Here is a 57,671-nt window from a genome sequence, read left to right as displayed (position 1 = left end):
CGGCACCGCCCTGCCCGACTTGATCGTCGGCGGGGTATTCGCGTTTCTTTCATTATCCGGCGGCTGGAAGATCGCCCGTCAGGCGCGCGGCGAGCTGCGTGAAGCGCGCGACGCCGAACGGCTTGGCGCTACCGCCGCCGAGTCGCGCTAGAGGCTCTCAGAACTCGATAGCGACATGGCTCTTGGGCGTGCTGCAGCAGCTCAGAATGTAGCCTTCCGCCTCGTCGTCCTCGGTGATACCGCCGTTGTGTTCCATGTTGACGTCGCCCGAGAGCTTCTTGACCTTGCAGGTCCCGCAGATGCCCATCCCGCAGGCCTTGGGAATATGCAGGCCGAGCTTGGCGGCGGCGGAATGCACGGTCTCCTCGGGCAGAATGCGAATGCTCTTGCCGCTGGAGCTGAATTCGACCTGCAGCATGTCGGCAGTGTCGACGGCTTCCATTTCCGCTTCGGCCTGCTCGGCCAGCTCCTGCACGTCGGCTCGCACCTCGGCGGGTGTGGCGCCAAACGACTCCTCGTGATAATGGCTCATGTCGAAGCCATTGCTCTTCAGCACTTTTTTAACGGCACTCATGTACGGCGTGGGGCCGCAACAGAATATCTCGCGCTCAAGATAATCCGGCACCATCAACTCGAGCATCGCCTGCGCGAGATAGCCGCGGAATCCCGCCCAGGCCACACCGTTTTCATCGCCGCGCTCACAGACGATATGCAGCCGGAAATCGGGGATCCGCGAGAAGATATGTTCCAACTCGCGGTGAAAGATGATGTCGCGTGGCTCGCGTGCACTGTGCACGAACTGCAGGTCGACATTGGCGTTGGTATCGAAGAACCAGCGCGTCATCGACATCAATGGCGTGACGCCGACCCCACCGGAGAGCATGAGCACTTTGTCGGCGGGGTAGTCGATGACGTTGAAATCTCCCACCGGACCGTGAACGGCAAGCTCGCTACCGACCTGCAGGTTGTCATGTAGCCAGTTGGAAACGCGTCCATCGGGAAGCCGCTTGACCGTGATCGAGAAGCTATAGGGCACCGAGGGCGAGCTGGAAATCGTGTAGGAGCGCATGATCGGCTCGCCGTCGATCTCCAGCTCCAGAGTCACGAATTGCCCGGGCTTGAAGAAGAACAGCACTGGCTGATCGGCCATGAAGCAGAAGGTGCGGACATCCCAGGTCTCCTGGATGATCTTCACGCAACGCACGTTATGGCGCCCATTGGTCCAGGTCTGGGTAGTGACGGGATTGAAGAAGTTCAAGCTCATGAGATGGCTACCTGGTCGCGCGGCGGTATCTGACTGTCAGGCGCATTGTGGGCGCCCCCCGCACCGGCCACTTGCCTGCCAACGACACGCGCATGCCTGCTCCAGCCGCGATCACGAGAGCAATCGCTAGATGACGTCGTCACGGCATCGGCCAATGTCGCGGGCAGACAATCCCCACTGATGGCAATACGCCACACTTCGTGTCACTCACGCCTCTCACGCACACTCACTCAATGTCATGGCGCCCCCGTTACCCGACACGGCGCACGAAGAGGATGCCTTCATGGATCTGATCGCTACATCCGAACTCGACGATCCCTTGGCCGCCGCGCGTGACGCGACCGCCGACATGCTTCGCCAGCGTCGGCGCACGTATTCGCTGCCGCAACCCTTCTATAATGACCCGCGCGTGTTCGCGCTGGATATGCAGGAAATCTTCACCCATGAGTGGCTGTTCGTCGGCATGACCTGCGAGCTACCCGCCAAGGGCAATTATCTAACCGCGCAGATCGGCGATAACCCCATCATCGTGGTGCGCGGCGACCAGGGCACGCTGCATGCCTTCCACAACGTCTGCCGGCACCGTGGATCGCGACTGTGCACGCAGGAGAAAGGCAAGGTCGCCAAGCTGGTCTGTCCCTATCATCAGTGGACTTACGAACTCGACGGTCGCCTGCTGTTCGCCGGGCAAGACATGGGCGAGAATTTCGATCTTTCCGCCCATGGCCTCAAGCCGGTGGCGGTGAAGAGCGCCGGCGGTTTCATCTTTATCAGTCTCGCCGAGCAGCCGCCGGCCATCGACGACTTCCTGGCGACACTGGATGAGTACCTGGCGCCCTACGAGATGGATAACGTCAAGGTCGCGGCGGAATCCAGCATCGTCGAGCAGGCCAACTGGAAGCTGGTCATCGAGAACAACCGCGAGTGCTATCACTGCAACGGGGCTCACCCGGAGCTGCTCAACTCGCTGATCGAGTTCGACGACACCGACGACCCGCGCGCTACGCCCGCCTACCGCGACCTCGTCGCCCGCCAGCAGGCCCACTGGGAACGCCTACAGGTGCCCTGGGCGCTCAAGCACTTCGGCAAGCGCAACCGTCTGACCCGCACGCCGATGATCGACGGCGTCATGTCGATGACCATGGACGGCAAGCCCGGCTGCGGGAAACTGATGGGAAGCCTCACGAGCCCCGATCTGGGCTCGCTGCGCATTTTGCACCTGCCCAATTCCTGGAACCATTTCATGGGCGATCATGCCGTGGTCTTCCGCGTGCTGCCGCTGGGTCCGCAACAGACCCTGGTGACCACCAAGTGGCTGGTCCGCGGGGATGCCCAGGAAGGCGTCGATTACGACCCGCAATGGCTACGCAAGGTATGGGACGCCACCAACGATCAGGACCGGCAACTGGCCGAGGAGAACCAGCGCGGCATCAACTCCATCGCCTACCAGCCCGGCCCCTACTCTGAGACCTACGAATTCGGCGTAATCGACTTCGTTGACTGGTACAGCGAAACCCTGCTCTCGTACCTGGAATCGGAGACGCCTTCGTTGCAGATCGTGCGGGGCTGACTCCTGACGTCATGTATGGATATGGCATGATGCGTCATCCCGCGCCGATACCGGCGCGGGATCAGCGGTAGAGCTTGCCCTCGCCCATCATGACGGCTTGGCCACCGATACGAATGGTCATGGCATCGTCACGTTCGACCCAGGCATGGATACGACTGGGGCGACCCATTTCGACGCCCTGATCGATCTGCCAGTACCACCGGCTACTTCCCGTTTCCCGAGTTGCCAGGAAACCGGCCAAGGCGGACGCGGCACTGCCAATCGCTGGGTCCTCACGTAGATCGCCGTTTGCGGTGGAGAACATGCGCGAGCGTCGTGCTTCGTCGCCGGTGCGAACATGCAGATAAATCTGCTCAATACCACTCGGCGACACATACCGGCTCCACAATGCTGCCGATGGTCGCGCCTGCCCCAGCGCATCGAGGCTAGCCAGCTCGATCAGGTGATACGCGAGTCCACAAGAAGCGATCTGCGGATCATCAACCACTTGAGAGGCTGACAACCCGAGCAGCTCGGCGGCCGTGGCACTGTCGAGCGAACTTGGCTGCACCTCGACTGGCCGAGCAGTCGTGAAACGCGCCATGTCCCCGTCGAACCGCACTTCCAGATCTCCCACACCGGCTTGCAACACCAGCGGCGACTGGCGCTCAGCCAAACCGAGTGACGCCAACAAATGGGCCGTCCCGATGGTCGGATGGCCGGCGAAAGGCAATTCAGTGCCAGGGGTAAAGATGCGGATCGGGAAGCAGTTATCGGCTGTCTGCGTGCCGACGAAAACCGTCTCCGAGAGATTCAATTCGGTCGCAATGGCCTGCATCCGCTTGTCGGATATGCCTGACGCTTGCGTAAAGACTGCTAACGGGTTACCCGCAAACGGCGTATCCGTGAAAACATCGAGTAGATAATAACGATCACCGACCTTATCCATCGGTTCACCTCCCTTGAGCGATGAGCGGCATTCAGGATGACGTCTGGAAGGATCTTAACTGGCCGGGGATCGCTAAGCGAACCGGGAGACCGCCGGGGCGCCTGACATGACACACCTACGCCGCGCCGATATCGGCGCGGCGTAGGGCGTTGGAGGCTGTGCTTATTCGTTCGCGCGCAGGCGAGGCAGCAAATGGGTGTCGATCGCCTGGCGTACCGACGGCAGCATTTCGTCGCTGTGTTGCATCATGTCGTGAATGGCTTCGGGCAAGCCTTCCACGCCAACTTCGTTGTACTTGCATGCCGCCATGCGGGCACAGGTTTCGGGGCAAGCGCCGTCGGGAATGCGCACGCCCAGCGTTTGCAGGCGTTGACGAAAGTCATCGCCGTCGATCAGATCCGCGAGCATCATGTCTTCCCCTCCTCGAATGACGGCGCGCCGGTATGTATCGCCGGCCGCGACCGCAATGGTCGTCGTTGTGGATAGTCATTATCGTGAACGCCTATCGCCATCGGCGTTATCCAAGTTTAGGAGAGCGGTGGCAAAATGCCCGCTCCCGCATCGTCAGCGTGTGAACACCACGGTGCGCCTGGCATGCAAGAACACCCTGCGTTCCAGATGAAGCGATACCGCCCGCGCCAGGGTCAAGCATTCGATATCTCTGCCCTTGGCCACCAGGTCCTCGGGGTAATCGGCATGACTGACCGGTTCCACCCCCTGGGTGATAATAGGGCCTTCGTCGAGATCGTCGTTGATGTAGTGCGCGGTGGCGCCGACCAGCTTGACGCCTTTTTCATAGGCCTGATGATACGGCTTGGCACCCTTGAACCCCGGCAATAGCGAGTGATGGATGTTGATCGCGCGCCCGCTGAGACGCGCGCACATCTCGCTGGAAAGCACCTGCATGTAGCGCGCCAGGATCACCAGCTCGGCGCCGGTGGTTTCGATCACCTCGAGGACGCGAGCTTCCTGCGCCGCCTTGGTCTCGGGCGTGACCGGAAAATGGTGGTATGGCAACCCATGCCCGGCTACCAAGGATTCGAGATCGGGATGATTGGAAATCACCGCGCGAATATCCAGCGGCAACTGCCCGGTGCGATAGCGATACAGCAAGTCGTGAAGGCAATGATCCGCCTTGGAGGCCATGATCACGACCGGCGTGCGACGCTCGGGCGGGGTCAGTTCGAAATCCATCTCGAACTCGAGGGCCCGGGTCGCGAAGTCGGCCTGGAAGGCTTCGGGGTCGAAATCGGAGGCCAGGGGCCGAAATTCGGTACGGATGAAGAACCGCTCGCCCAGGCGATCATCGAACGACTGCTGTTCGGTGATGTAGCAATCACGCTCCTTGAGGAAGCGGGTCACGACATCTACGGTCCCCAGGCGGCTGGGGCACTGCGCGGCCAGGATCCAGGTATCGTTACTGCGGCTCATGACGGCTTTCTCGAGCGACACCGATACCATATTCTTCCCCTGCATCCAGCAGCCAGCGATACACGTAGTCGGCGAAACTGCGCCGCACGATGAGCTCCCAGCGCGACGCGTCCGGGCGACGCAGGATCACGTTGGTCTTGGCGAAGAGCGTGGTCACGCCCTTGCCTACCGTGAACGCATGCGGGTCGACATCATAGACCGTCGACTTCATCAGGACTTCATGCGCCGCCTCCCCGGAGAGTTCGATCAGCGTCTGTCCCGCGCTGACGTCGACGATGGCGACATGCGCCCCGCCGAGATGCGCGCGCAGCCGCGTCTCGAGGCCGAAGGTTTCGTCGCCGGGGACGATCAGCAGCCATTCATCGGGCGATAACCATTGCACGGAGCGCTGACCATCGGCGTCCACGGTAAGCGAATTGGGGCGCCCGGGCAGGCCAACGCCGAGTACCTCGCGCAATGCCTCGTCGAGCACGATGGCACCGCCGCGCAGGATGAGATGCCCCAAGAATGCCCGCTCGCCAATCACCGCACGGCTTTTCTCGCCAGATGCCTCGCCAGACGCCTCTCCAGACGCGGGCATGCCGCTGCGCTGGAAGGAGTACGCCAACGGCGACTCGGCGGTAACGGTAGCGTGATCGGCACGGGCGTCGTAGACATGGACCGAGTTAGACATGCTGGCGCTCTCCCTTGGGATCGACGAATTGGGTGCCGACGATTTCGGCTTCATGCACACGGCCATCGACCATGGGCAAGTAAACGCTCTCGCCCATGCGTTGATGCCCGCCCTTGACCACCGCCAGCGCGAAGCCGCTTTCCAGCGTCGGGCTGTAATAGCTGGAGGTGACATGGCCCACCATGGGCATGGGAATGGCGTGATTCGGCTCGAAGACGATCTGGGCACCCTCTTCCAGCACCACGCTCGCGTCCTTGGGTTTGAGGCCGACGAGTTGCTTGCGCCCTTCGCGGCGCGTATCGGAGCGCGTCAGCGCCCGCTTGCCGACCCACGGGAACGGCTTGTCATAGCCGATGGCCCAGTGCATGCCGAGATCCTCGGGCGTCACCGAACCATCGGTGTCCTGGCCGACGATGATGAAACCCTTTTCGGCGCGCAGGACGTGCATGGTTTCCGTGCCATAAGGAGTCAGATCGAAAGCCTCGCCGCGGGCGAACAATGCCTCCCAGACGTGCATGGCGTAATGCGCCTGGACGTTGATCTCGAAGGCCAGTTCGCCAGTGAAGGAGATACGGAATACCCGCGCAGGTACGCCAGCCACATGCCCCTCGCGCCAGTCCATGAACTTGAACGCCTCACGGTCGAGGTCGATATCGGTCAAGTCAGTGAGCAGCTTGCGCGCCTCGGGACCGGTCACGGTCATCGTCGCCCAGTGATCAGTGACCGAGTTGAAATACACCTCGAGTTCCGGCCATTCGGTCTGGTGCCAGAGTTCGAGCCATTCCAGCACCGGCGCGGCGTTACCGGTGGTGGTGGTCATCAGGAAGTGATTCTCGGCCAGGCAACTGGTGGTGCCGTCATCCATCACCATGCCATCGTCGCCGCACATCAATCCGTAGCGCACGCGACCAGGTGCTAACTTCTGCCACTTGTTGGTGTAGATGCGACCCAGGAACTCGCGAGCATCCGGCCCCTGGATATCGATCTTGCCCAGCGTCGAGGCGTCGAGAATGCCCACGCCCTCGCGAACCGCGCGGCACTCACGGGCCACGGCTTCGTGCATCGTTTCCAGGCGCTCGCCGCCCTCTGCGCGGCGCTTTTGTGGATAGTACCAAGGGCGCTTCCACTGGCCGACGTCCTCGAACTCGGCGCCTCGGGCGACATGCCAGGATTGCATCGGCGTGTAGCGCTCGGGGTCGAAGAGTTCGCGGCAGTGACGACCCACCACGGCACCGAAGGTCACCGGCGTGTAGTTGGGCCTGAATACCGTAGTGCCGGTTTCGGGAATGCTCTGCCCCAGGCAGCGCGCGGCGACCGCCATGCCATTGATATTGCCCAGTTTGCCCTGGTCGGTACCGAAGCCCATGGCAGTGTAGCGCTTGACGTGCTCGATGGATTCGAACCCTTCGAGCGTTGCCACTTCGATGGCAGCCGCAGTGACGTCATTCTGCAGATCGACGAACTGCTTGGGCGCACGCAGCGTGGCTTTCTCATGCGGTATCTGGAACAGCGCGCAGGCCGAGCCTTCATGGCGCGACGCGACACGCGGAAGGTCCGCGTCATTCACGGCAGCGGAGAATCCCAGCGCCGTCGCTGCGTTAGTACCGGCCTCGACACCATCCGCCAGCACCTCACCCAGCGGATAGACGCCACGCGCACCGCCACTCGCGGTGACGCCCGCCACGGTCGAGGGCACGAAACCGATGATGTCGTCGCTCCATACCGGACGCGCGCCGGTATGCGAGGCCAGGTGAATCACCGGGCTGTATCCGCCGGAGCTGGCGATGGTGTCACACTCGAGCGTCTCGACTTTGCCGGTGACCGTGAAGGCGTCTACGTCGATGGCCGCCACACGTGCCGCCGAGACGCGCTGCGTTCCCTTGGCCTCGAGCACGGCGCTACCGGTGATGACACGAATGCCCGCCGCCTTGGCCTGCGCGACGAGGTCGCCCTGCGGTGCACTGCGGGCATCGACGATGGCGGCCACTTCACGCCCGGCCTCCTGCCAGTCCAACGCAGCGCGATAAGCGTGGTCATTGCTGGTAGAGAGCACCAGCTTCTGGCCGGGCACCACGCCATAGCGGCGAATGTAGGTCGACACCGCCCCTGCCAGCAGGTTGCCGGGAACATCGTTGTTGGCATACACCAGCGGACGTTCATGTGCACCAGTCGCCAGCACCACCTGGCCGGCACGTACCCGGTGCAGCCGCGAGCGCGACTGGCGATGACCGGCCTGAGATGGCGCACTATCGCCCAGGTGCTCCGTACGGCGCTCGTGAAGCGTCACGAAATGATGATCGTGATAACCATGCGCGGTGGTACGCGGCAGCAAGGTGACGTTGTCGAGTTCCGCCAGCGCCGCCAGCGTCGTCTTCAGCCATTGCGCGGCGGGTTGATCGTCCAGCGTCTCGCGCGTATCGAGCAGCGAGCCACCCATCGTCTCCTGTTCGTCGGCGAGGAGCACCCGTGCACCGGCCCGTGCCGCCGTCAACGCCGCGCTCAAGCCTGCAGGGCCAGCGCCGACGACGAGCAGGTCGCAATGCCGATGCATGTGATCGTAGATATCCGGATCGGGCTGTGTCGGGCTGCGCCCCAGACCGGCCGTCTTGCGGATGTATTTTTCGTAGGTCATCCACATCGAGGCCGGGGCCATGAAGGTCTTGTAATAGAACCCCGGCGGCATGAACGGACTGCCCAGTTTACCGACCCAACGCATGATGTCGCGCTGCGCGTCGGGCCAACCGTTGGTGCTACACGCGACGAGACCGTCGTACAGCGCCTGCTGGGTAGCGCGCACATTGGGCACCTGAGTCGCCTCCGTGGCGCCCAATTGAACCACCGCGTTGGGTTCTTCCGCGCCGGCGGCGACGATGCCGCGCGGGCGCGAATACTTGAAGCTGCGATTGACCAGGTCCACGCCATTGGCCAGCAAGGCCGAGGCCAGGGTATCGCCGGGATGGCCAGTGTATGAGCGGCCATTGAAGGTGAAGGTCAACGTCTGCGTGCGGTCGACCTGGCCGCCTTGCGCCAGGCGGTTGGACTGTGATGCTGTCTGGCTCATGCCTGTGCTCCCTTGACCGACGCCAGGGCGGCGTCACTGGCACCTACGGTCTGCTGGCCGCCCTCGGCAGCCTGCACGCTCGCGGTTTTTTCCTCACGCGCCAGATGCTCGGCGCCCACTGTCGGCTGCTCGCCCATCTTGTAGGTTTCGAGGATCTCGTAACTCACGGTATTGCGCGTGATGTTGAAGAACTTGCGACAGCCCACCGCGTGCAGCCACATCTCGTGATGGATGCCGCGCGGGTTGTCGCGGAAGAACAGGTAATCGCCCCATTCCTCATCGCTGCAAGCCTCCGGCTCCTCGGGACGCGCGATGTGCGCCTCGCCCTTGGGATGGAACTCCTCTTCCTCGCGCAATTCTTCGCAATAGGGGCAGTAGATATGAAACATGGTGGTTCTCCCTTAGTGCGCGACGCCAGCGGCGCCGTGCTCATCGATCAACGCTCCGCTGTGGAAGCGGTCGATGGAAAACGGCGCAGCGATGGGATGCATTTCGCCCTTGGCCAAGCTCGCGGCGAATACATGGCCCGATCCTGGCGTTGCCTTGAAACCGCCCGTCCCCCAACCGCAGTTGAAGTAGAGCCCCTTGACCTTGGTCTTGGAAAGGATCGGACAGGCATCCGGGCAGGTATCGACGATGCCGCCCCACTGGCGGTTCATGCGCACCCGGGAGAAGATCGGGAACATCTCGACGATGGCCTGCAAGGTGTGCTCGACGGTGGGATAGCTGCCCCGCTGGCCGTAGCCGTTGTAGCCGTCGATGCCCGCGCCGATGACCAGATCGCCCTTGTCCGACTGGCTGATATAACCGTGCACGTGATTGGACATCACCACGGTATCCAGCACCGGCTTGAGCGGCTCGGAAACCAGCGCCTGTAGCGGATGCGATTCCAGTGGTAGATTGAAACCGGCCATCCGCGCCAGCACGCTGGAATTGCCCGCCGTCACGCAGCCCACGGTCTTGGCCTCGATATCGCCGCGATTGGTATGCACGCCCTGGATCTGCCCATCGCGAATCTTGAAGCCGGTGACCTCGGTGTTCTGCAGCAGATCGACGCCCAGTGCATCAGCGGCGCGAGCATAGCCCCAGGCCACGGCATCGTGGCGAGCCACACCGGCGCGTGGTTGCCAGGAAGCGCCCATGACCGGATACCGAGCACGCTTCGAACAGTCCATGATCGGCACCAACGACTGGACGCCCTCGGCGTCGAGCACTTCACCGTCGATACCGTTGAGACGGTTGGCGTTGACCCGGCGCTGAATATCACGCATGTCCTGCAACGTATGGCCCAGGTTGAGCACCCCGCGCTGGGAGAACATGACGTTGTAATTGAGCTCCTGGGACAGCCCCTCCCAATGCTTCATGGCATGCTCGTAGAGTGCCGCCGACTCATCCCATAGATAGTTGGAGCGCACGATGGTCGTGTTGCGCGCGGTATTGCCGCCACCCAACCAGCCCTTTTCCACCACCGCGACATTGGTGATGCCGTGCTCCTTGGCCAGGTAGTAAGCGGTCGCCAAGCCATGCCCCCCGCCACCGACGATAATCACGTCGTAGCGCGGCTTGGGCGTGGGATTGCGCCATTGGCGTTGCCAATCTTCGTGATGACGCAGCGCGTGCTTGACGAGCCCGAAGCCTGAATAACGTTGCATACCCTCTCCCCTCCGCGGCCCCCGTGCTCTGGACTGGCACGACGACGTGTCTTTACATGCCGCGATGGTAGCCCTGTCGCCCCTGGGGCGGAGTGCTTGCAAACGTCACGGCCGGATGCGTTTGCGACACACCGATGTAGACGGTCACTTTGCGCTCAACCGGCTAGCGGCGTACTTGAACTCGGGGATCTTGCCGAACGGGTCCAGCGCCGAGTTGGTGAGGATATTGGCCGCCGCTTCCAGATAGCAGAAAGGCACGAACACCATGCCTTGCTGCATCAACGGGTCGGTACGTGTCTTCAAGGTGATACTGCCGCGGCGGGTGGTGATGGTGATCGGCTCGCCCGGTGACAACCGCAGGCGGCCCAACTCCGACGGGGCAAGGCTTGCCACCGCTTCGGGCTCGAGGTCATCGAGTACCCGGGTACGCCGGGTCATGGAGCCGGTGTGCCAGTGTTCCAGTTGGCGCCCGGTAATCAACACCGTGGGATAGTCGTCATCGATGGGTTCATCCGGCGGCAATGGCCGGGTCGGCGTGAACGTCGCCCGTCCGCTCGCGGTGGGGAAGGCGTCAGAGAACACCACGTCGGCACCGGGGGCATCCTCGGCGGGACAGGGATAGGTCACCGAACTTTCTCGCTCGAGACGCTCCCAGGAGATATGGTCGAACGAGGCCATGCCCTGCTTCATTTCGGCGAACACCTCACGCGGATGCGTGTAATGCCACCCCAGCCCCAGGCGATTGGCAAGCGCCTGGATGATCCACCAATCGGGCTTGGCTTCACCGGGCAGTGGCACAGCGGCCCGGCCGAGCTGCACCTGGCGGTTGGTATTGGTCACGCTGCCGTCTTTCTCCGGCCAGCTCGAGGCCGGCAGGATCACATCGGCGTACTGTGCGGTCTCGGTGACGAACAGATCCTGCACCACAAGATGCTCGAGCTTGCCAAGCGCCTTGCGTGCATGATCGAGATCCGGGTCGGACATCGCGGGATTCTCGCCGAGAATGTACATCCCCTTGATGCTGCCATCCGCGATGGCATTCATGATTTCGACCACGGTGAGCCCCGGCGTTTCGTCCAGCGGCGTGTTCCATAGCTCCTCGAAGGCACTGCGCACCTGGGCGTCGCCCACCGGCTGGTAATCGGGCAGCACCATGGGAATCAGGCCGGCATCGGAGGCGCCCTGCACGTTGTTCTGACCGCGCAGCGGATGCAGACCAGTGCCGGGGCGGCCGGTCTGACCGCAGGCCAAGGCCAGCGAGATCAAGCAGCGGGCATTGTCGGTGCCATGCACGTGCTGGGAGATGCCCATGCCCCAGAAGATCATCGCCCGCTCGGCCTGCGCATAAAGCCGCGCCAGCTCGCGAATAAGTTCGGGCTCGACGCCACAGGCGGGTGACATCGCCTCCGGCGTCATGTCGCGCACATGGGCCTTGAGTGCTTCGAAGCCCTCGGTGTGGGCATCGATATAGGCCTGATCAAAAAGCTCTTCGCTGATGATGACGTTGAGCAAGGCATTGTAGAACGAGACGTCGCCGCCCGGGGTAAAGCGCACGCTGCGGTGGGCGTAGGCATCCAGCGACTGGCCGCGCGGGTCGAGGATGATAAGCTTGGTGCCATTCCTGGCCGCCTGCTTGAAGTAGGTGGCCGCCACCGGGTGGTTGATCGCCGGGTTGCAGCCGGTGAGGATCACGACCTCGGCCTCGAGGGCCTGCATGAAGGAAGCCGTCACCGCCCCCGAGCCGATACATTCCATGAGCGCGGCCACCGAGCTTGCATGGCAGAGTCGGGTGCAGTGGTCGACGTGATTGGAGCCGAAGCCGGTGCGCACCAGTTTCTGGAACAGCCAAGCTTCCTCATTGGAGCATTTGGCGCTGCCGAAACCGGCCAGGGCATCGGGGCCATGATTTGCCTTGAGATTGGCAAGCCCCCCGGCGGCCAGGTCCAGCGCCTCTTCCCAACTCGCCTCGCGGAAGTGGGTCAGCGGCTGAGCCGGATCGAAATCAGGGTCGAGCCCCTTGGCTACCCCAGGACGACGGATCAGCGGCGTGGTGAGCCGCGACGGATGGCGCGGATAGTCGAAGCCGAAGCGCCCTTTGACGCACAGGCGATTCTGATTGGAAGGCCCCTCGCGCCCCTCGACGAAGAGAATCGCATCGTCCTTGACATGGTAGGTGAGCTGGCAGCCTACCCCGCAGTAGGGACAGACGGAGTCGACGGTACGGTCGGCCACCGCTGAATCGCCACGGCCTACCTCGTCGACCAGGGTCGCCGGCATCAGCGCTCCAGTCGGACAGGCCTGAACGCACTCGCCACAGGCCACGCAAGTGCTCTCGCCCATGGGGTCGTCGAAATCGAAAACGATCTTGGAAGCACCGCCACGATGGGCCAACCCGATGACGTCATTGCCCTGTACTTCGCGACAGGCGCGCACGCAGAGGTTGCACTCGATGCAGGCGTCTAGATTGACGTTCATCGCCGAATGACTGGCGTCATGGGTCGACGAGGCCCTGAGGGAATGCTCGGGAAGACGCACATGATTCACCGTGGGCGCATCTCGGTCGGCCCGCGCCGGTAACCGCTGGCGCACTGCGGAGGCATCGATGGCCAGTTGATCGGTCATGGCCCAGAAATGACTCGAGCGGTCGGGGCTATCGTCGCGCGCCGGCTGGTCGGCGAGCAGCAGCTCCATGACGCCTTCCCGAGCCGTGCGGGCCCGCTCGGAGCTGGCGCTATGGACCACCATGTCAGGGACAGCCTCGCGCAGGCAACTGGCAGCCAGGGCGCGCTCGCCTTCGACTTCCACCATGCAGGCGCGGCAGTTGCCGTCGGCGCGATAACCGCTGGCGTCCTTGTAACACAAGTGAGGAATGGTCTCGCCGGCGCGCTTGGCCACCTGCCAGAGGGTCTCCCCCGCATTGGCGCTCACTTTCACGCCATCCAGGGTCAGGGTGAAACTTGTGTTTGAGCTCTGTTCGCTCATGTTCTGTCTCCCTTTATCCCTTGATGATGACGTTCTGAGCGGCGAGTTCACCGCGGAAATCTTTGAGCAGCCCCAATACCGGGTTGGGGGCCGCCTGGCCGAGGCCACAGATGGACGCATCCATCATCACTTGGGAGAGGCGCGTCAGGGTCGCAGCGTCCCATTCGTCGCCCTCGAGCAGGGTCAGCATCTTCTCGGTGCCCACCCGGCAAGGGGTACATTGGCCACAGGACTCGTCGGCGAAGAAGGCCAGCAGATTGGTGGCCACAGCGCGCAGATCGTCCCGATCGGACAGCACGATCACAGCGGCCGAGCCGATAAAGCAGCCATCCGCCTGGAGGGTATCGAAGTCCAGCGGGATATCGGCCTTGCTCGCCGGGAGTATCCCACCCGAGGCGCCACCGGGCAGGTAGGCAGCCAAGCGGTGGCCCTCAGCCATGCCGCCGCAATACTCCTCGATCAACTCATTGAGGGTGATGCCCGCCGGGGCCAGGTGCACACCAGGATGTTTGACTCGACCGGAGACCGAAAAACTGCGCAACCCCACCCGGCCATGACGGCCATGACCGGCGAACCAGTCGGCGCTCTTCTCCCATATCGACGGGATCCAGTAGACGGTCTCCACGTTGTTTACCAAGGTGGGGCGGTCGAAGAGCCCCTTCTGGGCAACGAAGGGGGGACGATGGCGAGGCTTGCCGGGCTTGCCTTCCAGCGATTCGATCATCGCCGACTCCTCGCCGCAGATATAGGCGCCGGCGCCACGGCGCATCACGATATAGCCCGGTGCCACCAGGCCGGTGGCCTCGAGCTCGGCGATGGCCTCGTGCAGCACCCGGTGAAGACCTGGATACTCGTCACGTAGATAGATGTAGAGCGCCTCGGCCTCCACCGCCCAGGCACTGACCAGGGCCCCTTCGAGGAAACGATGCGGTGAGCGCTCCAGGTAGACGCGGTCCTTGAAGGTGCCGGGCTCGCCTTCGTCGGCGTTGATGGCGCAGTAACGCGGACCTTCCTCCTGGCGCACGAAATACCATTTCTTGAAGGTCGGGAAGCCGGCCCCACCCAGGCCACGCAGGTTGGCGGCTTCCAGCGTCTGCATCAGCGCCTCGACCGTGATGCGTCCCTCGTGGCAATCGGCAAGCAACCCATAGCCGCCTTCAGCGCGATAGTCCGCCAGACGCTGCCAGAGAATCGCCTCGGGATGGTAGTGGCCGGTATCGATCACCGCCCCCACCCCTTCGTGAGTGGCGAAAAGCACATGGTGATGCCCCACTTCCACCACCGGCGCGGTATCGCAGCGGCCCATGCAGGGGCCACGTACCACCTTGACCGCCTCTGGATCGACCCCGGCCGTCAGTTCCTCCTTGAGCGCTTCGGCGCCGGCCAGTCGGCAGGAAAGCGAATCGCAGACCCGCACCGTCACCTCGGGCGGTGGCGCCTGGTCGTCGTGGACCACCTCGAAGTGCGCATAAAAGGTCGCCGTCTCATAAACCGCCGCCATGGGCAAATTCATGTAGGCGGCCAACGCTCGGAGCGTCACCAACGATAGGTATCCATGGGCATCCTGGAGGGTATGCAGATGCTCGATCAGGAGATCGCGGCGCCGCCGTTCGCCGTCCTCGCGCTCATCGCCAAGGAGTTGGCGAAGCGCCGCCAGGGCGACGGGGGGCAGATCACGACCACGCAGCTTGCCGCGGAAGCGACGCTTGGGAGTGAGGGTCTCGACGGTCATGGCGTGCTCATTGTTATCGGTAGGCACTTGCCCGGGAATCCGCTGTCCGGCGGGACGGACCGCCATAAAGAACAGCCCCCGGAGATCGGCCATCCTGTCCTGAGACAGGCGCCTCGTTGCATGTTAGCCCCGGTCTCGCGCCGGGGCCATTCACTACCGCTCAGGCGGCCACGTTACCGTGCGGATCGATGACGAATTTCTTGGCCACGCCTCCGTCGAAGTCCGCGTAGCCGCGCGGTGCTTCGTCCAGGGAGATGACCTCGACATTGACCGCATCGGCGATGTTCACCTTGTCGAACAGGATCGCCTGCATCAGTTGCCGGTGGTACTTCATCACCGGGCACTGGCCGGTATGGAAGGAATGTGACTTGGCCCAGCCCTGGCCAAGACGCATCGACAGGTTGCCGTGTTTGGCTTCCTGGCTCTCGGCACCCGGATCTTCGGTAACGTACAGTCCCGGGATGCCGATCTGACCGCCTGCCCGGGTGACGTCCATGCAGGCATTGAGCACCGTGGCGGGCTGCTCGTGCGCGTGGTTGTGGCCATGACAACGCGCCTCGAAGCCGACCGCATCCACCGCACTGTCCACTTCACGTGCACCGAGGATGGGTTCCAGCATGTCCGCCATCGGCGTGTCCTGGCGCAGGTCCAGGGTCTCGCAGCCGAAGCTTTTGGCCTGATCGAGACGCTGCGGGTTCATATCGCCGACGATGACACAGGCGGCGCCCAGCAGTTGGGCGGAAACAGCTGCGGCCAGACCGACCGGGCCGGCCCCAGCGATGTAGACGGTGCTGCCGGGGCCGACACCGGCGGTGGCGCAGCCGTGAAAGCCAGTGGGGAAGATATCGGACAGCAACGTCAAATCGCGGATCTTGTCCATGGCGATATCGCGGTCGGGAAACTTCAACAGATTGAAGTCCGCATAGGGCACCATGACGTACTCGGTCTGGCCACCGACCCAACCGCCCATGTCGACATAACCATACGCGGCACCCGGACGCGCGGGATTGACGTTGAGGCAGATGCCAGTCTGGCCTTCCTTGCAGTTGCGGCAACGCCCGCAAGCGATGTTGAAGGGCACCGAGACGACATCGCCGACGCCGATGAACTCGACGTCGCGTCCGCACTCGACGACTTCGCCGGTGATTTCATGCCCGAGCACCATGCCGCTCGGCGCGGTAGTGCGGCCACGCACCATGTGCTGGTCGCTGCCACAGATGTTGGTAGTGATGACCTTGAGAATCACGCCGTGCTCGCATTTGCGATTGCCCAGCGCCAGCTCGGGAAAAGGGATCGACTGGACCTCGACATGGCCGGCGCCCATGTAGATCACGCCGCGGTTGGCTGCACTCATGGCTATTGTCCTTTGGTTTCGTGGTGAGAGGCGTCGTGGCGTCAACGCCACTCTTCGACCATAGCCCTCTTACTGGCGCGTACTGTTCCCAGCGAGTCATCGCCATGCTCAAAAGAGACATTGCCGTGCCAACCGCAGCCCCGCTTATTGTGCGCCGCCTTATCATAAGCGCGACTTGTTCCGGCTCCGGGGGCGTGCTATTCAAGCAATGATCGAAATACGCCCTACCCCGAAGCGTATCCACCGCCCACTCGCCACCGGAGCTCACCATGGAGGCCTCGACCGCCACCGCCTCGTCTCGTTCCCAGTCCTATCCCGCTCGCCTGACCGGCATGAGCTGGGCGCATTTCCTCAATGACGGCGCCGCCAATTATTTACCGGGCGTGCTGCCGGCGATTCTGATCTCGCTCAATCTATCGGTGGCGCTGGCGGGTACGATCATGGCGGCCTTGCTGATGGGCCAGGCACTGCAACCGCTGGTGGGGATTTTCGCCGACCGGGTCGGAGGCCGCGTCATGGTCGCCCTGGGGCTCGCCGGTTCGTCGCTGGGCGGCGCCCTGATAGGCTTCGCCTCCGGCTTCTGGCCTCTGCTCGGCATTCTGATGCTGATCGGGATCTCCAACGCCTTCTTCCATCCCCAGGCGCTGGCCGGCATTCGTCGTCTGGGTGGCGAGCGCCCTGGGACCGCGATGTCGATCTTCATGGTCGGCGGTGAGGTGGGGCGCGGTGTATGGCCGGCCCTGGCGAGCTGGGTGGTGGTGCAATGGGGACTGGGCTACCTGTGGCTGCTCGCCCTGCCCGCGCTCGCCACGCTGCCGTTCATGCTGCACTGGGCGCCGCGTCTGCCGCCACGCGCCGCAGATGCCACCCCCATCGCCTGGCGTCTGCATGCCGGTCCGCTATCGCGGTTGGTGACCTTTTCCGCCCTGCGTTCGCTGATGATCCTCGCGGTGGTGACCTATGTACCCCTGATGTGGGCCCAAGGCGGGGGCGACCTGACGACCGGCGCCAGCTTCATCACCGTCATGCTGGTCGTCGGTGTAATCGGCAACCTCGGCGGCGGGAGGCTCTCGGATCGCTTCGGTCGCCGCCCGGTGTTGATCGTCGCCATGAGCGTCTCGGTCATCATGCTGGCGGCTTTCCTGCTGGCCGAAGGCATCTGGCTGTGGATCGTGCTCGGCGTGCTGGGCATCAGCCTGTTCGCGACCTTGCCGCTGGGCATCCTCATCGCCCAAGACATCCTGCCCGAAAATCGCTCACTGGGATCGGGCATGGCGCTGGGCCTGGCCAACGCGCTGGCGGCCCTCGGCGTGATGCTGCTGGGGCCGGTCGCCGCGCTGTGGGCCCCCGCCGCGCCACTGTGGATCGCCCTGGGCGGCGGCGTGATCAGCATCTTCCTGGTCAGCGGCCTGCCCGAGCACATGGAAAGAAACATCGGTCAGGGATAGCATGAACTGAGAGACAAGGGCGTGCCGACCTGCGTCAGCGCCCGCACGAGGAGCTTTCGAATGCAGATCGAGTCGTTCATTCAGCGTCTCATGCCGATCGACGATCACGCCGATGCCCCGCTCGGTGAACGTCGACGCCTCTATGAAGCCCTGCATGCCGAGTATCGTTCAACCGATCCGAAAGGCATGCAGATCGAAGACGACGTTGTAGCCGGTGTCGCCGTACGCCGCTTCCTACCGGCACAAGCCATGGGCGAGTGCCTCGTCTATGTGCATGGCGGCGGTTGGAACTTGGGGTCACCACAAAGCCACCACGGAATCACCGCCGATCTCGCTGAGCGGCTCGAACGCGAGGTCGTCAGCGTCGACTACCGCTTGCTGCCAGAGGCGCACTACGGTGAGGCGCTGGACGATTGCCGCATGGTGGTGGAAGCACTCGCGCCCGTCGCCGTGATCGGCGATAGCGCCGGCGGCCGCCTGGCACTCGACATCGCGGGCGCGAGCCCGTGGTCAGGAATCCTGGGCGTGATCTATCCGGTGGTGGGCACGCCGACAGCCGAGACTCTGGGCGCAGACGCACCGCTGCTATCCTGCGCAGATATTCTCTCGTTGTGGGAGATGGCCGCCAACGACGTGCCCAAGCTCGACCCACATACCCCGCCCGCCATGCGCATCGAGGCATTGTCAGTGGAGCACGACCCGCTGACGCGGCCACTGGAGCAGGCCATCGAACGCTGGCGTGCGGCCGGCGCCTCGGTCGGCTACCGCTGCGCTCCGAACATGGTTCATTCGGCGCTGCACGGCCACGCCGAGCTGCCCGACATGGCCGCCGCCTGGCAGAACTTCTGTCAGGCGCTACGGGCGCGCCTGGACGACGTGTAGGCCTTATATGAGCCCTCGCGCTACTACCGGCTTCCCAGTTGTGCCTTGACCGCATCGATGGCCGGCTCGCCAGCCTTGGTGGTTACACCATCTAGCCACTGGGCCACGGTAGCGTAGTGGTGGCGAATCCACTCGCTGGCGACTTCGTCGGCGGGACGCTCCTCATGACTATACTCGTAGATCCAGTCGTTCTGATCCTCGATCGAGATCCGGTACTGCGACAGGAAGCGGTAGAGGTTGGCATCCTCCGATTGAAGCTCGGCCGGCACCACGGTCCAGACCGTGCTCTTGATCTCGGCGACACCGCTATCGTCGGCGTCCTTAAGGTAATAAAGGTCGTAGCTGACATTCATCCAATGCGGTTCCCAGCCGACGAACGTCACCCATTCCCGGTTGGCGATACGCTGGTCGGCGTAGGCGAGCATCGCCGAGGTCGAACTCTCTCGCAACGCCCAATCACCGAGCCCCGCCTTATCTTCGTCGATAGCCGCCAGAATCGCATCGTTGATACCGGTACCGGCCTCGATGCCCTGTATTTCGCCATCGAAGCGATCCCGATATTCGACGAGATCGGCGACGCTTTCGACACCCGCTTCGTGGACGTATTCCGGCACCACCAGCCCTGAATTGGCATCATCGATGTTCTCGGTAAGCTTGACCACTTTATCGTCGGCCACCAGCGGCTCGATCATTTCTTCCTCGATGGGGTACCAGCCACCAAGATAGACGTCGAGATCGTCGCTGGTCAGGCCATTGAGGATGACACCCACCGCCAACTCGCTTTGCTCGGTGTGATATCCCATCGCCTCGAGAAGTTGCGACGCGACCTCCGACTTGACCGTCACCCCCGGCCACGGCGGCACACCAAAGCGTACGGTATCGAGATCAGCTTGCGCCGGTCCGGCAGCGATCCACGCCAACGGCAACAAGGCAAGCGAATGGCGAAACGGCATCTTGCGCATAGGAGGACTCCATTGGTTATTAACCCTCCTACTCTGCGCCTCTTCGTGATGAATCTTTTCCATAAAACGACAGAAAATACACGTCATGCGCCCCGCATCAGCATGCACCAATGCCTGTCGCCATCTTCTTGAACGTCTCGGGCCTCAACGCAAGACGTCCTCTTCACGCAGTAGCGTCAAGATCGCCTCGGCGCCTTGAGTCGGGGTCACGTCCGTCAGCACCTGCCCACTGCCGCCTTCGGCCTTGGCAGCGGCGGCCTTGAAGCGGTCCCGCGCCGAAGCGGCCTTGACGATCTTGAGGCGTTTGGGACGCTGGCGCGCGGGTTGCACTTGCCATGCGGCCCATTGTTCATCATCGCTCACCGGCCCTGCCGCCGTCTCGAACGCGCCGCGTCGCGCCGGCCCGTAGGCGCTCTGGCGCGGCGCGGGGGCCGCATCGTCGACGGTGACGATGACGGGCAGACGAACCTTGAGTCGCCGCCGCTGCCCACGCGGCAGGGCCTGCAACAAGGTCGCCATGCCCTCCTCGACGCTTTCCACCGCCGCCAGGCCACTCACCAGAGGCCAGCCAAGGCGTTCGGCAAGCAGGTAGGGCAACAGCCCCGAGCCTTCGCCCCGTTCGGCACGTTCGCCGGCGATCACCAGGTGCGGCGACATCGCATCCAGGGCCTCGGCAAGCGCAGGCAACACATCGGCGCCCTCGGGTTGCTCAAGTAGCGACAATTCGGTGAAGCCCATGCCCAGATAGCCGCGCAATGCAGCTTCGCTGCTCTCATCGCGCATGCCGGCATGCAACAGGCGCACCTGGGCATTCGCCAAGGAGCGCGCCAGCTCCACACCCCGTGCGTCCTGATCGGCACGCCGCGCTCTTCCCGTCAGCGGATGGCGGCCGACGGAGACCAGCACCGTCACTTCGAGTCCTGGTGTCATGGCGGATTCAGGCTGCATCGCGTTTCTCCTCTCGTGCCTGTGCCACCAAGGTGACCAACGCCTCGAGTATTTGAGTCGAGTCCCCGATTACCGCGAGATCGGCACGCTTGATCATGTCGCAACCGGGATCCATGTTGATCGCCACCACCTTGTCGCAGGTCTGAATACCCTGCAGATGCTGGATGGCGCCGCTGATACCCACGGCCACATAGACCCTCGCCGTCACCCAGGTGCCGGTGGCCCCCACCTGACGGTCGCGGGCCATGAAACCATCATCCACCGCCACGCGTGAGGCGCCTTCGGTGGCCCCCAATACCTCGGCGGCATGGTGGAAGCCTGGCCAATCCTTGACGCCATTGCCGGCAGAGAGAATGAATTCCGCCTCGGACAAGGCCACGCCTGATGGGTCGACACTCACCTGACCGAGATCCTGAATGCGCGACAAGGTCGACGGCAACGGCTGAGGTAAGGCCAGCTCGGCGGCGGCATGGCGCGTTTCGCTCACCGGCTCGGCACATTCAGCCAAGGCCAGGGCGAGGCGCGGCAAGGGACGCCGAATATCCAACGACCCGGCCGCACCGCGCGCCGTGCAATGCCAGCCCGTGGCCACCTCGGCGTCCGCTTCGGCCTGCCAGACACCCGTCGCCGGTCGCTCACCGAGACGCGCCGCCAAGCGTCTTCCCAACTCTCCGCCGTCCAGCTTGGAGTCCGGCAGCAGCCAATGGCGTGGTACCCACGACTCCTCGGCCATGATCAGCGCTCCCAGGCGCGCCTCAGGGGCATAGCCTGCGACCTCCGGTGAATCGAGATGCAGCAGACGGTCGATGCCCGCTTCACCGAAGTTCGCCTCCTTGTGGGGACCGAAAACCACGGCCACCACCGCGCCCCGAGCCGCAGGATCGGCATCGGCGAGCTGGCGCGCCAGGCCGAGCAGATCCCGGTCATGCCCACTCAGGCGGCCGCCAGCCATGTCCGGCACCACCGCGACCATGAACGCGGGCGCTTCGATCTCGACCAACGGCTTGCGCTCGGCAGCCGGTGTCGTCGCACCGCCGCCACCCGCACCTTGTTGCGTGCCGCTACGGTCGATGCGCTTCACGCCATTGGGGCCGACGAACCCCACCGCGTGCGGATTCCTGCGCACGAGACCGCCAGGGCCCCACCATTCGCTGGCCGCGCCCTGGCCCGTCGCCAGGAGCACTTCAGCATGGCGCGGATGCAGACGATTACGGGCGATCCATTCCTGGCGGGGATCGCGACGCGGAAGATCGCTCATGACATGACCTCCTCGGTAGCCTGCGCGGTCGAGGTATCACGCGGCGCAGATGATGTCGCCGCCGGCGTGGTATCCAGCGCAGCGGCGACCATCTCGGCGATGTCCTTGACCGCAACCTCTTCGTCGCCCGCTGGCGGGACGACCCCTTCGAACATGGCCGTGCATTGCGGGCAGCCCACCACCACCTGCTCGGCCTGAGTCTCGCGCACGTCACCCATGCGCATGTCGGGGATACGTTGCTTGCCGGGAATGTCGGTGACTGGCGCCCCGCCACCGCCGCCACAGCAACGCGAGCGATAGCCCGAGCGCTGCATCTCGACCAGTTCGACGCCCAGCGCTTGCAGCACCGCGCGAGGTGCTTCGTATTCGCCGTTGTAGCGGCCCAGGTAGCAAGGGTCATGATAGGTCACACGCGCCGCTTGGCCCGGCGCCAGTCGCAACCGACCCGCCTCGATCAACTGATTGATGAAGGTGCTGTGATGCCAGACCGGGTAGCCAGCTTCCTGCCCTTCGGGATAGAAGGCGCCGTATTCGTTCTTGAGCACGTGGAAGCTGTGCGGATCGCAGGTAACGACACAATCGAAGCGGTACTGGGAAAGCGTGGCGATATTGCGCCGCGCCAGCGACTGGAAGGTTGCCTCATCGCCGAGACGACGCGCCACGTCGCCACTGTCGCGCTCTTCATTGCCGAGCACGGCGAAGTCGACATCGGCGGCGCGCAGTACCTTGACCAGGGCACGCAGCGTGCGCTGATTGCGCATATCGAAGACGCCGTCACCCAACCACAGCAATACCTCGGCGCGCTCGACGTCGGCCATCAACGGCAGTTCGAGATCCGCCGCCCAGTTGAGCCGCCCGCCGGGGTCGAAACCGCCGGGGTTGTCGGTGGCGATCAGGTTGTCGATTACCTCGGCGCCCTTGCCGGGTGTCGCGCCTTCTTCGAGCGTCAGATGACGACGCATGTCGACGATGGCATCGACGTGCTCGATCATCATCGGGCATTCCTCGACACAGGCCCGGCAGGTGGTGCAGGACCACAGCGTCTCGGCATCGACCAACGCCTTGCCGTCTTTTGTAGAGGCTGGCGCGACGATAGGACCATGCGGCGAGCCCTGGTGCTCGCCGACCGGCTGGTCCCCGCGCTCGGGTGACGGGTAGGGAGAACCGGCATATTGGGCATCGCTCCCCCCGGCCATGCCCACCACCATGTCCTGGATAAGCTTCTTGGGGTTGAGCGGTTGGCCCGCGGCGAAGGCAGGGCAAACCGCTTCGCAGCGCCCGCACTGCACGCAGGCATCGAAGCCCAACAGTTGGTTCCAGGTGAAGTCGGAGGGTTGGCCGACACCCAATGGTGCCTCGGCATCGTCGAGATCGAGCGCCTTGAGGCCGGTGGGTGGAGACCCACCGTGCTGCGTATCGGAAAAGCGCTCAGGGCGGCGATGAAAGGCCAGATGCAAGGCGCCGGCAAAGGCATGCTTCATCGGCCCGCCCCAGGTCATGCCGACCACCAGCTCCGCCAGGCCCCAGGCCACCACGGCAGCCAGCACCAGCGCGACCAGCCAGCCACCGGCGTCGGCGGGCAGCACGCCCACCGCCGGCAGGGTGACCACGAAGATGCCCAGCGAGAAAGCCATCAGACTCTTGGGCAGACGCATCCAGGGACCCTTCGACAGGCGCGCCGGTGGGTTACGCCGCCGCCGCACGACGAACAGGCTACCCGCGAACATGGTCGCGCTGGCCGCCAGCAGCAACCAACCCAATACGCCCTCGGCGAGGCCCAGGCCGTGGACGACGATCGCCAGCCCCAGTGCCGCAACGAAACCGCCGGCGGTGGCCACGTGGGTATTGGCCATCACCTTGTCGCGCGCCACCACATGGTGCAGGTCGACCAGATAACGACGCGGCATCGCGATCAGGCCGCGAAAGACAGATACCTGCGACGCTCGTCCCCGGCGCCACAGGCGCACACGCCGCCAGGCGCCGAGTGCTGCTACTGCCAGGGCAGCGAAGAGCAGTATCGGCAAGAGGATATCGAGCATGGCACTCACCTCATCGGCGAGCTGGACGCTGACAGCCGGAAGCTGAAAGAAAGAACGAAAAGCACGGTCTTCCTTCCAGCTTCAAACTTCAGAGCTCCAGCTAGAAATTAAAAGTCCTTGCAAATCCGCAGAGCGTCGTAGATCGCCGCATGCGTATTGCGCGGCGCCGTACAGTCGCCCACGCGAAACAGCAGGAAGCCGGTCTGTGCGTCGTCATTCAGCGTCGCCAGGCTAGGTTGCGGCTCAGCGGCGTAGAGCGCTTCGAGATCGAGTTGTCCGTGATTTCGCGAGCGCTCCTTGAGCGCGTAATAAAGCGATTCATCCGGGCGCACGCCATTTTCGACCACCACCTGATCGACCACGCGCTCTTCCTGGACGCCGGTGTATTCGTTCTCCAGAACCGCCACCAGTGACGCACCCTCGCGATAGACCTTATGCAGCGCCAGGTCCGAGGTCATGATAACCTCCTTCTCGTAAAGGCTGCGGTAGTAGGTGGGAAAGGTCGTGCCGCCGACCGCACCGCCGGGTTTGGTATCGTCGGTGACGATCTCCACCTGGGCGCCTTTGTCGGCCAGGTAGTCGGCCACCGAGACCCCGGTGAATTCGCAGATGGTATCGAACACCAGTACGTTCTGGCCCGGCGCCACTTCACCGCCGAGGATGTCCCAGGCGCTGACGACCAAGCTTTCGTTGCGGTCTTCCGTATACCCCCATTCCGGCACCTGGGTCAGAAACGGCTGGCCGCCGGTGGCGAGGACGACGATCTCGGGGCGCAGGTCATTGATCGTCGCCTCGTCGGCGTGCACACCCAGGCGGACATCGACCTTGAGACGCGTCAACTCGAGCTGAAACCAACGCGTGATGCCGGCGATTTGATCGCGCTGCGGCGCCTTGGCGGCGAGTGTGATCTGTCCGCCCAATGCTTCGGCGCCTTCGAACAGCGTGACCGAGTGTCCCCGCTCGGCGGCGACGCGCGCCGCTTCCATACCGCCCGGCCCGCCGCCCACGACGACCACACGCCGCTGGGGACCGGCGCTTTTCTCGATCTCATGCGGCAGCCCCATGTATTCGCGAGAGGTCGCCGCATTCTGGATGCACAACACATCGAGGCCCTGGTACTGGCGATCGATGCAGTAATTGGCGCCCACGCACTGCTTGATCCGGTCGGTCTGTCCCATCTGGACCTTGGCGATCAGGTGCGGGTCGGCGATGTGCGCGCGGGTCATGCCCACCATGTCGACGTAGCCACCTTCGAGAATGCGGTTGGCCTGCGTGGGGTCCTTGATGTTCTGGGCGTGGATCACCGGCGCGCCGACCACTTCCTTGATGCCCGCCGCCAGGTGCAGGAACGGCTCCGGCGGATAGGCCATGTTGGGGATCACGTTGGCCAGGGTGTCGTGAGTATCGCAGCCCGACCCCACTACGCCGAAGAAGTCGACCTGGCCGGTGGCATCGTAGTAGGCGGCGATATCCTTCATATCGTCGTGGGTCAAACCATCCGGGTGAAACTCGTCGCCACAGATGCGCATGCCGACCACGAAATCGTCGCCGACCTCAGCACGTACCGCCTTGAGCACTTCCATACCGAAGCGCATGCGGCCCTCGAAGCTACCGCCCCATTCATCGGTACGCTTGTTGACGCGCGGGCTCCAGAACTGGTCGATCAAATGCTGGTGCACGGCGGAAAGCTCGACGCCATCCAGGCCGCCTTCTTTCGCGCGCCGCGCGCCCTGGGCGAAATCGTCGATGATCCGCCAGATGTCTTCTTCTTCGATGGTCTTGCAGGTCGAGCGATGCACCGGCTCGCGAATCCCCGAGGGTGACAGCAGCACCGGCCAGTCATGACCGTCCCACCGTGAACGACGCCCCATGTGGGTGATCTGGATCATGATCTTGCCGCCGTGCTTGTGAACGGCATTCGAGAGGTTCTGGAAGTGCGGGATGATGCGGTCGGTGGCCAGGTTCACCGAGCTCCACCAGGCTTGGGGGCTGTCGATCGACACCGGGGACGAGCCGCCGCAGATAGAAAGGCCCACGCCGCCCTTGGCCTTTTCTTCGTAGTATTTGACGTAGCGATCGGTGGTCATGCCGCCATCGGTGGCATGGACCTCGGCATGGGCGGTGCTGACCACGCGGTTGCGAATCGTCAGCTTGCCGATCTCGATGGGTTGGAAAAGTGCGTCGAATGCCATCTTGGAAACCTCAGCCGGCAGTTGGGGAGCGGGGCGTGACCTGGAAGCGACCGACATCGCAGCCCGGCTCGGCGGCGCTTTGGGTCTGCTCGGCGACGGTGCGCAATTCACTGCCTTGCGCGGCGAGAATCTGATCCATCGCCCCGGCAAACCAGCCGGTGAACATGTAATCCACCTTGTGGCCGACCTTGCCCTGTTGATAGACGAAGGCGCTGTCTTCCAGGCGTACGCGGGCGCTGCCCGCATCGAGATCGAACGCCTCGGTGAAGAAGCGCCCCCAGCCGCGTTGCGAGAGTCGCTTCATGTAATGTTCGAAGACATCCACACCTTCCAGGCCATGGCATTCGGCTTCTTTTTCGCACCAGTGCCAAGCGCTCTTGTAGCCAGCCTGGTAGAGAATCTCGGCGTAGGTCTCGATGCCCAGCGCCTGCTCCACGGCGACGTGATTGTTGATGAAGAAATGGCGCGGCACGTAGAGCATGGGGAGCGCATCGGTGGTCCACACGCCGGTCTCGCTATCCACTTCGATGGGCAGTTCGGGAGGCATCTTGGTCACGGTCGTATTCCTCGCATCGTTGTTCTTGGCACGTTTCTCACCGGGGATTGCCAGCGGTAGGCCTGCGAGGAGGCGCTCTGAATACGTCCTTGTACGCTACCGATTCCATCCCTGGAATCGGACCTCCTCTTCGGCCTACCCCGGCACCCCTTACATACAATGGCGGAGCCTCTTAAGCGCCCCAGACATCCTTGAGCACTCGCATCCAGTTCTCACCCATGATCTTGCGCACCTGTCGCTCGCTCATGCCGCGTCGCAAGAGTGCCTCGGTGAGGTTGCCGAACTCACCGATGGTGCGAATGCCTTCGGGGTTGATGATGGTGCCGAAGTTGGTCAGGCGCCGGGCGTAGCCCTTGTCGTGGGTGAGCCACTCGAAGAAGGCTTGATCCTGCCCCTGGGTGAAATCGGTGCCGATACCGATGGCGTCCTCGCCGACGATGTTCATGACGTATTCAATGGCTTCGACGTAGTCGTCTACGGTGGCGTCGACACCGGCACGCAGGAAGGGGGTAAACATGGTCACGCCGACGAAACCGCCATGCTCGGCGATGAAATGCAACTCGGCGTCGGACTTGTTACGTGGATGTTCCTTGAGGCCGGACGGTAGGCAATGGGAGTAGCAGACCGGCTTCTCGGACGTTTCGATGACCTCGCGAGAGGTGGTCTCGCCAACGTGGGATAAATCGCACATCACGCCCACGCGATTCATCTCGGCGACGATTTCGCGACCGAAGCCGGAAAGCCCGCCGTCGCGCTCGTAACAGCCGGTGCCGACCAGATTCTGGGTGTTGTAGCACATCTGCACGATACCCACGCCGAGACGCTTGAAGACCTCGACATAGCCGATCTGATCCTCGAAGGCATGGGCGTTCTGGAAGCCGTAGATGATGCCCGTCTTGCCTTCTTCCTTGGCACGGGTGATATCGGCGGTGGTGTGCACGGGCCGCACCAGGTCGTCACTCGCCGCAAGTAGCGCGTTGGTCTGGACGATATTATCGACGGTGGCCTGAAACCCTTCCCATACCGAGACGGTGCAGTTGGCAGCGGTCAAACCGCCCCGGCGCATGTCTTCGAGTAGTTCGCGGTTCCATTTGGCGATGATCAGACCATCGATAACGATGGCGTCGTCGTGTAGTGCTTGCGCGGTCATGGGTCTCGCTCCCGGGGATGGCGTCATGTCGCCAGCTTAGCCCCGTCCCCGAGACCGTCGACGCTTGGAAGCGACGAGGAAAATTCCAAATACGTCACGCCTTGTCATCGGCCCTAACGTAACGAGGCCGCCCGATGATCGGACGGCCCCGAGGGAAGCGGCGCGTCGGCCGCATGAATAGCGCGAACACGCGCTATCTCAAGTGCACACTCGCGTAGGTGGGTTCGCCTTGCGCCTGGGCTAGTGCCTGCATGGCGCTGGAGGCGCGCGGTGCAACATAGGCGTCGTCTTCATTGCCCGCTGTGAGGTTGGCGGGCGTCAGCGTCACGCTGGCGCTCGTCAGACGCGTCAAGCGTTCGTCACGCGGCGGCGTGCCGAAGTATTCCCGATAGCACTTGGAAAAATGCGGTGTGGAAACGAACCCGCAAACCGAGGCGATTTCGATGATCGACATCGAGGTCTGGCGCAGCAGCTGTCGGGCGCGGGTCAAGCGCAGCTTGAGGTAATAGCGCGATGGCGAGCAACTCAAGTACTTCTGGAAGAGACGCTCGAGTTGGCGACGCGAGACGTTTACATAGTTCGCTAGCTCGTCGAGGGCAATGGGCTCTTCCAAATTGGCCTCCATCAGCGCCACGATCTCGAGCAACTTGGGCTGGCTGGTGCCCAGAACATGCCGCAGCGGCACACGCTGCTGGTCTTGTTCGCCGCGCATGCGATCGCAGATGAACATGTCGGAGATCGCCGCCGATAGCTCGCGGCCATGATCGCGGGCGATCAACGTCAGCATCATGTCCAGCGGCGCGGTCCCGCCGGAGGCTGTGGCGCGGTCGCGATCGATGGAGAACAAGCGGGTGGTCAGCGTGGCACGCGGGTAGGCTTCCTGTGCGGCGGCCTGGAACTCCCAATGAATGCTGCATTCATAGCCATCGAGCAGCCCTGCCTTGGCCAGCGCCCAACTGCCGGTACATAGCGCACCGATGCGTCGCGACTGGCGCGCCTGCGCCTGCAGCCACAGCACATGCTCACGCGTGACATGACGCTGGATGCCGACACCGCCACACACGAACACCATGTCGAGCGCCAACGGCTCGTGCATGCCGTTATCGGGCGTGATCAGCAAGCCATCGCTGGCTCGTACCGCCTCGCCGTCCGTACTCAGCGTGGTCCATTGGTAGAGTTCACGCCCCGCCAACTGATTGGCCATGCGCAACGGCTCCACCGCCGAGGCCAACGAGATCAGCGTGAAATTATCCATTAACAAGAAGCCCAAACGCAGCGGCGCATCAGGGGCGGTAGGCGGCGCGGGACGATCGCTCGTCATGGCCATCAGCGGTTCTCCTCGGGTCACGTTCGGAGCCACTGGTAGTGCTTCACCAGGGGTGTATTGTCATTGTAGGAAGTTGGTTTCAACGCCTTGAGTGTGACGAGAAGGCGCCCCCTCAACGTATCTAAAAGCGTCGTCTCACGCTATCAAAAACGACATACCCATGACGTTTTTAAGAAAATGCCCCGTACCAATACATTTGGTCGGGGCATGGGTCCGGCACGGCGCCTAGCAAACTGTCGATCGTGATGCCGCGCTGCTACTAACGCTTTCGCTGCAGATGCTCGGCATGATAGCGCAGATGCTCTTCGATGAAGGTGGCGATGAAGAAGTAGCTATGATCGTAGCCCGGCTGACGGCGCAGAGTCAGCGGATGGTCATGCTTCTCACAGGTGGCTTCGATGCGCTCAGGCATTAGCTGTTCGTCGAGGAAGTTATCCGCCTCACCCTGATCGATGAACAGCGGCTGGCGCGAGGCACCCTTGGCAATCAGCTCGCAGGCGTCGTATTGCGTCCATTTGCCATGATCCTCACCCAGGTAGGCCGTGAAGGCCTTCTGTCCCCAGGGCGAGACGATGGGGTTGACCACCGGTGCGAGCGCCGAAACCGAGGCGTAACGTCCAGGTTGACGCAAGGCCAACACCAGCGCGCCATGACCGCCCATGGAATGTCCGCTGATGGCTTCCCTTCCGTTGAGCGGGAAATGCTGACGCGCCACCGAGGGCAGCTCCTCGGTAACGTAGTCGTACATGCGATAGTGCTTGGACCACGGCGCCTGGTTAGCATTGACGTAGAAGCTCGCGCCGGAGCCGAAGTCATAGCTGTCGTGTTCTCCGGGAAGATCGGTGCCACGCGGACTGGTGTCCGGGCAGATGATAGCCATGCCCAGCTCGGCAGCCACGCGTTGTGCGCCGGCTTTTTGCATGAAGTTCTCGTCGTTGCAGGTCAGCCCCGAGAGCCACCACAGCAGCGGCACCTTGTCGGTTTCCGCCTGAGGTGGCAGATAAATGGCAAAGATCATCTCGCAATCGAGTGCACGCGAGTGGTGCTTGTAGCGCTTCAGCCAACCGCCGAACGACTTGGTGGCGGAGACCAGCTCCAGCGATTCGGACATGGTCATGGTGCTCTCCCTGAGAGACCGGCGGCATCGAGCCGCCGGCGGATGGAACGACGTCGGGGCGCGCCCGGCCGCGATGAATCACCACAGGCGCGTACCAAGCGCCTTTCGCGCGGCTTCGGGCGCGTGTCAAAAGTGCAGCACGGTGCGGATGCTCTTGCCGGCATGCAGCAACTCGAACGCCTCGTTGATCTCCTCGAACGCCATGTCCTGGGTGACGAACTCATCGATCTTGAGCTTGCCATTCATGTAGTCATCGACATAACCCGGCAGTTCACTGCGGCCCTTGACGCCCCCGAAGGCGGAGCCCTTCCAGACGCGCCCGGTCACCAGCTGGAACGGCCGCGTGGAGATTTCCTCACCTGCGCCGGCCACGCCGATGATGATCGATTCGCCCCAGCCCTTGTGACAGCACTCCAGTGCGCTGCGCATGACGTTGACGTTGCCGATGCACTCAAAAGAGTAATCGACGCCGCCATCGGTCAGGTCGACGATCACCTGCTGGATGGGGTCCGAGTAATCCTTGGGATTGACGAAGTCGGTGGCACCGAACTGACGCGCCAGCTCGAACTTGTCGGGATTGACGTCGATGGCGATGATACGGCTCGCCTTGGCCATCTGCGCGCCCTGGATGACTGCCAGGCCGATGGCACCCAGGCCGAACACGGCAACGGTGGCACCCGGTTCGACCTTGGCGGTATTCATCACCGCGCCGATGCCGGTGGTGACACCGCAACCCAGCAGGCAGATCTTGTCCAGCGGCGCCTCGGACGAGACCTTGGCCAGCGAGACTTCCGGCAGCACGGTATATTCGCTGAACGTCGAGCAACCCATGTAATGATGCAGCGATTGGCCGTCCTTGGAGAAGCGCGAAGTACCATCAGGCATCACGCCCTTGCCCTGGGTGGCACGGACCGAGCTGCACAGGTTGGTCTTGCCGGAGAGGCAGAACTTGCACTGACCGCACTCGGCGGTATACAGCGGAATGACGTGATCGCCAGGCTTGAGGCTGGTGACCCCCTCACCGACTTCCTGGACGATGCCTGCCCCTTCGTGGCCCAGCACCGCCGGGAAGTTGCCTTCCGGATCGGCCCCAGAGAGGGTAAAGGCGTCGGTATGGCAGACGCTGGTCGCCTTGATCTGAACCATTACCTCGCCGGCCTTGGGCCCTTCGACGTCGATCTCGGCAATCTCCAGCGGTTTGCCGGCTTCCCAAGCGATGGCGGCGCGTGATTTCATCAGGCATTCTCCTTCGTCGATCGTGGCGGCGCCCGATGCGCCAGCATAGGCAGTCTAGGCGCGCGTGGTTAACCCCACCAGTCTAGGCAGTTGGCGCGCTTGGATAAATGCTTACGACGTCACAACATTATTGCCGTGGAGCAACAATGCAGCGCTGGGATCGTATCGAGGCCTTCATCGAAGTCGCCCGCTTGGGCACGTTTTCCGCCGCTGCGCGGCATCTGAAGGTTTCCACCTCGCACGTGAGCCGCTCGATTGGGCAGCTCGAGAGTCAACTCGGCACGACGCTTTTGTATCGCACCACGCGCCAGACGCGTCTCACCGACGCTGGCGCGCTCTACTATCGGCATTGCCGCCATTTGTTCGATGGCTTTCGCGAGGCCGAGGAAGCCATCGTCGACTTCCAGTCTCGGCCCAAGGGCACATTGCGGCTGACCTGTGCCACCACGTTCGGCGAGCGCTACATCGCCCCGCTGGTCAACGATTTCCAGTGCTTGCATCCGCAGCTCGAAGTCGACATGCACTTCACCAACCGCCAGGTCGAGTTGATCGAGGAAGGTTTCGACGTTGCCATCCGCATGGGCGTGCTGCGTGACTCGAGCCTGATCGCGCGGCGACTATGCGAGCGTCGCGAATACGTAGTCGGCGCGCGGGACTACTTCGAGCGCGCCGCGCCACCCCACTCGTTGGCCGAGCTGCCTCATCACAACTGCCTGCGCGGCTCCCGCGATAGTTGGCTGTTCGAGGTCAACGGCCAGCGCCGAGAAATACGTATCGAGGGCCGCTGGCGTGCCAATTCAGGGCCGGCGCTGCTCGATGCGGTCTTGAAGGGATTGGGGCTGGCGCAGTTACCGGACTACTATGTGGCGCCGTACTTGGCGCAGGGGCAACTGGTGTCGGTGCTGGATGCCTATCAATTCACCGACACCGCAGTGTGGGCGATCTATCCGCGCCACCGACACCTCTCGCCCAAGGTGCGCCAGTTCGTCGATTTTCTAGTCGCGCACTTGCCGGACACGCTACACACCTGACTCATGCCCCGTAACAGCCTCGCGACTCACTCCCCCGACATCGGCCCTAGTCTATCCCGCAGATACCGTCCGGCGAATTCGGCCTCGCGGGCCAAGGCATCGGGATCGAGCAATTCGACCCACTGACGCTCGCGGATCAACAAGCCATCCTCGCGGAACCCGCTTAACGTCCGGCTGATATGCACCGAGGTGAGGCCCAGCGCATCGCCCAATTGCTGCTGCGACAGCGGCAGACGGAAACGCCGCGTGGCGTGAGGCATGGTGCGCTGCAGACGCATATACATCTCGTAGATCAGATGCGCCACTTTCTGACGTGCGCTGCGTCGCGCCAGATTGACCAGACGCTCGGTCAGTAGGGCTTGCTGTTGCGAGGACACGGCGAAGAAAATCATCGACAGGGTAAAGGATTCTCGAAACACCTCGAGCAAACGGCGATGAGGAAAATCGCAGACGACGCCGTCATCGAACATCATCACCCCGGCCAGGCGCTCTTGAAAGGCGAACTCGCGCAGTCCAATGACATCCCCGGGCAGGTAGATCTCCAGAATCTGGCGCGAGCCATCTTCCATGTCACGAAAGGAATACGCCCAGCCCTTGGAAAGCGTGCAGAAACGCCCCGCCGGATCGTCGGTTTGCCATAGTGCCTCTCCGCGCTCGACCTCGCGCGGCTCGCGTTCAAGCGAGTCCAGCAGGGCTTCGTCACTCTCGGTGAGATTCGCGTAATGCCGGAAATGGCGGATGATGCAGCTATCTGTCTCGCTCATGAGCGACCTTCTCTATCTTAATCTCGTCGGGAGTCCTAGGCAGGGCACCGAGCATGGACCCGGCCACCCTAAGCGCACTACTGTCCGACGGAATAAAACCATAGAAGGCCACGCGGTGCGATCCCGAATCAAAAAAAGGACGCCCCGCAGGCGTCCCAAAGGGTTGATCGAACGATTCAGCGTCAGCATTCGATGGCATTCACCGCCAGGCCTCCACGCGAGGTTTCCTTGTACTTATCCTGCATATCGGCGCCGGTATCGCGCATGGTACGAATGACACGGTCGAGGGACACGAAATGTTCGCCATCGCCTCCCAGCGCCATCTGCGCGGCGTTGATCGCCTTCACCGAAGCGATGGCGTTACGCTCGATGCACGGCACCTGTACCAAGCCGCCGATGGGGTCGCAGGTCAACCCCAGGTTGTGCTCGAGGCCGATCTCGGCGGCGTTCTCGACCTGCGCGGGCGTGCCGCCCATTACCTCCGCGAGCCCGGCCGCAGCCATCGCGCACGCCGATCCGACCTCGCCTTGGCAACCGACCTCGGCACCGGAAATCGAGGCATTCTTCTTGCATAGGATGCCGATGGCGCCAGCCGTAAGCAGAAAATCGACGACATCGCGTTGGCAGGCGTCTGGCTGGAACTGCATGTAATAGTGCAATACCGCCGGGACGATACCCGCTGCCCCGTTGGTCGGCGCGGTTACCATACGCCCACCGGCGGCGTTTTCCTCATTGACGGCCAGGGCGAAGACATTGACCCAATCCATCGCCGAAAAGGTCGAGGCAATCACGCTGGTATTGTCGCTGGCCGCCTGCAGGCGGCGATGCAGCGTACTGGCCCGGCGTTTGACATTGAGTCCACCGGGCAACACGCCATCATGGCGCAAGCCGTTGTCAACGCAGGCCTTCATCGCCTCCCAGATACGCCACAGCTCGTCGCGAACGCTTGCTTCGTCGCGCCAAGCCTTCTCATTTTCGAGCATCAACTCGCTGATACGTAATCCATGCGTGCGGCACAGCATGAGCAGTTCTTCCGCCGTAGCGAAATCAAACGGTAACGTCGTGGTATCGCTATCCAGCGCGCCGCTGGCCGCCTGTGACTCGTCGACGACGAAGCCGCCACCCACGGAGTAATAGGTATTGCGATACAGCTCTTCTCCGTGGGCATGGGCGATGAGGCGCAACGCATTGGGATGATAGGCAAGCGACTCTTCATGCCATTGCATGTCGCGTGCCCAGGGAAATGAGATCGGCTGCTGTCCGGCGAGCAGCAAGGTCTGCGATTCGCGCAGTTCTTCCATGCAGGCGGGGACTATCTCCGGGTCGATGCAGGCGGGGCGTTCGCCCATGAGCCCCATGATCACGGCCTGATCCGTGCCATGCCCCTTGCCAGTGGCGCATAGCGAGCCATGCAGATGCACTTCGATGCGTGTGACACGCGTCAGCCAATCATGCGAGCGCAGTGCATCGATGAAGTCGCAGGCCGCACGCATGGGGCCGACCGTATGCGAACTGGACGGTCCAATTCCCACTTTAAACAGATCGAACACACTGATTGACATGCGTGACACCTCGAACAGTCTTGATGTATCAAAATTACTAAACGAGCTTGTTAGTAGCTCGATTTAACTTTAGCTTGAAGCCAGCCCGGATGCTGGGCAACGGAGAATAATTCGACCAAGCTTTAGAATGGCTAAACCATGAGCCGTACTCTGCACGCCCAAACCCACGCCTGGCTCAAGGTCTTCGCGATCAGCGCGCGCCACCTTTCCTTCACCCGGGCCGCCGAAGAACTGAACGTAACCACGGGCGCGGTCAGCCAGCAGATCAAGCAGCTCGAGGCGCGGCTGGGCTTCAAGCTCTTCCGCCGCCTGCCACGACGCCTGGAACTCACCGATGAAGGCCAACGCCTGGCGACGGTGGTCGATCAGGCCTACGATGCAGTGGGGATGGAGGTGCGTCGCCTGCGTACGGGGGTCATGAGCGGCGTGCTGCGCTTGCGCTGTGTGCCCTCGTTTCTCGCCAAGTGGTTGATGCCGCGACTGACGCGATTACAAGCGCGCTTTCCCGACATCGAGTTGCATGTCGCCTCCGAAGACAGCAACCTGTCACTGCGTGAGGGCGAGTTCGAGCTGGCCATCGACCTCAACGATGGGCGCTACGCCGGCTTCCAAATCACGCCGCTGATGGATGAAGAGATTTTCGCGGTATGTTCGCCGCAACTGCTGCGCCGCCGCCCACCGCTGGTGCGCCCGGAGGATCTAGGCTACTACCCGCTGCTGCATGACGTTACCGCGTGGCGCGGCAGCCACGATTACGCCGAATGGGAGCACTACCTGCATGCGCTGGGCGACGAATCGGTCAACGTGCGGCGTGGCTATACGTTCAATCGCAATCACTTGACCGTGGAGGCGGCCATCGCCGGCATGGGCGTGGCGATTGCACGGCGCACGCTGATTACCGATGAGCTCGACACCGGCGCCCTGATCGCGCCGTTCGCTGGCGCCGTGGCCACCGGCAAGCGCTATGGCCTGGTCTATCATCCTGGGGCGCTGGATGACCGGCGGGTGCGTGCCGTGCACGACTGGATCGTCGAGGAAGCGGCACGCAGCGCCGAATCTTGAATGCGCCCACACAAGTGAGACGCTTTTGCGAAACGCACCGCGAAACGTTTAAGGTCTTCATGGAAAAAACGACTCAACTATGCAGACTTCTTAAGTACAATGCGCTTACTGCCGATAAGGCATATCTCGCGTCAATGACGCAACCGACGCTTACCTGAGACGGAGAATTCTCATGGACAAACGTTCGCAGGACGATACTGCCAACGAACCAAATGAAGGCTCAGAGGGTATTCCGGCTCCGGATGGGCCGGCGAACTTAATCGATACCGATTATGTAATAGGCCAGGACAACATCACCTCCACGAAGTTCGGTATCGACTTCGATCTACACGGCAAGGTGTTCACGGTCTCCTCCTTGGTGATCTTGTTTTTCGTCATCGTGACGCTGGCTTTCCAGAACCAGGTGGCACCGATTTTCAATGCCATGTTCTCGTTCTTGACGGGCAACTTGGATTGGTTCTTCATTCTTGCCGCTAATATTTTCGTAGTACTCGCTGTCGTACTGATTTTCACCCCACTGAGCAAGGTCCGCTTGGGCGGCGCCAACGCCACGCCAGATTTCAGTTATGCCGGCTGGTTCGCCATGCTGTTCGCAGCGGGGATGGGCATCGGTTTGATGTTCTACGGCGTTTCCGAGCCGCTGACCCACTTCGGCACCTCGCTTGCGGGTGGTGGTGGCGCTCCTCTAGGTGGCGCCGAGGGCAACGCGCAAGCAGCGGCACAGCTGGGCATGGCGGCAACGATTTTCCACTGGGGACTGCACCCTTGGGGCATCTATGCCATCGTCGCTCTGTCGCTGGCACTGTTCTCCTATAACAAGGGCCTGCCGCTGACCATGCGCTCGATCTTCTACCCGATTCTGGGTGAGCGCGTCTGGGGATGGCCCGGCCATATCATCGATATCCTGGCGGTCTTCGCCACCCTCTTCGGTCTGGCGACCTCTCTCGGGCTGGGCGCTTCACAGGCCTCTGCGGGGCTGCATTATCTGTTCGATACGCCCAACACCAACGTCACCATGGTGGTACTGATCCTGGGTATTACGCTGGTGGCGCTGGGCTCGGTACTCGCCGGTGTCGACAAGGGCGTGCAACGCCTCTCGCAGCTCAACATGGCACTCGCCTTCCTGCTGCTACTCTTCGTGATCTTCGTCGGGCCGACGCTGTTCATCGCGACAGGGTTCTTCGAGAACCTACTCGGTTACGTCAAGAATCTCCCCGCCCTCTCCAACCCCTTCGGCCGTGAGGATACTGGCTTCACGCAAGGCTGGACGGCGTACTACTGGGCTTGGTGGATTTCCTGGTCTCCGTTCGTCGGGATGTTCATCGCCCGCGTCAGCCGTGGCCGCACCGTGCGTGAATTCTTGATCGCCGTGTTGCTGGTGCCGACACTGGTATCGATCCTGTGGATGACCGCCTTCGGGGGCACCGCCATCGATCAGGTCATCTCCGATGGGTACAATGGAGTGCAGGATGCCGCACTGGAGCTGCAACTGTTTACCATGCTCGGCCAGCTACCGCTGACGGCGATCACCTCGTTCGTGGGTATCGTGCTGGTGATGGTGTTCTTCATCACCTCCTCGGACTCAGGCTCACTGGTCATCGACTCTATCACTGCCGGCGGCAAGGTCGACGCACCCAAGCCTCAGCGCGTTTTCTGGGCTTTGATCGAAGGCGCAATCGCTATCGCCTTGCTGTTGGGAGGTGGCCTCACCGCACTACAAACGGCGGTCATCACCACGGGTCTGCCCTTCACGCTGGTCTTGCTGGCGGCCTGCTACGCCATCATCAAAGGCTTGATGAGCGAACCCCGCAGCGCGTAACGCGATGTCCCTATTCGCGATATGAAGAAGGCGGCCTACGGGCCGCCTTCTTCGTTTTCAGCATCTCTAACCTGTGGATTCTAGTTCCATACTTCGCGGAGTGGCGTCTCGGGACTGTAGCGATGGGCAATCTGGGCTTGCAGCAATTCGGCAGTCGCCAGGGCATCGATCAAGGCATGATGTGCCTGGTAGGGCGGCAAGCCATAGCGCGTGCGGCTATCGGGCAGGCGAATCGACGCCGGCGGACGCCCCAGCCAGCGCCGTAGGCGTGCCCACCACGACTGACGGTGCAGGCGCGCTTCCAGCGACATGGTGTCAATCACGGGAAAGTGGATGCCCTCGCCGCGCCGTGCCTTGACGGCTGCATTCAGGAAGGTCCGCTCGATATGGCGATAATGCACCACGACGATGCGCCCAGCCATCACGGCCAAAAGCTCATCAAGAACATCATCAAGGTCGGGGGCCTGCTCGATCTCGCTATGGGTAATATGGTGAAAGGTAATCGAGCGCTCATTGAGAGGACGTGGCGGCCTCACGACCCAGTAACGACGCTCGGCGAGCCGTATGCGCTGCAGGTCGAACGGCACCACACCGATGCTGACGATGGCGTGACGCTGCTCATCGAGACCCGTGGTTTCCATGTCCATGGCCAACATCGGCACGTCACCGATGGGGGTCTCCGGCGTGGGCACACCGACATCGAAGTAGCGTTCCAGTGCCGTATCACGCGCCTGCTCGCGACGCGCCATGAAATAATCCGCCCATGTCGGCGGCTCCGGGTGTCGGCGTGAAAGCAGTGGCTTCATTAAATATCAGCGCTTCTGGGAAGGCATGGGATAACGGAACTTCAGGAATTTCTGGGCGTTGCTCAGTACCTGAAAGGCGTCCTTGAGATTGTGGCGCTCGTTATCCGAGACGTTTTCGGGCTCAATGTTATTGTCCGGTTCACGCTCTTCCTGGATATCGATGACCTGATGGCGAATTCGCACCATGGCGATAAATTCCAGGGCGTAGCGAATTCGCTCCCCGGAGTGGCCCGCGAGCAAGCGAGTCTTGTTGATATCCTCGAGACGGTCGAAGGAGTTCTGCGCCCGTGAGCCGCAGGCCAGCGCATGCACACGGATCAGATCGACCAAGGGCGCCGTGCCACGTCGCTTGAGATTGATCGTATTATTCTGCTCGCCGTCTTTTTCCATCACGAACGTGCGGAAAAAACCCAGCGGAGGCGTACGATTCAACGCATTGCGCGCCATCGCGGCCAGAAAGCGTGGACGCTGAGAGGCACGCCCAGCGACCAGATCTTGAAGGCTTTCGACGAACGCCTCGTCGCCATAAACACTGTCGAGATCGAAAAAGATGGAGCTGTGCAGCAAGCGCTCGGGGCTAGGGTCGTCGATCCAGTCGCGGAAATATTGCTGCCACACGTGTAGCGGCTGGCGCCAACGCGAATTGGTGGCCATGACGTCACCCTTGCAATAGCTATAACCGCATGCCGCCAACCCATCACTGACGCGTTGAGCCAATGTCAGAAAGTACGCGTCATGTTGCTCGGGGTCGAAGCTGTCATCGAGTACCAGGGCATTGTCTTGGTCGGTGACGATGGACTGCTCATTGCGCGCCATCGAACCCAACGCCATGAAACAATACGGTACTGGCGGCGGCCCCAGCTCTTCCTCGGCCAATTCCAGCAAGCGGCGTGTAAACGCGCGCCCGATGCTCGACAGCGAACTGCTGACCATCTGCGAATTGTCGTCTTCGTTGACCATACGCACGAAGGCCGCGCGCACGTCACTGCTCATAGCGGCCAGCCCTTCGACATTGGGCTGGCGAAAGATATTGTCCACCAGATACAAGCTACTATTAGTCTCGTAGCGCACGATATCGGATAGATGTAACACGCCCACCGGGCGCCGCCGATACAAGACAGGCAGGTGATGAATATTGTTGCGCAGCATGCGCAGCATCGCTTCATACACCGACTCGTCGGACTGAATGGTGATTGGGCGCTCGTTGATCAGCTCCCCCACCGTGGTGCTCGCCGGCCGTCCCTCGGCCAGGACACGGTTACGTAGATCGTGGTCGGTGAGAATACCGACCATACGGCGCAGTTGCCCGTCTTCATGGGTAAAAGCATGCGAATCGTCCGCTGTTTGCGGCGCCGCCAGCACCAGTACCGAGGAGGCACTGTGCTCACCCATGCGCTGCGCCGCCTCCTGCACCGTAGCATCGCTTTCCACCATCACCGGTGCCCGGGAGGCCAGCTTGCGCACCCGCGTCACCAGCATCTCATGGCCCTTGCGCTGCTGGTCGACGGTAGACTCCAGCCGCGGGCGCTCGACCTCGACGAAATCGGCGAAATTGTCGTCCGCCTCGCACAAGTGTTGAAACGCCGCGAGGGGGATGAAGTAGATCAGCGTATCTTCGATCGCCCGGGCCGGGAAACGTACGCGGCGATCCCTGAGCAAGTCGAACTGACCGAAGATATCGCCTTCGCTGAGGCGGTTATAAAGATCGCCGTTGCGGCGATAGAGATCGATAGCGCCACTACGAATGTAGTGGAGATACTCGACGGCATCTCCATGGCGGTAAATATCGGTTTCGGCCTGAAAATACCCAACCTCGATCTGACCGGCCAGCTCATCGAGCAAGTCGTCAGACAGCTGCTCGAAGGGCGGAAACTGCGCCATGTGCTGACGAATCTCCAGCAATTCTACTTGCATGCGACCGCTCTCCGACAATGGTAGGACAATACCGTTAGTCTGAGATTCTCCCCAGGTTCTGTAAAGGGCTACCTTGAAGATCGGAAACGGTGTTTCTTAAGAGTCGTTTTCCTGCTAATATTAAACATTCTTCGACACCCTAATCACTGTCGCTTCGACGCACGCCAGAGACCCGTATGACGCATTCGCCCCAGCCTCCCGAAGCCCCCTTCGGCTTCAAGGCGATCCTCCTTCGCGCACTTTGCTATATCTTGATCGTCGCCGGCATCATGCAGCTGGTGATGCTGGACGCTCAATCCGGCGTCGACCAGTTTTCCGAGACGTCACTGACCGAGCTCACGCAGTCGGCATTGTTGCTGCTCAGCTCGTTGCTGATGGCCTACATATACCGCCATCCCGACACCATTCCTCATGTCAGCCTATTGCTGGGGACGTTCCTGTTCGCGTCCTTCGTCCGGGAAAATGACGCTTGGCTGGACATCTACGTCTTCGACGGTGCCTGGCAGGTGATCGTGACCCTGATCGTGCTGCCGACTCTGTTCGTGGTGATTCGCCATCGACATGCCTTTGCCGAGGAGTTCAAGTCGATCTCCAACAGCCTTGGCTTCGGAATGTTTGCCGCCGGCTTCCTCACGACGTATGTTTTCTCGCGCCTTTATGGCCGCTCCGCGTTCTGGGAAGCCATGCTCGGCGATCATTATCAGCGCGTCATCAAAGACGCAGCCGAGGAAGTTACCGAGCTGGCCGGGTACATGCTGCTCTTCTTTGCTTGCATCGAACTGGTGCTACTGGTGCGTCGACGCTTCCGCCATCATGGCTGAAACGGCCACCATCATACGTAAAGCATAAAAAAACCCGCGAGCTAACTCGCGGGTTTTTTGCTTTCGCTTCGTTCACTCGTCGAGGAAAGTGCGCAACGGCTCGGAACGTGACGGATGACGCAGCTTGCGCAGCGCCTTGGCTTCGATTTGGCGAATGCGCTCACGGGTCACATCGAACTGCTTACCAACCTCTTCTAGCGTGTGGTCGGTATTCATGTCGATCCCGAAGCGCATGCGCAGCACCTTGGCTTCGCGCGCCGTCAAACCGCCCAGCACGTTGCGGGTCGCCTCGATCAGGCCCTCACCGGTGGCCAAGTCGATCGGCAGCAGCATAGTGCCATCCTCGATGAAATCACCGAGATGCGAGTCATCATCGTCGCCGATCGGCGTCTCCATGGAGATCGGCTCTTTGGCGATCTTGAGCACCTTGCGAACCTTGTCTTCCGGCATCTCGAGGCGTTCGCCCAGCTCTTCCGGGGTCGGCTCGCGGCCCATTTCCTGCAACATCTGGCGTGAGACGCGGTTGAGCTTGTTGATGGTCTCGATCATGTGCACCGGAATACGGATGGTGCGTGCCTGGTCGGCGATGGAGCGCGTGATCGCCTGGCGAATCCACCAAGTGGCATACGTCGAGAACTTGTAGCCACGGCGGTATTCGAACTTATCGACCGCCTTCATCAACCCGATGTTGCCTTCCTGAATGAGATCCAGGAATTGCAGCCCGCGGTTGGTATACTTCTTGGCGATCGAGATCACCAGACGCAGGTTTGCCTCGACCATTTCCTTCTTGGCACGACGCGCCTTGGCCTCACCAATCGACAGCCGGCGATTGACCTCTTTGATGTTGGTGACCGGCAAGCACACCATTTCTTCCTCGAAGCCGATCTTGCGCTGGGCACGCAGGATATCGGCACGGAATGGCTCGATACGCTCGGCGTACTTGGAATGCTTGGCCTTGAAACGGTCCAGCCATTCGAGATCGGACTCGGCGCCAGGGAAGGAGCCGATGAAGGTCTTGCGCGGCACCTTCGCCTGCTTCACGAAGAGCTGCATGATGGCCTTTTCCTGGCCACGGATCTGCTCGATGCTGATGCGCACCTGTCCCACGAGACGCTCGAAGTGCTTGGGCACCAGCTTGATCGGCGAGAACAGCTCGGCAAGACGCGCTTGCTCTTGATTCGCGTCCGACGACCCCAGCCCATGCTTGTCGATCGCGGCCTTGGCACGCTCGTTCTGTTCGCGAATCTGCTCGAAACGCGCCTTCGCTTCCTCGGGATCCGGGCCGCCGCCGGTTTCTTCTTCCTCGGCATCGTCATCGTCTTCGGAAGCATCACCGTCCACGGCATTACGCTCGGGCTCGGGCTCGGGAACATCCGCCTCGGCCACACCGGGAATCCCCTCATCGGGATCGATGAAGCCCGAGAACAAATCGGAAAGCCGCCCCGGCGCTTCCTCGTCCTGAGTGGCGTCATAGGCTGCGAGGACGGAGTCCACGGCCCCCGGCAGATAAGCCAGTGAAGACATCACCTCGCGGGTGCCTTCCTCGATGCGCTTGGCGATCTCGATCTCGCCTTCGCGCGTCAACAAGCCCACCGTCCCCATCTCACGCATATACATGCGCACGGGATCGGTGGTCCGCCCGACGTCGCTCTCGACCGCCGCCAAGGCAGCGACGGCTTCTTCCGCCGCCGACTCGTCGGTAGATTGATCTGACATCATCAGGGTATCTTCGTCAGGTGCTTCCTCGACGACGCTGATACCCATGTCGTTGATCATCGCGATGATGTCTTCCACCTGATCGGGATCGGCGATATCCTCGGGAAGGTGGTCATTGACCTCCGCATAGGTCAGGAAGCCTTGCTCCTTACCCTGGGCGATCAACTCCTTCAGACGTGACTGCTGCGTATTTCCAGCCATAGAAACCCTATCTCGACAATGGAGCACCTGGAAGCGAACGGATCGAAACGCTGCTAAGCCTGCCAGTATAGCCGCTAAGGACATTTTACTGCCAGTGTCGTATTTGTCTTGTCATCCAGGTGTGCTAGTGTGTTCGGCTACCCTTTTCGATATTGCCTAGTAAATGGCGACGTTTTGCGCCAATTCAACCCGTCGCGGCAGGCATCTTCCCCACGACCGTCATATTGAACGAGCACCGCCCTTCAACTCCATCAGCAGCTCGTTCAACTGCTGGCGTTCCTCTCTAGACAGAGACTCCCCAGCCTGCATCCGGGCCAACAAGGCGTCATACTCTTCCTGCGGCGAACGCTGCGAATGACGTTGACGCAACCCCTCGACCAGGCCTTCCACCTCGACGCCGCGTGCGTCGCGTGGCATCAATAGCTCCCGACGCGCCAGCCAGGCTAGTCGCTCACCTTCGGGCGTGCCATGAAAATGCGCCAGCAAGACTTGGGCGTTGCGGTAACCCCCCGCGCGGATCAAGCGCACCACTTCGTGACACAGTGCGCCATCGCCCTCGTCGTCGGGGCACCAGTCGAGCGACTCGGGCAAACGTCCCACCAAGCCAGGCTCATGCACCAACAAATGCAGCAAGCGACCGGCGAGACTCAGAGCGCCACGGCGTCCACCCGTCCCCTCTCGCTGAGGCGTCGTCTCGGGAGGCACTCCCTCCTGCACCTCGGCGAAGCCAGAATCTTGGCTGCCATGTGTCTTATCGGCACGTGCCAGCAATGCCTGAAAGTTCGCTTGTTCGACGCCCGTTCGCTGCGATAGTTCGCGCAGCAACAGCGATTTCAAAACGCCTTCAGGCAGACGCTCCAAGGCGCGCAATACCGTGGTGACGAAGCGCTCACGCTCTTCGATATGCTTGAGGTCGCGCCCCTCGGCCGCCTGATCGAAGAGAAACTCCGAAAGAGGCGCAGCACATAGCACCCGATTCTCGAAGGCCTCGGTGCCTTCACGACGTATCAGGGTGTCCGGATCTTCGCCTTCTGGAAGAAACAGAAAGCGCACCTGGCGCCCATCGATCATCGACGGCAGCACTGTCTCCAACGCGCGGCGTGCCGCTTGGCGCCCGGCCTGATCGCCATCGAAACAAAACACCACCTCGCCCACCAGGCGGAACAGACGCTGCAAATGATCTTCGCTGAGCGAGGTCCCCAAGGTGGCACAGGCATTGCGAATCCCGAACTGGGCCAGCGCCACGACATCCATGTAACCCTCGACGACCAGCATGCGTTCCAACCGCGCATTGGCCTGACGCGCTTCGTAGAGGCCGTATAGCTCGCGCCCCTTGTGGAACACCGGCGTCTCGGGCGAGTTAAGATACTTGGGCTTGGCGTCCCCGAGCACGCGCCCACCGAACGCAATGGTGCGCCCCTTCCAATCGCGGATCGGGAACATCACACGATTGCGAAAGCGGTCGTAGCTGCGCCCGGAGTCCTCACGATGCACCAACAGTCCGTATTCGATCTGCACCGCATCGCTGATGCCACGCTCGCCCAAATGGCGCTTGAGCGCCTCCCACTTGTCCGGGGCGAAGCCGATCCCGAACTCACGCACGATATCTTCGGACAACCCGCGCCGCTCGAGATAATCACGAGCGTCACTCCCCTCGGCCATCACCAAGCGCTCTCGGAAGAAGCTCGCCGACAACTCGAGCAAGTTGACCGCTTCTTCTCGACGCTGCTCGCGCTGTTGGGCACGTGGATCGTCATCGCCTTCACGCGGAACGTCCAGGCCCAAGCGCGACGCCAACTGCTCGATCGCCTCGGGAAAGCGCAGATTATCGAACTCCATCAAGAAGCGCAGCGCATTGCCGTGCACGCCGCAACCGAAACAGTGATAGAACTGCTTCTCGGCACTGACGGTAAACGATGGCGATTTTTCCTGATGGAAGGGACAAAGGCCCGAGTAGTTGCGACCGGCCTTCTTGAGCTGAACGCGCTCGCCGACGATCTCGACCACGTCGGTGCGAGCCAGCAAATCATCGATGAAGCGTTGAGGTATCTGTCCAGCCATGGCGGGGAAGCGCTCGACGAAACGTTGTCTGTATCGCGGAAATCACGGAGCCAGGCATCGCGGAAACAGCGGGGTGGGAAAAACAAGCGGCCACCTGATGGCAGCCGCTTGGCGTCCCTCTTAGAAGCGACCGAGGCCGCTTCTAGTACGGATCAATACAGCCGTTCGAAACGCTTGCGCTCGCGCTGCAGCTTCTTGGCATGACGCTTGACCGCCGCAGCAGCCTTGCGCTTGCGCACTGCGGTGGGCTTTTCATAAGTCTCACGACGACGGACTTCGGAGAGAACGCCGCCTTTTTCGCAAGAACGTTTGAAACGCCGCAGAGCGACGTCGAACGGCTCGTTATCACGTACTTTTACAGAAGGCATTAACCAATCACCTACCTTTAGGAAAGATGAGTTCGGATTGAACGCACACCTAGTCAGCCCATGTTTAGCGATTGCCAACGGCATGACGAGTGCACGACCCAGTCTTGCAGAACACAGTATTCTAGTCGCCGTAAGATCGCTTTGCAAAGCCTTTACCCGAGCGTTTACCTGACGGCCCCTGCCACGCACGCCGCGAAAGGCGTAGAATAGCGGGCTTCATGGGATAGCGGGAAATGACGACACATGCGGGTATTGGGCATCGAGACCTCCTGCGACGAAACCGGCGTCGCCATCTACGATACCGAGCGTGGCCTGATCGCCGATGCACTGCATAGCCAAATGGCGATGCATGCCGAATTCGGCGGCGTAGTGCCAGAGCTCGCTTCGCGCGATCATACTCGCAAATTGCTGCCACTAATTCGCCAAGTGCTCGACGAAGCCACGCTTGACGGTGCTGAACTCGATGCCATCGCTTACACGGCCGGGCCCGGACTGGTCGGCGCCCTGATGGTAGGCGCCTCGACCGCGCATGGCCTGGCTCGCGCCTGGGGCATCCCGGTACTTGGCGTCCACCACATGGAAGGGCATCTGCTGGCGCCGATGCTCGAGGACACGCCGCCTGACTTTCCATTCGTGGCGTTACTGGTCTCGGGCGGGCATACGCAGCTCGTCGAGGTGCACGGACTCGGGCGCTATCGTTTGCTCGGCGAGTCGGTCGACGATGCCGCGGGCGAAGCCTTCGATAAGGCCGCCAAGATGCTCGACCTGCCCTACCCCGGCGGCCCACAGGTGGCCAAGCTCGCCGAACGCGGCGATCCCACCCGGTTTCGTTTTCCGCGCCCCATGACCGACCGGCCGGGGCTCGACTTCAGCTTCTCCGGGCTCAAGACACACACCTTGACCACCGCCCGCAAGCTCCAGGAAGCCGGCCCCCTCAGCGATCAGGACCGCGCCGATATCGCGCGCGCCTTCGAGGAAGCCGTCGTCGATACTCTGGTCATCAAGTGCCGCCGCGCCCTCGATGCCACGGGGCTCAAGCGTCTCGTGGTGGCCGGCGGCGTCAGCGCCAATCATCGCCTGCGCGAACGTCTCGACCATGCCACCGCCAAACGCCAGGCGCAGGCTTTTTATCCGCGTGGACGCTTCTGCACCGACAACGGCGCGATGATCGCCTACGTCGGTGCGCAACGCTTGCTCGCCGGCGAGCGCGACGACGCGACCATGCAGGCGACGCCACGCTGGCCGCTGGCAACGCTCACTCCTCCGGTGGCCTGACGCCACCTTCTTCGCGCGAGGAGCGTGCAAGCCCCGGCTCACCGCCCTGCCCCAGGCGGCGAATATTCCAGGCATGACGCACCAACACCAACCCTGAGAAGACACTCACTACCAGCGTCGCCTCGCGCGCCAACCAGTAGCTAGCCAAGGGGGCGAGCAAAGCCGCAGCCAGCGACGCCACCGCCGCAGTACGCGAGCGCCACGCCAAGAGTACCCAGCATAGAGCGCACACCCAGGCCACCGGCGTAGCGATCATCAGCAGCACGCCAAAGGCACTGGCCACGGCCTTGCCACCGCGTCCACGATGCCATGCTGGATAGCTATGCCCCACCAGCACCGACAATCCCACCGCGCCTTGTATCCACAACGGCAACGCCTCGCGTTGCGCCACCCAGAGCACCGGCATCGCCTTGGCCGCATCGACCGCCAGGGTCAAGGCGGCTGGCACCGCCCCATGCACGCGCAAGACATTCGAAAACCCGGGGTTGCGCGATCCCGCGTAACGCGGATCGCGACGCCCTAGCGCACGACACACCCAGACGGCGCCGAGCAGCGATCCGCTCAGATAGCCGGCAACCACCAAGGCAGCGACGGGCAAGACTGGAGACATGGGTTGGACTCCCTCATGGCGTGGGCGACACCGATGCATAGGCCCCGCCCATGATTCTGCCACCTCCATGACGTACAATCTAAGGTTTGCGACGCCGCGAAGCACTGACCAGACTTCGCCGCATGAACGCCCGACCTAATGAGGATACGCCGTGGATCACGTGCTGATCGAGGCACTGGAAGTAGACACCGTCATCGGTGTCTACGACTGGGAGCGCACCCTTCGCCAGCGGCTGCGGCTGGATCTCGAACTGGCGACCGACATCCGCCCCGCCGCAGACCGGGACGATATCCAACTGACACTCGACTACGCCGCCATCAGCGAGCGTATTGGCGCATTCGCCGAGGCCCATCAGTTCGCGCTGGTCGAAACCTTTGCCGAACGTCTGGCCGAGGTCCTGCGCCAGGAATTCGCCATCGCCTGGCTCAGCCTGACCGTCCGTAAACCCGGCGCCGTCGCCAATGCCGCCAGCGTGGGCGTACGTATCACGCGGGGGCAGGCATGACACAGGTGACCGTCAGCATCGGCAGCAATATCGACCGCGAACGCCACGTCCTCGCCTGTCTCGACGCCCTCGCCGACACCTTCGGAGACGTGCAGGTATCGCGCGTCTTCGAAAGCGAACCGGTCGGCTTCGAGGACGGGCGCAATTTTTACAACCTTGTCGCAGCGTTCCACTCCACCCTCACGGTCGGCGAGCTGCAGACCTGGTGCAAACAGATCGAGGCCGACAATGGGCGCCTGCCGGGCAGCCCCAAGTTCAGCCCGCGCACCCTGGATATCGACCTGCTCACGGTGGGCGATCGATGCGGCCATATCGAAGGCGTCGACCTCCCGCGTGACGAGATCCTCCACCACGCATTCGTGCTGTGGCCACTCGCCGAGTTGTTGCCGGAGACGCCGCATCCCGAGGTGAGACATTCCTATGCCGCGCTGTGGGCCGCGTTCACGAATGGCGACCAACACCTATGGCCCGTGTCTTTCACCTGGCGTGGCCGTACGCTCTCACGCCCGGATTGACATCCCGAGACCGGGCCGCGCGATGCACACTGCTTGCACATTGCGTGACGCTTTCTTGCGCGGGCGTCCAGCATGATGCGCCTATTGCCCGGTCATGCGCCCGCGCCACGGCCGTTTCGTAGATCGAGAGTCGTCCCATGAAGCATCGGCTGCGTTTCAAGCGCCCTCGCATTGCGCGCATCAGCCTCAAGCTGTTCGCCGCCATCCTGCTGACCAACGTATTGATCGGCGGCATGAGCTTCCTGCTCATTGCCCGCAGCCTCGATCAAGGCTTCATCGACTACTTGGAACGCACCCAGGCCAATCGTGCCGATACCCTGGCCACCGCGCTCGCCGAACGCTGGCAGGAACACGGTAACTGGCATTGGCTGCGCGACGATCCACGCGCCTGGCACCGCCTGGTACGTAACCAGCTTTGGCCAGGCGAACGCCAGCCGCCCAGTGGCATCGACCGCGAGTTGAGCGACGCGCGGGGTTTCGTGGTACTCGATGCCGAGGGTGAAGCCATCATCGGTCGCCCCCTGCCACCTGGCAAACCACCTTCCGATGCGGAACCGCCTCCGAAGCCCCGTTTCATCGACATCGAGCATCATGGCGAGGTCGTCGGCCGGCTCGGCTACCTTCCCCCCGCACAGCTGATGGCGCGCATGGATCGTATCTTCCTGCAGCGTCAGTTGCGCAACATGACGATCATCGTCGCTTCACTCTCGGTGGCCTCGCTACTGCTCGCCGCGGGCCTGGCCTGGTGGCTAGGGCGGCGTGCCCACGACATGACCGCGGCGACCCGCCGCATGACGCAGGGCGACTTCGACGTACGTCTTCCCGAACGCGGTCACGACGAGCTTTCCCGACTGTCTGCCGACTTCAACGTGCTCGCCGAGACGCTGGAGGCCAATCGTCGTAACCGCCAGCAGTGGGTCGCCGATATCGCCCATGAATTACGCACACCAATGGCAGTCTTGCGCGGCGAGATCGAGGCGATCGAGGACGGCGTGCGCCCGCTTGAAAGCGAGACGCTCGCCTCGCTCGCCCAGGAAGTGACTCAACTCGAACGTCTGGTCGACGATCTACGCCTGCTCGCCCAGAGTGATGCAGGCGCCTTAGATATCTACCTGGCCCCACACGATCTGGCGGATACGCTGAGGGCGCGACTCGACGAGGCACGCGGCTGGCTAAACACACGCGGCATCGCGCTGGATGCGGAGATCGGCACCGCCCCGGCGCCGATTCACGGCGACCCACAGCGACTGCGCCAATTGTGGAATAATCTGCTGAGCAATACCTGCACCTACACCGACGCCCCGGGCCAGCTACGCATACGTCTCGAGCGTCATTCCGATCATCTGCGCCTAACCTGGGAAGACAGCGCCCCCGGCGTCACAGAGGAAGCACTACCGCGCCTGACCGAGCGCCTGTACCGTGTAGAGGGCTCGCGTAACCGTCGCAGCGGCGGAAGCGGCCTGGGCCTGGCGATCGCCAGCGCGCTCGTCGACGCACACGGCGGCACGCTGATCCCGTCTCCTTCGCCGCTCGGCGGGTTGCGCTGGACACTTACCTTTCCCCTGCGTCATACCGACGACACCCTCGATCACCATGCCCTTGATCACGACACCCCCAAGTCGAGGCGGAGCCCCACATGACCGATCCTATCCTGATCGTTGAAGACGAGCCCAAGATCGCCCGTCTGGTCGCCGACTACCTTCAACAGAGCGGCTACGCCACGCACCATCTCGCCCACGGCGACGAGGTCATGCCCTGGCTAAACGGCCATGCGTCCGCACTGGTATTGCTCGACCTGATGCTGCCCGGCACCGATGGCCTGACACTGTGCCGACACATCAACGAAGACCATCCCTCGCTGCCGGTGATCATGTTGACCGCCCGGGTCGAGGAGATAGATCGGCTACTCGGCCTGGAACTGGGCGCCGACGACTACATCTGCAAGCCCTTCAGCCCCCGCGAGGTCGTAGCACGCGTCAAGGCCGTACTACGCCGCCTGCAACCACGCCACGAGGACTCGACCAGCGCCCCGCCCCTGCAGCTCGACGAAGACGGCTGGCGTGCGCTGGCCCAAGGGCACGACCTCGGCCTGACCGCCGTCGAATTTCAGTTGCTCAAGGTCATGATGCACGCACCGGGACGGATCTTCTCCCGCGATCAACTGATGGACCACATGTATCGCGATCACCGCATTGTCTCCGAGCGCACCGTGGACAGCCACGTCAAGAAATTGCGCCGCAAGATCGCCGACGCTTGCCCCGAGCGCGACATCATCCGCTCCGTTTATAGCGTCGGGTACAAATACCAGCCCGACGCTTGAATCTCCCTACCACCAGCACAATAAAAAGCCACCCGCCTCGAAAGACGGGTGGCTTTTTCATACCTGCACAGACGGCGCCTCGGCGACCCCGTCAGCCGATATCTTACCAATCAGCGCGATGGCCGACCTTCGGCTGATCCTGCATCTCGCTAGGCAGGTCGGTCTGCTTGGTATTGTGTACTGAAATGTAGTGCCGAGCCTTGGCGACGCCAAAACTATCGGCGCCCGAGGTATCGAGCTGCTGGAAGCTCACTGATGCCTGATCGACATCCTGGTTAGCCTGCAGCGACTCGTGATTGACCTGCGTGGCCTCTATAGAGGCGACGCTAGCTTGAGCGGCAACCGGTAGAGCGGCGAGTGCAACGGCGGCAATAAGGGTACGTACTTGCATGATGGATCTCCTTGCGTGTTCATGTTCGCTTGCGAACGTTGAGTAAAATATATAGCAAGCTAACAATAAACGCAATAACAGATCTGGCAATCGCTCCTATAGCCGAAATCTATACGCTCCCAAAAAGCATAATGCAGTGCCTTTTTCTGCTTAAAGCGCTTGGTGCAGCATTAACACCAGCGCCCACCTAAGCCTCGAGATACGACAAAAAATCGCTCTCATATTTGAATCGCTCATATTATTCGTAATCGAAACCCCTTGGCGCCCGCTGCAAGAGCACCACATCGTTACGCGGGAACGTCACCGTCAGCCCGTGCTGCTCGGCAAGGTAATCAAAACTGCGCTTGGCGAAGAAGCAGACATGCGTCGAATCAAGCATGTAACGCCAGCCGGTGAGATCCGTAACCCCATCGCTGCGCTGGGTCATGATGCCCAGCCAGCCGCCGCGACGTAGCCGCGCGATCAAGTCAGCCAAGACTTGCCCCGGCGCATGCAGATGCTCGACCACTTCAGTGGCGGTGATGACGTCGTAATTCCGCCCCAGGCGTTCGGGATACGGCGCATAGAAAGGATCGAAGACCGTCATGCGATGCCCGGCCTCTTCCAGCATCAGCGACAACGTCGGCCCCGGCCCACATCCGAAATCTAGCCCTTTTGAGTCAGGCGGCAAGCGCGCCCGCAAGGGATCGCACAAGCGTGCCAAAAAGCGGCGATAGCCTGGGTCGTCGGACGTGTTCTCGTGGAGATCGTAGACCGCGCGCTCTTCTTCGGCCGTGGGGCGCTCCTCGGGCGTGACGAAGATCAAGGCGCACACTGGGCAGCGATAATAGGTGCGTGGCGGCGCGCCCGGCGATGGCACGCTGTGCGACGCGGCACACAGGGGACACGCAGGCGTAACGGCCGGTATTGTTACTCGTTCTGTCATTGGGCCTCACATGACTGCGTAGATTGATCTGCCCGGCAGCGAGCATTCGCCGGCAGGCCCTCTCGCGAACACGCGCTCGTGCATCTTTCGACTGGATGCAGACCGCCTCGAACGTGCATGATGTCCTTCCCCCTTGGGGCCGACCGTCACTTTTTGGACAATTCGCCATGCTCAATGCCATCGACCATTTGGTGGTAAACGTCACCGACCTCGAGCGCAGCATCGATTTCTACACACGCGTACTGGGGCTCGAGGCACGCTACCACGATGCGACACGCACCGACCTCCACCTGGACGATTTCGCCTTGCGCCTGCAGACCACCCAGGCAACGTCCGGCAATCCTCATACTGTCCCGCCAGGCCACCAGACCCTGGGCTTTCGTAGTGCCCTGCCGCTGGCGGAAGTGAAGACACACCTCGAGGTACTCGGGGTACCGCTGGATATAGGGTCAGACGAACAACACCCCGCCGAGACGCTTCACGTACGCGATCCGGATGGCAACCTGATCGAGATTTCCCGACCACGGCGCCGCTGAAAAGATGAGATTGTACGCCCGCGCAGGCAGGCAGACGCCTCGCGATCTGTATAATACGGGGCCTATCGTCCGCCGTAACCGATGATGCCATGAGTTCGATGTCCGAAGACGTTTCTGCTCCTTTACGCGCACGCGCCATCGCCTTGCTGTGGCGCACCCTGGCACGCTTGACACCGCACCGGCTGTGGCAGTTGGCTCGTCTGATCGGCCCGCTGATTCTCACCTTCAGTCGCCGCGAACGTAGCGTGACGCGCGCCAATCTCAGGCATGTCTATCCGGAGATGCCGACACGTCAGCAACGACGCCTGACACGGGACAGCCTGACGCACTCCTCGGCCACCATGCTCGAGTTGGGCTTTGCCTGGATGGCCGCCCCGCAACGCGTCGAGGCCTCGATCCGCGCCGTGCACGGCCGCGAACTGCTCGACGACGCCCGCGCCGAGGGACGTGGCGTCATCGTGCTGGCACCGCATTACGGCAACTGGGAAGTGCTCAACTTCTGGCTTTCCAGCCACTTCCCGTTCACCGCCATGTACGAGCCTCCCAAGATCGACGCCCTCGATCCGGTGATCCGGCATGGCCGCGAACGCATGGGGGCCCAACTGGTCCCCACCAACCCACGCGGTGTCGCCTCGCTGCTCAAGGCACTCAAACGCTGCGAGGCAGTGGGAATCCTCCCCGACCAGGAACCGAGCTGGGGTAGCGGCGTCTTTGCCGATTTCTTCCAGCGTCCGGCCTATACCGCCACCTTGCTGCCCAAGCTCGTGGCGCGCACCGAGGCGCGCGTCGTCACCGGCGTGGCGAAACGCCTCCCCGACGGCAAGGGCTTCGCGCTGCACTTCCTCGCCGCCGATGAACGCGTCTACTCACGCGATGAGGCACTCTCCGCCACCGGCGTCAACGCTAGCGTGGAACACGCCATTGCCTTGCAACCCGCTCAGTATCAGTGGGAGTACAAGCGCTTCCGCAAGACCCCGCAACAAGCTGCTCAGCGCCCCGACTTCAAACGCTTTCGCATCTACTGAGCCCTCGGACGCGTCGCTGATTGTTGTCTACACTGCTCCAGAGAATTTCTTGAGGAGCCGTGCATGATCGCTCGCCACGTTACCCAGGCACTGAGACGAAACACGCCGGCGCTTGCCGGTCTCTGGCTGAGCGTCATGATGATCGTCTCCGGCCAGGCCCAGGCGCTGACCTCAGTGGAGGTTAATGGCAACGCGGAACGGGCTAACGTGCCCGAGGGCGCCACGCTCGATAAGCGGGTCGCGCTACGCGCGCCCCGACTGATCAGCTTTGGCCCCGAGGACGAGATGTTCATCGGTTCTCGAGCCGGGCGCCTATACCGCCTGCAGCCGCCGTATGATCGTGTCGATGCGGAGATCCCGCTGTCCGGTTACCCGCACAGCGCTGTGGTACACGAAGGCTACTTGTACGTGGCGACCACCGAGCGACTCTATCGCACGGGGTATACGCCAGGACAGGACGTCACGGAGATGGATTTCGAGGGCGTCGCCGACTTGCCCGGCGGTAGCGGCCACCCCTCGCGCTCGCTATCAATCGGGCCCGATGGCCGGCTCTATATCGCGCTCGGCCTTCAAGGCAACTGCTCGGCGCAACGCGTCAGCAAAGACCTCACCTTCGAGGATCGGCGAGGCGGAGTGATGGCGCTCGATCCCGCGCGCGAGGCGCCTGAATGGACGCCCTACGTCAGCGGGCTGCGCAACCCCATCGGCATGGCCTGGAGTCCACAGGGGGCTCTCTACCTCAACAACAATGGTCCCGATCATTGGGGGTACGAAGCGCCGCCCGAACTGCTGGTGCGCGCCGAAGCCGGGAGCTTTCACGGCATGCCGTGGTATCAATGGAATGAGGGCGAATGGCAGCGCGATGAGTGCATCGACTCGGCACCGCCTACCGGGCGTGACACGCTCGCGCCGCCGGTGGCGACCTTTGCCGCGCGTAGCGCCCCCATCGGCCTGACCTTCCTGCCTGATGACAACCCCTGGCAGGTGAACATGGTCACCGCCATCCATGGCAGTTGGGCCACACAGGGCTCGGGAGGCCGTGCTACGCGCCGCCCACCCAAGATTGTCGGCATTCGACTCGACGACGGTGGCCAGGGCAAGGTGATCGACCTGGTCAGCGGCTTCCAGGCGGAAAATGGCGAGCGCTGGGCACGCCCCGCCGGTATCGCCTACCGTGACGGCGCGCTTTATTTCACCGCCGACGATGGCGATACTGGCCTGTACCGCCTGACGCCCCAGGCATCCCAGACGCACTGATTCGAGGACCCCTAGCGCTTGTCCAGATGCGCCTGGCGCGCGGCGACCTCGGCGAGCCCCGACCAGTCTTTTTCGCCATCTCCGTTGGCCAAGGCGTCGAGCAGACGATCGCGCACCGCGCTGCCCAACGGCAAGGCAACGTTTTGCTCGTCCCCTGCACTCAAGGCCAGTCCGACATCCTTGTGGCCCAAGCGCATCGTGAACCCGGCGGGTTCGAAGCGTGCCTCGGCGATCATCTTGCCGTAGCCCTGATAGGCCGGCGAGGCGAACAACGTATTGGTGACGATATCGAGAAAGTCGCTGGCCTCGATGCCATACGCACGGGTCAGTGTCGACGCCTCGGCCATCGACTCGATAGCACTGGCGAGCATGAAATTGGCGGCAATTTTCGCTACGTTGGCGCGTTCAGGCGATTCCCCTAAAGGCCAGACAGCCTGACCCATGGCGTCGAGTACAGGCCTAACCCGTTCGATGTACGCCGGATCACCGGCGGCGATGATATTGAGCTTACCCGCCGCCGCGGCGTCCGGCCGCCCCAGCACCGGCGCGGCAACATAGCCCACGCCCAGGCGCTCGTGGAGCGCCGCCATGCCACGCGCGAAAGCTACCGACACCGTAGCCATGTTGACGTGAACACTGCCCTTTTTCATCGCTTCGATGGCCTTACTTTCGACCAGTACCTGATGCGCTGCCTGGTCGTCGGCCAGCATGCTCACCAGCACCTCACATCGCGCCGCGTCGGCCGGTTTCTTGGCGATTTTGGCGCCCTGCTCGGCGAGCGCCTCGGCAGCCTCCGGGGAGCGATTCCACACCGTGACGTCATGCCCCGCCTCGAGTAACTGCTTCGCCATGCCACGCCCCATGGCACCCAGACCAATGAATCCAATGTGCATATCCAACTCTCCTTTGGTGGCTCTCCCTGGACATTAGCACGCAAACGAGGATTTGACGTCCCTCTGCTCCACGCATCGCACCAGGGGATTTCATTCGGACGATACCTTGCTAGACTCTAGACGACAGCTTGACGGGGTGCCGGTGGAACCGGCTGAGATCGTCCTGCGCTCGCCATCCCGGCGGACGCCACGACGGATCCCGACGAACCTGATCCGGCTAGTACCGGCGTAGGGATCAAGCGGAGTCCGCAGCGTCAGGACGTCATCCGTCGTTGCTCACTTCTCCCGCCTACGCTGTGCGCCGGCCTGACTTACGTCATGACCTGGAGCACATATGACATCACCGCAATTTCTTTCCGACACCGCCCGCGTCGACGAAGCCGCCATTCAGGCGCTACCCGGCTCGCGCAAGATGTATGTGGAAGGCTCACACACGGACATCCGCGTGCCCTTCCGCGAGATATCGCTATCGCCGACCCGCACCTCCGGCGAGAATGAGGAGAACCCACCCCTGCTGGTCTACGATACGTCCGGCCCCTATACCGATCCCGACGCGAAGATCGACCTGCGCAAGGGTCTGACGGAACTGAGACGTCGTTGGATCGACGCGCGCGACGACACCGAGTTCCTCGACGGCCCCACCTCCGAATACGGCCGACGCCGCGCCAACGACCCCATGCTCGCCCAGTTGCGCTTCGAGCTGACCCGCACGCCACGCCGCGGCAAGGAAGGCCGTAACGTCACTCAGCTTCATTACGCCCGTCAGGGCATCGTGACGCCTGAAATGGAATTCATCGCCATCCGCGAGAATCAACGCCGCCAGGCCCTAGGGTCGGACGATGTCGAGCGCATCCTCGATCAGCAGCACCCAGGCCAAGGATTCGGTGCGCGCTTACCCGAGGAAATCACGCCGGAGTTCGTGCGCGACGAGGTAGCCGCAGGGCGCGCCATCATCCCCTGCAACGTCAACCATCCCGAAACCGAACCGATGATCATCGGCCGCAACTTCCTGGTGAAAATCAACGGTAACCTGGGTAACTCGGCAGTGAGCTCGGCCATCGAGGACGAGGTCGACAAGATGACTTGGGGCATCCGCTGGGGCGCGGACACGATCATGGACCTGTCCACCGGCGCCAACATCCACGAAACGCGTGAGTGGATCATCCGCAACGCCCCGGTGCCCATCGGCACCGTGCCCATCTACCAGGCCCTTGAGAAAGTCGGTGGCGTCGCCGAAGCTCTGACCTGGGACATTTTCCGCGACACCCTGATCGAGCAGGCTGAGCAAGGTGTGGATTACTTCACCATTCATGCCGGTGTCTTGCTGCGTTACGTGCCGCTCACCGCCGAGCGCGTCACCGGCATCGTTTCCCGCGGCGGCTCGATCATGGCCAAGTGGTGTCTCTATCACCATGAAGAGAGCTTCCTCTACACCCACTTCGAGGATATCTGCGAGATCTGCAAGCGCTACGACGTGGCGTTCTCGCTGGGCGATGGCCTACGCCCCGGTTCGGTGGCCGATGCCAACGATG

At 62.4% G+C, this 57,671-nt stretch carries 49 protein-coding genes and 1 riboswitch (2 of these 50 cut by a window edge); of the genes, 17 read left to right on the top strand and 32 right to left on the bottom strand.

The window, feature by feature from the left end; genetic code table 11:
• Positions 1-151, top strand: the 3' end of a protein-coding gene (locus OP494_RS00795) for a cation transporter (RefSeq protein WP_280538850.1). 503 nt of this gene lie to the left of the window's left edge; the window shows 151 of its 654 coding nt (coding positions 504-654); its start codon lies beyond the left edge, outside the window; its stop codon occupies positions 149-151.
• Between the two features lie 6 nt (positions 152-157).
• Here OP494_RS00795 and OP494_RS00790 read toward each other — a convergent pair whose 3' ends face one another.
• On the bottom strand, positions 158-1,264 hold the full coding sequence (locus tag OP494_RS00790) for a hybrid-cluster NAD(P)-dependent oxidoreductase (protein WP_280538849.1): 1,107 nt from the start codon (positions 1,262-1,264) through the stop codon (positions 158-160).
• 283 nt (positions 1,265-1,547) lie between these two features.
• On the opposite strand from OP494_RS00790, the gene OP494_RS00785 reads away from it, so the two are divergent.
• The gene (locus OP494_RS00785; protein WP_280538848.1) at positions 1,548-2,834 is read left to right on the top strand and encodes an aromatic ring-hydroxylating dioxygenase subunit alpha; all 1,287 of its coding nucleotides are present in this window, start codon (positions 1,548-1,550) and stop codon (positions 2,832-2,834) included.
• 61 nt (positions 2,835-2,895) lie between these two features.
• On the opposite strand, the gene OP494_RS00780 is transcribed toward OP494_RS00785, so the two are convergent.
• From OP494_RS00780 to fdhA, 10 genes are all read right to left on the bottom strand, one after another.
• Positions 2,896-3,762, bottom strand: coding sequence for a PhzF family phenazine biosynthesis protein (locus tag OP494_RS00780; RefSeq protein WP_280538847.1), 867 nt, complete (start codon positions 3,760-3,762; stop codon positions 2,896-2,898).
• A gap of 162 nt (positions 3,763-3,924) precedes the next feature.
• Positions 3,925-4,173, bottom strand: a complete 249-nt coding sequence (locus OP494_RS00775) for a hypothetical protein (RefSeq protein WP_280538846.1) — start codon at positions 4,171-4,173, stop codon at positions 3,925-3,927.
• 153 nt (positions 4,174-4,326) lie between these two features.
• Positions 4,327-5,193, bottom strand: a complete 867-nt coding sequence (gene purU / locus OP494_RS00770) for a formyltetrahydrofolate deformylase (RefSeq protein WP_280538845.1) — start codon at positions 5,191-5,193, stop codon at positions 4,327-4,329.
• Positions 5,180-5,866 carry a sarcosine oxidase subunit gamma family protein gene (gene soxG, locus OP494_RS00765; RefSeq protein ID WP_280538844.1) on the bottom strand — a complete coding sequence of 229 codons (687 nt, stop codon included), beginning with the start codon at positions 5,864-5,866 and terminating at the stop codon, positions 5,180-5,182. Before soxG ends, purU begins: the two co-directional genes overlap by 14 nt.
• Complete coding sequence (locus OP494_RS00760; protein ID WP_280538843.1) at positions 5,859-8,927, bottom strand: sarcosine oxidase subunit alpha family protein; 3,069 nt, start codon at positions 8,925-8,927, stop codon at positions 5,859-5,861. The genes soxG and OP494_RS00760 overlap by 8 nt, the downstream gene beginning before the upstream one ends.
• The gene (locus OP494_RS00755; RefSeq protein WP_280538842.1) at positions 8,924-9,316 is read right to left on the bottom strand and encodes a sarcosine oxidase subunit delta; all 393 of its coding nucleotides are present in this window, start codon (positions 9,314-9,316) and stop codon (positions 8,924-8,926) included. The genes OP494_RS00760 and OP494_RS00755 overlap by 4 nt, the downstream gene beginning before the upstream one ends.
• A 12-nt stretch (positions 9,317-9,328) precedes the next feature.
• A complete protein-coding gene (locus tag OP494_RS00750) occupies positions 9,329-10,579 on the bottom strand; it encodes a sarcosine oxidase subunit beta family protein (protein ID WP_280538841.1) in 1,251 nt (416 codons plus the stop codon).
• Positions 10,580-10,723: 144 nt separating this feature from the next.
• A complete protein-coding gene (gene fdhF, locus OP494_RS00745) occupies positions 10,724-13,561 on the bottom strand; it encodes a formate dehydrogenase subunit alpha (protein WP_280538840.1) in 2,838 nt (945 codons plus the stop codon).
• A 13-nt stretch (positions 13,562-13,574) separates the two neighbouring features.
• Positions 13,575-15,293, bottom strand: coding sequence for an NADH-ubiquinone oxidoreductase-F iron-sulfur binding region domain-containing protein (locus OP494_RS00740; RefSeq protein WP_280538839.1), 1,719 nt, complete (start codon positions 15,291-15,293; stop codon positions 13,575-13,577).
• Positions 15,294-15,453: 160 nt separating this feature from the next.
• Complete coding sequence (gene fdhA, locus OP494_RS00735; protein WP_280538838.1) at positions 15,454-16,647, bottom strand: formaldehyde dehydrogenase, glutathione-independent; 1,194 nt, start codon at positions 16,645-16,647, stop codon at positions 15,454-15,456.
• A 269-nt stretch (positions 16,648-16,916) separates the two neighbouring features.
• Between fdhA and OP494_RS00730 the strand changes: the two genes are divergently transcribed.
• Positions 16,917-18,095 (top strand): MFS transporter, encoded by a 1,179-nt coding sequence (locus OP494_RS00730; RefSeq protein WP_280538837.1) that lies wholly within the window; start codon positions 16,917-16,919, stop codon positions 18,093-18,095.
• A 60-nt stretch (positions 18,096-18,155) separates the two neighbouring features.
• Positions 18,156-18,977 (top strand): alpha/beta hydrolase fold domain-containing protein, encoded by an 822-nt coding sequence (locus tag OP494_RS00725; protein ID WP_280538835.1) that lies wholly within the window; start codon positions 18,156-18,158, stop codon positions 18,975-18,977.
• A gap of 23 nt (positions 18,978-19,000) precedes the next feature.
• Here OP494_RS00725 and OP494_RS00720 read toward each other — a convergent pair whose 3' ends face one another.
• The 10 genes from OP494_RS00720 to OP494_RS00675 all read right to left on the bottom strand — a co-directional run bounded on the left by OP494_RS00720 (position 19,001) and on the right by OP494_RS00675 (position 31,762).
• Positions 19,001-19,939 carry an ABC transporter substrate-binding protein gene (locus OP494_RS00720; RefSeq protein WP_348521688.1) on the bottom strand — a complete coding sequence of 313 codons (939 nt, stop codon included), beginning with the start codon at positions 19,937-19,939 and terminating at the stop codon, positions 19,001-19,003.
• Between the two features lie 144 nt (positions 19,940-20,083).
• A complete protein-coding gene (locus tag OP494_RS00715; protein ID WP_280538834.1) occupies positions 20,084-20,887 on the bottom strand; it encodes an electron transfer flavoprotein subunit beta in 804 nt (267 codons plus the stop codon).
• The gene (locus OP494_RS00710) at positions 20,877-22,145 is read right to left on the bottom strand and encodes an electron transfer flavoprotein subunit alpha/FixB family protein (RefSeq protein WP_280538833.1); all 1,269 of its coding nucleotides are present in this window, start codon (positions 22,143-22,145) and stop codon (positions 20,877-20,879) included. The genes OP494_RS00715 and OP494_RS00710 overlap by 11 nt, the downstream gene beginning before the upstream one ends.
• Entirely contained in the window at positions 22,142-24,184 is a 2,043-nt protein-coding gene (locus OP494_RS00705) for a (Fe-S)-binding protein (protein WP_280538832.1), read from the bottom strand. Before OP494_RS00705 ends, OP494_RS00710 begins: the two co-directional genes overlap by 4 nt.
• A 107-nt stretch (positions 24,185-24,291) precedes the next feature.
• On the bottom strand, positions 24,292-26,376 hold the full coding sequence (dgcA, locus tag OP494_RS00700; RefSeq protein ID WP_280538831.1) for a dimethylglycine demethylation protein DgcA: 2,085 nt from the start codon (positions 26,374-26,376) through the stop codon (positions 24,292-24,294).
• 10 nt (positions 26,377-26,386) lie between these two features.
• Positions 26,387-26,932, bottom strand: coding sequence for a 4-vinyl reductase (locus OP494_RS00695; RefSeq protein ID WP_280538830.1), 546 nt, complete (start codon positions 26,930-26,932; stop codon positions 26,387-26,389).
• A 172-nt stretch (positions 26,933-27,104) separates the two neighbouring features.
• Positions 27,105-28,082 carry a dipeptidase gene (locus OP494_RS00690; protein WP_280538829.1) on the bottom strand — a complete coding sequence of 326 codons (978 nt, stop codon included), beginning with the start codon at positions 28,080-28,082 and terminating at the stop codon, positions 27,105-27,107.
• 193 nt (positions 28,083-28,275) lie between these two features.
• A complete protein-coding gene (locus tag OP494_RS00685) occupies positions 28,276-29,403 on the bottom strand; it encodes a GlxA family transcriptional regulator (RefSeq protein ID WP_280539172.1) in 1,128 nt (375 codons plus the stop codon).
• A gap of 265 nt (positions 29,404-29,668) precedes the next feature.
• Positions 29,669-30,526, bottom strand: coding sequence for an S-formylglutathione hydrolase (gene fghA, locus OP494_RS00680; protein ID WP_280538828.1), 858 nt, complete (start codon positions 30,524-30,526; stop codon positions 29,669-29,671).
• Between the two features lie 126 nt (positions 30,527-30,652).
• Positions 30,653-31,762 (bottom strand): S-(hydroxymethyl)glutathione dehydrogenase/class III alcohol dehydrogenase, encoded by a 1,110-nt coding sequence (locus tag OP494_RS00675; RefSeq protein ID WP_280538827.1) that lies wholly within the window; start codon positions 31,760-31,762, stop codon positions 30,653-30,655.
• A 146-nt stretch (positions 31,763-31,908) separates the two neighbouring features.
• On the opposite strand from OP494_RS00675, the gene OP494_RS00670 reads away from it, so the two are divergent.
• Positions 31,909-32,793: a LysR substrate-binding domain-containing protein gene (locus OP494_RS00670; RefSeq protein ID WP_280538826.1), complete on the top strand. Its 885-nt coding sequence runs from the start codon at positions 31,909-31,911 to the stop codon at positions 32,791-32,793.
• Positions 32,794-32,819: 26 nt separating this feature from the next.
• Here OP494_RS00670 and OP494_RS00665 read toward each other — a convergent pair whose 3' ends face one another.
• A complete protein-coding gene (locus OP494_RS00665; protein ID WP_280538824.1) occupies positions 32,820-33,557 on the bottom strand; it encodes a Crp/Fnr family transcriptional regulator in 738 nt (245 codons plus the stop codon).
• Positions 33,558-33,739: 182 nt separating this feature from the next.
• Positions 33,740-35,119, bottom strand: a complete 1,380-nt coding sequence (locus tag OP494_RS00660) for an L-serine ammonia-lyase (RefSeq protein WP_280538823.1) — start codon at positions 35,117-35,119, stop codon at positions 33,740-33,742.
• Positions 35,120-35,257: 138 nt separating this feature from the next.
• On the opposite strand from OP494_RS00660, the gene OP494_RS00655 reads away from it, so the two are divergent.
• A complete protein-coding gene (locus OP494_RS00655; protein WP_280538822.1) occupies positions 35,258-36,181 on the top strand; it encodes a LysR substrate-binding domain-containing protein in 924 nt (307 codons plus the stop codon).
• A gap of 172 nt (positions 36,182-36,353) precedes the next feature.
• Positions 36,354-38,000 carry a BCCT family transporter gene (locus OP494_RS00650; RefSeq protein WP_280538821.1) on the top strand — a complete coding sequence of 549 codons (1,647 nt, stop codon included), beginning with the start codon at positions 36,354-36,356 and terminating at the stop codon, positions 37,998-38,000.
• A gap of 80 nt (positions 38,001-38,080) precedes the next feature.
• On the opposite strand, the gene OP494_RS00645 is transcribed toward OP494_RS00650, so the two are convergent.
• Positions 38,081-38,806: a 3'-5' exonuclease gene (locus OP494_RS00645; protein WP_280538820.1), complete on the bottom strand. Its 726-nt coding sequence runs from the start codon at positions 38,804-38,806 to the stop codon at positions 38,081-38,083.
• 6 nt (positions 38,807-38,812) lie between these two features.
• Entirely contained in the window at positions 38,813-40,720 is a 1,908-nt protein-coding gene (locus OP494_RS00640; RefSeq protein WP_280538819.1) for a DUF294 nucleotidyltransferase-like domain-containing protein, read from the bottom strand.
• A gap of 176 nt (positions 40,721-40,896) precedes the next feature.
• Here OP494_RS00640 and OP494_RS00635 point away from each other — a divergent pair, with 176 nt between their 5' ends.
• A complete protein-coding gene (locus tag OP494_RS00635; protein ID WP_280538818.1) occupies positions 40,897-41,541 on the top strand; it encodes a hypothetical protein in 645 nt (214 codons plus the stop codon).
• A 72-nt stretch (positions 41,542-41,613) separates the two neighbouring features.
• Here OP494_RS00635 and rpoD read toward each other — a convergent pair whose 3' ends face one another.
• From rpoD to rpsU, 3 genes are all read right to left on the bottom strand, one after another.
• Positions 41,614-43,458 carry an RNA polymerase sigma factor RpoD gene (gene rpoD, locus OP494_RS00630; RefSeq protein ID WP_280538817.1) on the bottom strand — a complete coding sequence of 615 codons (1,845 nt, stop codon included), beginning with the start codon at positions 43,456-43,458 and terminating at the stop codon, positions 41,614-41,616.
• A 219-nt stretch (positions 43,459-43,677) separates the two neighbouring features.
• Entirely contained in the window at positions 43,678-45,519 is a 1,842-nt protein-coding gene (gene dnaG / locus OP494_RS00625) for a DNA primase (protein WP_280538816.1), read from the bottom strand.
• A gap of 152 nt (positions 45,520-45,671) precedes the next feature.
• A complete protein-coding gene (gene rpsU / locus OP494_RS00620) occupies positions 45,672-45,887 on the bottom strand; it encodes a 30S ribosomal protein S21 (RefSeq protein ID WP_040244373.1) in 216 nt (71 codons plus the stop codon).
• A 243-nt stretch (positions 45,888-46,130) separates the two neighbouring features.
• Here rpsU and tsaD point away from each other — a divergent pair, with 243 nt between their 5' ends.
• Positions 46,131-47,162 carry a tRNA (adenosine(37)-N6)-threonylcarbamoyltransferase complex transferase subunit TsaD gene (tsaD, locus tag OP494_RS00615; protein WP_280538814.1) on the top strand — a complete coding sequence of 344 codons (1,032 nt, stop codon included), beginning with the start codon at positions 46,131-46,133 and terminating at the stop codon, positions 47,160-47,162.
• Here the strand turns inward: tsaD and OP494_RS00610 are convergent.
• Positions 47,143-47,772 carry a glycerol-3-phosphate acyltransferase gene (locus OP494_RS00610; protein ID WP_280538813.1) on the bottom strand — a complete coding sequence of 210 codons (630 nt, stop codon included), beginning with the start codon at positions 47,770-47,772 and terminating at the stop codon, positions 47,143-47,145. The genes tsaD and OP494_RS00610 overlap by 20 nt on opposite strands.
• Positions 47,773-47,923: 151 nt before the next feature.
• Here OP494_RS00610 and folB point away from each other — a divergent pair, with 151 nt between their 5' ends.
• The 4 genes from folB to OP494_RS00590 all read left to right on the top strand — a co-directional run bounded on the left by folB (position 47,924) and on the right by OP494_RS00590 (position 51,112).
• Positions 47,924-48,277 carry a dihydroneopterin aldolase gene (folB, locus tag OP494_RS00605; protein ID WP_280538812.1) on the top strand — a complete coding sequence of 118 codons (354 nt, stop codon included), beginning with the start codon at positions 47,924-47,926 and terminating at the stop codon, positions 48,275-48,277.
• Positions 48,274-48,792: a 2-amino-4-hydroxy-6-hydroxymethyldihydropteridine diphosphokinase gene (folK, locus tag OP494_RS00600; RefSeq protein ID WP_280538811.1), complete on the top strand. Its 519-nt coding sequence runs from the start codon at positions 48,274-48,276 to the stop codon at positions 48,790-48,792. The genes folB and folK overlap by 4 nt, the downstream gene beginning before the upstream one ends.
• Positions 48,793-48,929: 137 nt before the next feature.
• Positions 48,930-50,432 (top strand): ATP-binding protein, encoded by a 1,503-nt coding sequence (locus tag OP494_RS00595; RefSeq protein WP_280538810.1) that lies wholly within the window; start codon positions 48,930-48,932, stop codon positions 50,430-50,432.
• Complete coding sequence (locus OP494_RS00590; protein ID WP_280538809.1) at positions 50,429-51,112, top strand: response regulator; 684 nt, start codon at positions 50,429-50,431, stop codon at positions 51,110-51,112. The genes OP494_RS00595 and OP494_RS00590 overlap by 4 nt, the downstream gene beginning before the upstream one ends.
• Before the next feature lie 103 nt (positions 51,113-51,215).
• Here OP494_RS00590 and OP494_RS00585 read toward each other — a convergent pair whose 3' ends face one another.
• Together OP494_RS00585 and OP494_RS00580 are read right to left on the bottom strand one after the other, a co-directional pair.
• Positions 51,216-51,503 (bottom strand): hypothetical protein, encoded by a 288-nt coding sequence (locus OP494_RS00585; protein ID WP_280538808.1) that lies wholly within the window; start codon positions 51,501-51,503, stop codon positions 51,216-51,218.
• Positions 51,504-51,741: 238 nt separating this feature from the next.
• Positions 51,742-52,428, bottom strand: coding sequence for a class I SAM-dependent methyltransferase (locus OP494_RS00580; protein ID WP_280538807.1), 687 nt, complete (start codon positions 52,426-52,428; stop codon positions 51,742-51,744).
• A gap of 167 nt (positions 52,429-52,595) precedes the next feature.
• Between OP494_RS00580 and OP494_RS00575 the strand changes: the two genes are divergently transcribed.
• The 3 genes from OP494_RS00575 (at position 52,596) to OP494_RS00565 (ending at position 55,246) form a co-directional block, all read left to right on the top strand.
• Entirely contained in the window at positions 52,596-52,964 is a 369-nt protein-coding gene (locus OP494_RS00575; protein WP_280538806.1) for a VOC family protein, read from the top strand.
• Positions 52,965-53,062: 98 nt separating this feature from the next.
• Positions 53,063-53,989: a lysophospholipid acyltransferase family protein gene (locus OP494_RS00570; RefSeq protein WP_280538805.1), complete on the top strand. Its 927-nt coding sequence runs from the start codon at positions 53,063-53,065 to the stop codon at positions 53,987-53,989.
• Positions 53,990-54,052: 63 nt separating this feature from the next.
• The gene (locus tag OP494_RS00565; protein WP_280538804.1) at positions 54,053-55,246 is read left to right on the top strand and encodes a PQQ-dependent sugar dehydrogenase; all 1,194 of its coding nucleotides are present in this window, start codon (positions 54,053-54,055) and stop codon (positions 55,244-55,246) included.
• 11 nt (positions 55,247-55,257) lie between these two features.
• On the opposite strand, the gene OP494_RS00560 is transcribed toward OP494_RS00565, so the two are convergent.
• Positions 55,258-56,139: an NAD(P)-dependent oxidoreductase gene (locus tag OP494_RS00560; RefSeq protein ID WP_280538802.1), complete on the bottom strand. Its 882-nt coding sequence runs from the start codon at positions 56,137-56,139 to the stop codon at positions 55,258-55,260.
• 122 nt (positions 56,140-56,261) lie between these two features.
• Positions 56,262-56,391: riboswitch (TPP riboswitch) on the top strand.
• An 82-nt stretch (positions 56,392-56,473) separates the two neighbouring features.
• Between OP494_RS00560 and thiC the strand changes: the two genes are divergently transcribed.
• Positions 56,474-57,671, top strand: the 5' portion of a protein-coding gene (thiC, locus tag OP494_RS00555) for a phosphomethylpyrimidine synthase ThiC (protein ID WP_280538801.1). The gene runs 719 nt beyond the window's last position; only the first 1,198 of its 1,917 coding nucleotides appear in the window; the start codon lies at positions 56,474-56,476; its stop codon lies off the right edge, out of view.

This window comes from Chromohalobacter sp. 11-W, assembly GCF_029889905.1.
Taxonomy (GTDB): Bacteria; Pseudomonadota; Gammaproteobacteria; order Pseudomonadales; family Halomonadaceae; genus Chromohalobacter.
This window is presented reverse-complemented; position numbering and strand designations above follow the sequence as displayed.

Excerpts from the sequence above, each read along its gene's own strand:
- OP494_RS00725 (WP_280538835.1), top strand. The coding sequence starts at position 18,156 with ATGCAGATCGAGTCGTTCATTCAGCGTCTCATGCCGATCGACGATCAC.
- rpsU (WP_040244373.1), bottom strand. The coding sequence starts at position 45,887 with ATGCCTTCTGTAAAAGTACGTGATAACGAGCCGTTCGACGTCGCTCTG.
- OP494_RS00635 (WP_280538818.1), top strand. The coding sequence starts at position 40,897 with ATGACGCATTCGCCCCAGCCTCCCGAAGCCCCCTTCGGCTTCAAGGCG.
- OP494_RS00720 (WP_348521688.1), bottom strand. The coding sequence starts at position 19,939 with ATGCGCAAGATGCCGTTTCGCCATTCGCTTGCCTTGTTGCCGTTGGCG.
- folK (WP_280538811.1), top strand. The coding sequence starts at position 48,274 with ATGACACAGGTGACCGTCAGCATCGGCAGCAATATCGACCGCGAACGC.
- OP494_RS00655 (WP_280538822.1), top strand. The coding sequence starts at position 35,258 with ATGAGCCGTACTCTGCACGCCCAAACCCACGCCTGGCTCAAGGTCTTC.
- OP494_RS00565 (WP_280538804.1), top strand. The coding sequence starts at position 54,053 with ATGATCGCTCGCCACGTTACCCAGGCACTGAGACGAAACACGCCGGCG.
- tsaD (WP_280538814.1), top strand. The coding sequence starts at position 46,131 with ATGCGGGTATTGGGCATCGAGACCTCCTGCGACGAAACCGGCGTCGCC.
- OP494_RS00580 (WP_280538807.1), bottom strand. The coding sequence starts at position 52,428 with ATGACAGAACGAGTAACAATACCGGCCGTTACGCCTGCGTGTCCCCTG.
- OP494_RS00590 (WP_280538809.1), top strand. The coding sequence starts at position 50,429 with ATGACCGATCCTATCCTGATCGTTGAAGACGAGCCCAAGATCGCCCGT.
- OP494_RS00575 (WP_280538806.1), top strand. The coding sequence starts at position 52,596 with ATGCTCAATGCCATCGACCATTTGGTGGTAAACGTCACCGACCTCGAG.
- OP494_RS00640 (WP_280538819.1), bottom strand. The coding sequence starts at position 40,720 with ATGCAAGTAGAATTGCTGGAGATTCGTCAGCACATGGCGCAGTTTCCG.
- OP494_RS00660 (WP_280538823.1), bottom strand. The coding sequence starts at position 35,119 with ATGTCAATCAGTGTGTTCGATCTGTTTAAAGTGGGAATTGGACCGTCC.
- OP494_RS00675 (WP_280538827.1), bottom strand. The coding sequence starts at position 31,762 with ATGAAATCACGCGCCGCCATCGCTTGGGAAGCCGGCAAACCGCTGGAG.
- OP494_RS00645 (WP_280538820.1), bottom strand. The coding sequence starts at position 38,806 with ATGAAGCCACTGCTTTCACGCCGACACCCGGAGCCGCCGACATGGGCG.
- fghA (WP_280538828.1), bottom strand. The coding sequence starts at position 30,526 with ATGACCATGTCCGAATCGCTGGAGCTGGTCTCCGCCACCAAGTCGTTC.
- dnaG (WP_280538816.1), bottom strand. The coding sequence starts at position 45,519 with ATGGCTGGACAGATACCTCAACGCTTCATCGATGATTTGCTGGCTCGC.
- OP494_RS00690 (WP_280538829.1), bottom strand. The coding sequence starts at position 28,082 with ATGACCGCGCAAGCACTACACGACGACGCCATCGTTATCGATGGTCTG.
- OP494_RS00595 (WP_280538810.1), top strand. The coding sequence starts at position 48,930 with ATGAAGCATCGGCTGCGTTTCAAGCGCCCTCGCATTGCGCGCATCAGC.
- OP494_RS00755 (WP_280538842.1), bottom strand. The coding sequence starts at position 9,316 with ATGTTTCATATCTACTGCCCCTATTGCGAAGAATTGCGCGAGGAAGAG.
- OP494_RS00685 (WP_280539172.1), bottom strand. The coding sequence starts at position 29,403 with ATGACGAGCGATCGTCCCGCGCCGCCTACCGCCCCTGATGCGCCGCTG.
- OP494_RS00560 (WP_280538802.1), bottom strand. The coding sequence starts at position 56,139 with ATGCACATTGGATTCATTGGTCTGGGTGCCATGGGGCGTGGCATGGCG.
- rpoD (WP_280538817.1), bottom strand. The coding sequence starts at position 43,458 with ATGGCTGGAAATACGCAGCAGTCACGTCTGAAGGAGTTGATCGCCCAG.
- OP494_RS00780 (WP_280538847.1), bottom strand. The coding sequence starts at position 3,762 with ATGGATAAGGTCGGTGATCGTTATTATCTACTCGATGTTTTCACGGAT.
- OP494_RS00775 (WP_280538846.1), bottom strand. The coding sequence starts at position 4,173 with ATGATGCTCGCGGATCTGATCGACGGCGATGACTTTCGTCAACGCCTG.
- OP494_RS00670 (WP_280538826.1), top strand. The coding sequence starts at position 31,909 with ATGCAGCGCTGGGATCGTATCGAGGCCTTCATCGAAGTCGCCCGCTTG.
- OP494_RS00790 (WP_280538849.1), bottom strand. The coding sequence starts at position 1,264 with ATGAGCTTGAACTTCTTCAATCCCGTCACTACCCAGACCTGGACCAAT.
- OP494_RS00760 (WP_280538843.1), bottom strand. The coding sequence starts at position 8,927 with ATGAGCCAGACAGCATCACAGTCCAACCGCCTGGCGCAAGGCGGCCAG.
- purU (WP_280538845.1), bottom strand. The coding sequence starts at position 5,193 with ATGAGCCGCAGTAACGATACCTGGATCCTGGCCGCGCAGTGCCCCAGC.
- OP494_RS00740 (WP_280538839.1), bottom strand. The coding sequence starts at position 15,293 with ATGACCGTCGAGACCCTCACTCCCAAGCGTCGCTTCCGCGGCAAGCTG.
- OP494_RS00610 (WP_280538813.1), bottom strand. The coding sequence starts at position 47,772 with ATGTCTCCAGTCTTGCCCGTCGCTGCCTTGGTGGTTGCCGGCTATCTG.
- OP494_RS00665 (WP_280538824.1), bottom strand. The coding sequence starts at position 33,557 with ATGAGCGAGACAGATAGCTGCATCATCCGCCATTTCCGGCATTACGCG.
- OP494_RS00570 (WP_280538805.1), top strand. The coding sequence starts at position 53,063 with ATGTCCGAAGACGTTTCTGCTCCTTTACGCGCACGCGCCATCGCCTTG.
- dgcA (WP_280538831.1), bottom strand. The coding sequence starts at position 26,376 with ATGGCATTCGACGCACTTTTCCAACCCATCGAGATCGGCAAGCTGACG.
- soxG (WP_280538844.1), bottom strand. The coding sequence starts at position 5,866 with ATGTCTAACTCGGTCCATGTCTACGACGCCCGTGCCGATCACGCTACC.
- OP494_RS00785 (WP_280538848.1), top strand. The coding sequence starts at position 1,548 with ATGGATCTGATCGCTACATCCGAACTCGACGATCCCTTGGCCGCCGCG.
- OP494_RS00750 (WP_280538841.1), bottom strand. The coding sequence starts at position 10,579 with ATGCAACGTTATTCAGGCTTCGGGCTCGTCAAGCACGCGCTGCGTCAT.
- fdhA (WP_280538838.1), bottom strand. The coding sequence starts at position 16,647 with ATGAGTGCAGCCAACCGCGGCGTGATCTACATGGGCGCCGGCCATGTC.
- OP494_RS00585 (WP_280538808.1), bottom strand. The coding sequence starts at position 51,503 with ATGCAAGTACGTACCCTTATTGCCGCCGTTGCACTCGCCGCTCTACCG.
- OP494_RS00715 (WP_280538834.1), bottom strand. The coding sequence starts at position 20,887 with ATGCAGCCTGAATCCGCCATGACACCAGGACTCGAAGTGACGGTGCTG.
- OP494_RS00650 (WP_280538821.1), top strand. The coding sequence starts at position 36,354 with ATGGACAAACGTTCGCAGGACGATACTGCCAACGAACCAAATGAAGGC.
- OP494_RS00710 (WP_280538833.1), bottom strand. The coding sequence starts at position 22,145 with ATGAGCGATCTTCCGCGTCGCGATCCCCGCCAGGAATGGATCGCCCGT.
- fdhF (WP_280538840.1), bottom strand. The coding sequence starts at position 13,561 with ATGAGCGAACAGAGCTCAAACACAAGTTTCACCCTGACCCTGGATGGC.
- OP494_RS00730 (WP_280538837.1), top strand. The coding sequence starts at position 16,917 with ATGGAGGCCTCGACCGCCACCGCCTCGTCTCGTTCCCAGTCCTATCCC.
- OP494_RS00705 (WP_280538832.1), bottom strand. The coding sequence starts at position 24,184 with ATGCTCGATATCCTCTTGCCGATACTGCTCTTCGCTGCCCTGGCAGTA.